Raw genomic sequence first — 56,399 nt, forward strand, 5'->3', positions numbered from 1 at the left:
GTAGTGTGGGGTTTCCCCATGTGAGAGTAGGTCATCGTCAAGATTAAATTCCGAAACCCCTATCTGCTGACGCAGGTAGGGGTTTTGTTTTGCCTGAAAGAAAGTATTGGGGGGAAGTTCGTAACGAATTTACTCAGTTATTTTCAAGCCAGAGCACTAGAATAGCTTCACCCTAGCTGAGCCAGACCTCTTTATGTCAGATCCGTTGGACACTCATCGGTTGTCAGATCTACCCCTGAACGATCTGGTGGCTTGCCATGAGTGCGATCTGTTGATGCGCAAGCCTCAACTGGCCCATGGCGAAAAAGCTGAATGCCCCCGTTGTGGCTACGAACTCTACGCCCACCGACACAATGTGGTCGAGCGCAGCCTGGCCTTGGTCATCGCCGCTCTGCTGCTGTATGTGCCAGCGAACTTTCTACCCATCATGCAACTTAGCCTGCTCGGGCAATCCTCCCAGGACACCGTCTGGAGTGGCGTTGTCGCCTTGTTCGATACCGGCATGCAAGGCATATCGGTGGTGGTGTTTCTCTGCAGCATGGGCATACCACTGCTTAAGCTGCTGTGCCAGTTGACGGTACTGCTGACCATTCGCTTGAACATTGGCCGTAGCTACGGTTTGTTGCTCTATCGCATTTATCACCATCTACGAGACTGGGGGATGCTTGAGGTCTACCTGATGGGCGTGTTGGTAGCCATCGTCAAGTTGGCAGACATGGCCGCCATCACCATCGGCCTAGGCTTGGTGTGCTTTATCAGTTTATTGCTTGTTCAGGTGTGGTTGGAGGTGGTGATGTCACCGCATCAGATCTGGCAAGCATTATCAGGAGAAGATGCCCATGCGGGCGATTGATGCCGGCATTCTGATCTGTACCGAATGCCACGAATTGAATCGGTGGGATTGCGATGCACAAGGGCAGACCTGTACCCGTTGCGGTGCACAGGTCCACCCTCGGCGCCCGAACAGTCTGATGCGCACCTGGGCGCTGCTACTCACCGCTGCGATCCTCTATATCCCTGCCAATGTGCTGCCGATCATGACGATCAATTCCTTGGGGCAAGGTGCCCCGAGCACCATCATGGCCGGCGTCATCGAACTGGTGCAGCACGGCATGATTCCCATTGCTGCCGTGGTGTTCGTCGCGAGTATCGTAGTGCCCACCTTCAAGCTGGTAGGCATCGCCCTGTTGCTGTTTTCCGTACAGCGGCACCAGCCCATGTCTGCGCGGCAGCGCATCTTTATGTACCGTTTCATTGAGTTCATCGGTCGCTGGTCGATGCTCGATATTTTTGTAATTGCCATTCTGGTGGCCGTGGTGAATTTCGGACGACTCGCCAGTGTCGAAGCCGGTCTCGGCGCGATTGCCTTTGCCAGCGTAGTCATTTTGACAATGATTGCCGCAGTAACTTTCGATCCCCGGCTGATTTGGGATAACACGGAGTCGGATGACGACCATGACTGATTTGCCTACCGCTAAAACTCGACCGGCCTCGAACTGGTCGGCCATCTGGATCCTGCCACTGATTGCCTTGATCATCGGGGGCTGGCTCGGCTGGAAGGCATATAACGAGACAGGGATCCAGATCAGCGTGCGCTTTGAGAGCGGCGAAGGCATCCAGGTCAACAAGACCGAGGTGGTCTACAAAGGTATGCCGGTCGGCAAGGTCACGGCCCTCACGCTCGACGACGAGGGGAGCTCGAAGGGGGTCGTGGCGACCATCGAAATGAACAAGGACGTGGAACAGTACCTCAAGACCGGAACCCGCTTCTGGCTGGTCAAGCCAAGCGTCAGCCTGGCCGGGATCACAGGGCTGGAAACCCTGGTGTCAGGTAACTATGTGGCTATCAGTCCGGGTGAAGGGGAGTCCAGCCGCAAGTTCAAGGCCCTGGCCCAGGAGCCGCCATTGTCGGACGCCAAGCCGGGGTTGCACCTGACGCTCAAGGCCGACCGCTTGGGTTCGTTGAATCGGGGTAGTCCGGTTTTCTACAAGCAGATCCAGGTCGGACAGGTGAAAAGCTATCAACTGTCCGAGGACCAGAACACCGTCGAGATCAAGGTTTTCATCGAGCCGACGTATGCCAGCCTGGTGCGCAAACACACCCGGTTCTGGAATGCCAGCGGCATCAGCATCGATGCCAACCTCTCGGGTGTCAAGGTGCGCAGCGAATCCCTGGCCAGTATCGTGGCCGGGGGGATTGCGTTCGCCACGCCAGAAAGTCGCAAGGACAGCCCGCCGACGGATCCAAGCCTGCCGTTCCGTCTTTACGAGGATTTCGACGCCGCAGCCGCCGGTATCCGGGTGAAGGTCAAGCTCAGCGATTTCGAAGGCCTGCAATCCGGCCGCACGCCAGTGATGTACAAAGGCATCCAGGTCGGTAGCCTGAAAAACCTCAAGGTCGATCCCGACCTGTCCAGTGCCACCGCTGAATTGACCCTGGACCCCTTGGCCGAAGACTACCTGGTGACGGGAACGCAGTTCTGGGTGGTCAAGCCGTCGATCTCCCTGGCGGGTATCACCGGCTTGGAGGCATTGGTCAAAGGTAACTACATCGCCATACGCCCCGGCGACAAGGGCGGCGCCCCGCAGCGCGAATTCGAGGCCCGGGCAAAAGCGCCGCCACTGGACTTGCGCGCACCCGGCCTGCACCTGGTCCTGTTGACTGAAAACCTCGGATCCCTGGAGGTCGGCAGCCCGATCCTCTACAAGCAGGTCAAGGTCGGGTCGGTGCAGAGCTACCAGTTCTCTCGCAAGAAAAAGCAGTTGATCATCGGGGTACATATCGAGAAGGAATACGAAGGGCTGGTCAATGGTTCGACGCGCTTCTGGAATGCCAGCGGCATCACCCTCACGGGCGGCCTGACGGGAGGAATCCAGGTCAAGAGCGAATCGCTGCAAAGCCTGATGGCCGGCGGCATTGCCTTTGAAACGCCGGAGCCGAATGTGCCGTTGAAAAGGCGGGTCCCGCGCTTCCGGTTGCATGAGAATCGTGAAGCCGCGCAACAAAGTGGGACCGTCGTGACCATCAAGGTCGATCGTGCCGATGGCTTGCGCAGCGGTACGCCGATTCGCTTCAAGGGCTTGGATGTGGGCAAGGTCGAGGATGTGGACCTCAGTGCCGACATGCAGTCGGTATTGCTCACGGCGCGCATCACCGAGGTCCCGGAGCGTATCGCCCGGGTCGGTAGCCAGTTCTGGGTGGTCAAGCCTGAGCTGGGGTTGATCAAGACCTCGAACCTGGAAACGCTGGTGACCGGCCAATACCTCGAGGTGCAGCCGGCGGTGAAGAACCTCGGGCCGCAGAAAAACTTCGTGGCCCTTGCCAATCCACCGGAAAACGCGGTGCCTGAAGCCGGCCTGAGCCTGGTGCTGAGCGCGGCCCGCCGTGGTTCGTTGAAGATCGGCGTGCCGGTGACTTATCGCGAGGTGACGGTGGGCAAGGTCACCGGATATGAATTGGGCCAGACAGCGGATCGGGTGCTGATTCATATCCTGATCGAGCCTAAATATGCACCACTGGTGCGTAGTGGTACGCGCTTCTGGAATACCAGCGGCTTTGGTTTGGATTTCGGTTTGTTCAAAGGGGCGACGGTGCGGACCGAGTCGCTGGAAACGCTGATCCAGGGCGGCATCGCCTTCGCGACGCCAGACGGCGAGAAAATGGGCGGCCCGGCGCGAGCGGAGCAGACTTTCCCGCTGTTCGACAAATTCGAGGACGAGTGGCTGACCTGGGCGCCAAAGATCAAGCTCGGCAAGTAACAACACCGGCGTTGTCCGTGTTGACGCCATCGCGAGCAAGCTCGCTCCCACAGGGATGCAGGATCGTTCATCCAGAATCATTCCAATGTGGGAAGCGAGCTTGCTCGCGATGAGGCCTTCCGTTGCACTGAAGACTCAAAACTGGCGCAATAAAAAAAGGCCGCGATCCATTGGATCGCGGCCTTTTTCATACCCAGGTACTCACATCACACCGGATCGAGCTCCGGCTCATCGGCCTGTACATTCACCGTGGCTTTCACCGCATCACGACGGCGGATGTATTTCCAGTCCGCTTCGTCGATGTAGATGCCGTTCGGGCCGCTACCGCCCTCCAGGTCGATGGCGACACTGGCGCAGACTTGCGGCTTCACGCTGGCGAGAATCGGCACGAAGCCTAATTGCAGACTGGTTTCCAGCAGCGCTGCCTGGTTCTTTTCGTCGATGTCCGCCGCTTCGTCCAGGTAATACGGCAAGCGTACGCGGCCGGCCTGTTCGCGATCCATCAAGTGCAGCAACAAGTACATGTTGGTCAGCGCCTTGATGGTCATGGTGGTGCCGTTGGACGCTGCACCGTCGATGTCGGTATGAATCACCGGCTGGCCATTGACCTTGGTGATTTCGAAGGCCAGTTCGAACAGGTCCTTGAGACCCAACTGGTTGTGGTTCGCCGCCACCAGGCGCGCCAGATACTCCTTGGCTTCTTCGTTCTTGTTGTCCTGCTCGGCGCTCTGGCTGAGATCGAAGACCGACAGGGTTTCGCCTTCCTCGTACTGGCCGGCGCTGTGGATAATCTGGTCGATGTGCTTGAGGGCTTCCTTGTTCGGCGCCAGGACGATCCGGAAGCTCTGCAGGTTGGAAACCTGGCGCTTGTTGATCTCGCGGTTGAACAACGCCAATTGGTGTTCGAGGCTGTCGTAGTCGCTGCGGATATTGCGCAGGGTCCGGGCAATGTCGGTCACGGCCGCGCGGCGCGCCTTGCCCAGGGTCAGGGCTTCGTCGGTGCGGTGGGCATAGGCGTTGATCAGCAGTTGCAGACGCCGCTCCATATCGTCTTCGCTGTCGAACTTGGCCACGCCCTTGAGGCGAACCTGGGCGTATAGGGCTTCGATCTGTCCGTCGATCCGCAGCAAGCCCTGCCAGCTGTCCTGATAGTCGTTGAGCAATGGCAACAGGTTGTCCATGGAATCGTCGACCGGGTCCATGAATGGCGTGCCGAACGGCAGGTCCGCCGGCAACAACTGACGGCGGCGCAAGGCATCGTCGAGGGTGCGCTGCTTGGCTTCCATATCGGCGATCTGCCGGCCCACCAGTTGCAACTTGGCGGACAGTTGCTGGACGCGCTCGGTGAAGGCATCGCTGGAGCGCTTGAGCTCGTCCTGGGCGGCCTCCATCTGGGCCAGTTGTTCGAGCTTGTCGCTTTCCTCGGCGCTCAGGGTCTGGGTGCGTCGGAAATCTTCCAAGGCCTTTTGCGCATCCAGGACCTGTTGGTACAGGGCCTCGGTCTGGGTCTTGCTGGCAGCGCGGTCAGCGGCCACGGCCTGCTGGGTCTTGAGCTGCTTGAGCTCTTTTTCCAGGCGTTCCTTCTGGTCGCGCAACGCGGCACGGTCGGCCAGGGCTTGCAACGCGGGTGGCTCGATATGGGACAGGTCGATGGACAGCCCCGGTACTTCGAAACGCTCGCCTTTGAAGCCGTCCAGGATCAGCTCCACGGACTTGACCCAGTCACCGTTATCGTCCAGCGCAATGCCGTGTTCACCCAATGGCAGGCTGAACAGTGCGCTGTTGAACAGGCGCATGAGGCGTTCGACGTCCTGTTGCGAGAACTCTTCACGCAGACGGGCATAGCTGTTGTTGTCGGCGTGATCAAGCTGTTGCTTGACCGACTTCAGGCGTTTTTCCAGGTCGCGCAGACGTTCTTCCAAGTCTTCGGCGCTGAACTGCCGGGACTGGGCCAGGGCACCGGCCAATTCGTCGTGGGCGTCCTTGGCCGCGAGCAGTTGCTGCTCCAGCACCTTGACGTCGTCCACCAGGGCGAACCGATGCTTGAGCACCGACAATTCGCCCAGCCAGCGCTGGATGCCGGTGATTTCCCGCTCCAGGCGCATCAGTTCCTGGGTACTGCCGCGCTGGTCATTCTGCAGTGAGTCCTGTTCGTTGCGGTAGTGCTCGGCCTGGATGGTCAACTCTTCCTTGCGTGCACTGGCATAGTCCGACCAAGTTCCCAGCAGCGAATCGAGCAGGGGCGACAGACGGTGGAGTTTGCCACGCAGGATGTCGCGTTGTTTCACGCCATTGGCCAGGGCTTCCACCAGCGGGCCGGCCGCTACCAGGGAGTTGTAGTCCTGCTCCATGCGTCGTACGTCGCGGAAGGCTTCTTCGCACGCGGCGATGTAATCCACACTGCCGGAACGCAGGCTGTGCTCGAAGGCGTCGAGGAACAGTTGCTTGAGCTTGGCCGCGGTGATTTCGCGCATGTGCAGCAAGTTGATGAACAGCGCGCGGAAAGTCTTGAGGCTCTGTTCGCTGGTAGAACGCAGCGGGATCAGCGTCAGGTCCAGGGGAATGGAAGTATGCCCCCCCACCAGCAGGCGTCGCAGCTCATCGGGCTTGAGCTCATAGGCCTTCAGGCCCTCGCGTTCCAGGTTGGTGAACAGCTCTTTCTGACGCAGGCACGTGTCGTTTTTCTGGTAATGGGCCAAGTCCAGCTTGCCTGCATAGGCAAAGAACTGGTGGCCAAAACCGCCGCCAGGGCCTCGACCCACCACACCGATCACGTGGGGGCCGTGGGGCAGGGCGACTTCCACCAGGATATAGCTGGTGTCCGAGGCGAAGTAGAAGCGCCGGGATTGTTCCAGACTGTACTTGCCGAAGCTCATGTCCGACATGCGGGCCAGGATCGGGAACTGCAAGGCATTGATCGAGGCGGATTTACCGAGGTTGTTCGCGCCATACACCGACAGCGGTTCTTCCAGCGGGAACAGGCCAAGGCTGTAGCCGGCGGTGTTCAAAAGGGCGAAGCGGCGGATGCCGTAGCGTTCCTTGCTCATGCGTCGGTCTCCTGTTCTTCGGCAATGGCTCGGGCCAGTGCTTCTTCTTCGCTTTCACCCTCGAATTCGCTGAGATCCAGCGGATCGTCGGTCTGCAGCAGTTTTTCGTCGCTGTCCTCGTCGATCAGAACCGGAGCCGGCAACGGCAGCACGCTGTGCAGGCTGGCGGCCAGGTCGCGGTCCTGCTGGACCGACAGGCAGACATCGAGAAACCGGTGCATCGGCGGCAGGAAGCGGTACACGCCGTTCTCTTCGCTGGCGAAGCCCAGCTGGGTCATGCGGCGCATGATCTTTTCTTCGAGTTCTTCCTGGGTCTGTACTTCGGCCTGGATGAACAGGTCACGGTATTTTTCCAGCAGCGATGGCAGCTCATCGCGGCCCAGGCTACCGCCGTCGAGAACGGCGATCGGGTCGCGGCCCTGGTCGGCCAGGTGTTCGACCAGGATGAAGGTGAACAGCGCCAGGCGTTGTGCGGTCTTGTTCACCGCGGCGGCCGCCAGGTCCGGCACGAAATAGTAGAAACCACGGGTATCGCACACCAGTTCGAAACCCAGGGCCTTGAACAGCGTGCGGTACTGGTCCTGGAAGTTCGACAGTTGCGCATACAGCTCCGGGTCGCGGCGGCTGATGTGGTAGCCCTTGAACAGCTCGCGGAAAATCGGCGCCAGCTGGGACAGTTCGGATAGATCAAGATGCATGGGAAGTGCTCGCAGAATCCTCGGCGGTGTCGCCAGCCGAGAGCAGGGCGAAGGAGCGCAGGCTGACCTGATGCTCATGAGTGTGGTATTCGCGGCGTTCCAGACGCTCGCGCTTGAAACGCTTTTCCCGCGACAGGCGCGAGAACCAGTACAGCAATTCGTCGGTGGCGCCGTCCGGCTCCTGTTCCAGCAGCCAGGTCATCAGGTCCGGCATCGGCAGGGCGTCCTCGCAACGCTCGACCATCTCGCGCACCGTACGCGGCGCCCGCGGAGCATCGCCGCCCTTGTGAGTCTTGTGGGACTTGGGGAAGCGCGCCGGTTTCGGCTCGAAACGGGCCAGGGCGTACACATAGGCCTCGACCTGGCTGGCACTGCCGAGGAAGGTACTCTGCGGCCGGGTGAACAGCGGCATGGCGGCCTGCGGCACGGCATCGATGCCTTTGCGGCGGATGGCGGCCAGGGCCAGGGCTGCGCCACGGGTCACGGCGTTATGGCGACGGGCTTCTTCGCGCAGCGGCAGGAGCAGTTCGCGGGCGTGACGCAGGGTCAGTTGGGCGCTGGTCTGCATTTCCAGGATACGGGCATGGGTGCGCAACAACATGTCATCGTCCACCAGATGCCCGAGGCGCTGTTGTTCGGTGAGCATGCGCAACAGCACGTTCTCGACCTTGCGCACGCCTTGCTCGAACGCACCGTCGGCGTTCACCAGCTGGATCATCGGCTCGACGTATTCGTCCCAGGTCGCCAGTACTTCGGCGTAGCGCTGGCGCAGCGGGATCTGCCGGTCGCTGGTCTTGGCGCGTTCGGCCACGGCCACCAGGGCCTGTTCGTCGTTGGCGAGTTTCTTGAGCACGTCCCGCACCCGCATGTCCAGCAAACGCAACTGGCGGGCCAGGTCGTTGCCGTCGCGCACTTCGAAGGCATCCTGGATGTAGCCGGCCAGGCGCTCGAGGTGGCGCAGGTAGGCTTCGATCTCCAGGCACAGGCCCAGGCGATGTTCGCGACGCAGGTAGGCGAGAAAGTCGTGGATCTGGGCGTTGAGCTCGAAGCGGTTCGGGCTTTTCGCCACCGGCACGAGGATGTCCAGGCGGATCCACACGTCCAGCAGGTGGGTGATGTCCTGGGGCGTGCTGTCCAATTGCTGGGCGGCCAATTGTGAGCGCAGTTCGTTGAGGCTCAAGGTGCCCTGGTCGAAATGCTCGCACAACGGTTCCAGCAATGCCCAGTGTTCGGCGAGGGCGCGCAAGACGCGCTTGGGTTCGATCATCGCAATGGCCGTCGGGTTGGCAATTAAAAGCGGCAATTGTACTGCATCGGACCGGTTGCGATTCACCCCTGAGACGGACTGTCGTCGCGGATCGATCAACTAATGAGTCAACGGGGAAGCGATCCGCGTCGAAGGGCGGTAGAATCCTCCCCACTTTCAGTTATCCACAAGTGGCCGACCCTTGCTTATCGAGTCTCGTCGCCGCGCCTATCTGACCGCCATGCAGGTGGTCACCTGGCTGCCGCGTACCGAATTGCCGTTCGCCGCCCCGTCGCGGCCCGAACTGCTGGAAACGCCCGAGCCGCCTGGCGTCGTGCCGGTGGTGGCGGAGCCTGTGGCCAAGACCGTTGTCGAGCCGGTGACACCTGTCGAGCGGCCGAAGGTCGACGTGCCACGCCCGAGCCTGGCCTCGACCCGCACCAATGCCAAACCGGTGGAAGAAGTGTCGTCGACGCCGGCACCGGCCCGGGTCGCTCCGGTTCCGCCACCGCGGTTTACCCTGCAGCTGCTGCGTGCGGGGCGTTGCCTGCTGCTGGTGGAGCTGCCCACCGGCGAACCGTTCCAAAGCCGCGATCCTGCCTACCTGTTGCTCAAGGACATGCTGCGCGCCGCCGGTCTGCCGGACAGCCCACAGATCGTGGGAGAACCGGTGCGTTGGCCGCTGCTGTCCCGTGGAACGATGGACCAGGGGCCGGAAGCGGCGCGGGATTTCGTCCAGGGCTTCGTTTCGGCGCGACTCGAAGACGAGCCCTGCGTGTGTTTGTGGCTGATCGGCCTGCCAGCGGTCAAATTTGCCGGCGAGGCGGACCAGGATGCGTTCAATCGGGAATTGCAGGTCGAAGGCCTGGGCTCGGCCTGGGCAGTCCCCGGGTTGGAATTGTTAATGGAAACGCCACAGCGCAAGGCTGAAGTCTGGCAAGCCATGCGCCGGCTGATGGCGCGCTGGAAAGAATCGAATGAGTGACGCTGTATCGTTCCGCCCGATGACCGAGGCGGACCTCGACGCTGTACTGAAAATCGAATATGCGGCCTACAGTCACCCCTGGACCCGCGGGATCTTTCTCGACGGATTGAGCAAATACCAGATATGGCTGATGTTCGAAGGCCAGCAGCAAGTGGGCCATGGTGTCGTGCAGATCATCCTCGACGAAGCGCACTTGCTCAATATCACCGTCAAGCCGGAGAACCAGGGCCGCGGCCTGGGGTTGCGCTTACTGGAACACCTCATGTCCATCGCCTTCAACGCCCAGGCCCGGGAGTGTTTCCTGGAGGTGCGCGACAGCAACCGCGCAGCGTTCCGGCTGTATGAGCGATACGGTTTCAACGAGATCGGCCGTCGGCGGGATTATTACCCGGCGGTGGGTGGCCGCGAGGACGCCGTGGTCATGGCGTGTACTCTCGTCGAGTGACGCCTTCGCGGTGTTGACGCAGGGCGGGCACCATGCCGGCAAACCCGCTCCTGCCGCAGGCCTCAGCCGGGCCGGCCGGTCTTGTGTGGGAGCGGGCTGGCCCTCGAAGAAGCCGTCACATCCTGTCCTGATTCAAGCTGACCCGGCGCCATCGCGCTTGCCATCCAGTGGATCGATCTGCGCCATTTCCGCTTCGTCCAGGCCATCGCCCCCGCCGATGTCGTTTTCACCGACCACGCTCAGGTCCCAGTCGGCCTGCTCATCGTCGCCGCTTTCATAGGCGTCGCGTGCGCCGTCCTCGCGGATGAGGGTTTCAGGGCTCATGTCGTCTTCGGTGGGCTGATGATCATCCACAGAGGCTCCGGTCAGGCCCGCTTCGCGAACGCGTTCGCGCGGCATCAATTGTTCGCGTTCTTTTTCCGGCAGTTCGTCGCCGATCTTCGCACTGGGCTCATCATCGTCGAACTCCAGTTCGTGCATCGAACCCATGCGGTCTTCGTTGTCGTCGATGGGTTCCGGTTGCACCGCATCGAAAGGACGTCGTGAATCGTTCATGGCTACTCCTCGTTCTGGCCGTTAATGGGTGGACCCGCGGCCGGGTCGAGAATTCCAACGGCATTACAGAAGTGACCTCGGCAAGCGGCGTGCTGTCAAAGTTGCGGACTATTCTCGAGGGCTGGATAGCATGAACGAACTACAAGATCTGATTGATAACAACGCGCGCTGGGCCGATGCGATCAAGCAGGAGGATCCTGACTTCTTCGCCAAGCTGGCCCGTCAGCAGACACCGGAGTACCTGTGGATCGGCTGTTCCGATGCGCGAGTGCCGGCCAACGAGATCGTCGGCATGCTGCCGGGCGATCTGTTCGTACACCGCAACGTGGCCAACGTGGTGCTGCACACCGATCTCAACTGCCTGTCGGTGATCCAGTACGCGGTGGACGTGCTCAAGGTCAAGCACATCCTGGTTACCGGCCACTACGGCTGCGGCGGCGTGCGCGCTTCGATGCAGGATCGTCAGCTGGGCCTGATCGACGGCTGGCTGCGCTCGATCCGCGACCTGTATTACGAGCACCGCGAAGCGTTGGCCCAACTGCCCACCGAAGAGGAGCGCGTTGACCGCCTGTGCGAACTCAACGTCATCCAGCAGGTGGCCAATGTCGGCCATACCAGCATCGTGCAGAACGCCTGGCACCGTGGTCAGAAACTGTCGATCCACGGTTGCATCTACGGCATCAAGGACGGACGCTGGAAGAGCCTGGACACCACGATCAGCGGCTTCGAGCAATTGCCACCGCAGTATCGCCTGCGTCCAGTGGACGCGCCCTGAGCCCGTTGGCGTCAGTCACGATGACAGCGACGGCGCCAATGCTTGAGGAACTTCATGCCCTGTTCATTGGGTGGCTCATCATAACCGGTGATCCACCCATGACAGTTGGACGAACCGCACCGGCAGGCAAACTGCCGGTACAGTTTCGGCTCGGTGCTGGCGTAATCCATGGTCAGGCTGTCGCCCGCCTGTATGGCGGTCAGTGACCACAACCATAATTCGCTCATGTCCAGAAAGACATTCGGGTTGCAGGAATGCACCAGCAGCCCGGCGAAGCGCGGATCGTACATGTGGATTTCCGGCAGGATCTGCAAAGTGTGCAGGCGTCGTCGGCCCAACAGCAGCCCCGATACCCGGCACATCCGCTCCATGGGGGCGAACCGCCTGCGGGCGACGACGCCGTTGCCGCGCCCATTGGCGCCGCGCAGCACTTCGAAATCCCGCGCAGACGGATAGCCCAGCCGAGTGCTGAGTTCCTTTTCCGGGTAGATACAGTCCCGGCCCCGTGAACAGGATCGATCGGTCACAAAAATGGTCATGACAGTCCTTGTCGGTGCTGGGCACCCGACTTGCTGGCGCTGGCATCCTGCCAGCGTCGTGATTGACCTGGATAGTCTGGCCCCGATCCGGGGTGGTATCTACTGTCAACTCTGACAGGCGTCAAAAGCGCTTTCCCGCGTGAGCGCAGGCTTACGCGGGAAAGTCTTCTCGGCTTATACCGGTTCGGCGGGTAGCGGCATCGGCGCTTTCAATTGAGGAAGCTGCGACTTGATCGCCGGCGTCTCGCATTTCTTTGCCGCTTCGTCAGGCGTGAGCTTGCGAATCGAGGTATAGAACAACTCGCAGGTCTTTTCCTTTTGCGTGACTTGCCAGGTCTGCGTGCATTGGTTCAGCAGTGTGCTCGGATCCGTGTTCGGCTTGCTGCCCATGCCGGCTTGCCAGCAGGCGGCGCTCAGATCCTGGCCCATGACTTTCAGGCCGGCCGCATCGGCCTTGGCTTCGTCGCCGTCGTAGCTGTCCGGATCGGCGGCGTACCAGATGTAGCTGGGGTGGTTGGAGCCCAGCACCGGTACCTTCAGTCCCGCCGTCGGCGTGATGGTCGCCAGGCCAAGCACGCCTACCGTCGGGCCGTACTGTGTCTTGATCCAGTTACGCACCGGGGCACCGAAGGCCACCATCGGCAATGCGGCTCCGCTGGAGCCCTGGCTGACTTGCTTGACCATGGTGGTCTGGTAGTCGTTGAAATAGTCGTAGACGCCTTCCAGGGCCGAACCGGCGTTGGATGGGGCTGCGATCGGCGCGATGTCGATGATGGTCTGGTAGGCCGGGGTCTGGTCGGCGGCGATGCCGTTGACAGTCAACAGCGTGGCCCAGCGATCCGTGGTGGCCGATTCCAGGTAGTCCTGGGCCTGTGTCAGGGAGTAATCCGGCGGGAAGTGCAGCAGTTCAACACTCTTGCGGTTTTCCAGCGCCATGCCCAGCGGCAGGAACAGGTACCAGTTGTAGGCCCATTTCTTGTCGCCGTTGAGTTTGGTGGCGCCCGTGTAGGCCAGGTCACCGGCGTTGAGCAATGCGGTCAATGGCTGGCCGTAGCTCTTCGGCACGCCGGCTATATGGGCGTAGACCGTGTCATTGTCGCGTTTGACGCTGACCTTGGCCGCGCCGTAGCCGTCGCGCTGCACGCTCTGGGTCAGGTAATGCTCGACAGTCTGCTCCAGGGTCCAGTCGCGAAAACAGATGACGTTGCAGTTGTTGGGGTAGGCGAAAAGACGGGTCACGCGTTCGGTACTGCCAAGCTGTACATCGACGTCGGCATGGACGGTGGCGCTCAGCGCCAGGGCGGCAAGGGGAAGTACTGCGAGTTTAGACATGCTCAGATCCTTTTCAGCGTATGGGCCCCTCGGAACAGGGCGCCTCCATACTGAAACAGACCGGGCTGAAGAAAAAGTGGGCCGAGGTAAATATCGGCCCTTTTTTATGGCTTTATGGCATCACGGGCGGCAAATAATCCAACGTCGTTCCCAGCGCCCACAACAGCACCAGTACCAAGGGTGTGTGGACCAGCAATTGGACGAAGGAGAACCCGATCAGGTCCCTGGCCTTGAGCCCCAGCACACCGAGCAACGGCAGCATATAGAACGGATTGATCAGGTTGGGCAGCGCTTCGGCGGCGTTATAGATCTGTACGGCCCAGCCCAGGTGATAATTCAGGTCGTTGGCCACCTGCATCACATAGGGCGCTTCGATGATCCATTTACCGCCGCCGGACGGAATGAAGAAGCCCAGCACCGCCGAATAGACGCCCATCAGCAAGGCGTAGGTGTCATGCGATGCGATTTGTACGAAAAAGGTCGAAATATGGTGGGCAAGGGTCTGGGCATCGCTGCCCTTGACTGTGGTCAGTAACGCGGCAATGGAGCCGTACAACGGGAACTGGATCAGTACACCGGTTGTGGTCGGCACTGCGCGGGCCACGGCGTCGAGAAAGCTTCGCGGCCGCCAGTGCAGCAAGGCGCCCAGCATCAGGAACAGGAAGTTGTAGGTATTGAGCCCGGAAATCGCGCTGATCGCAGGCTTGCTCGAAAATTCGTGGAACAGCCAGCCAGCGGCCAACAGCACCAGGGCAATGGTCAGCAAGGGGCTGTGCTCCAGCCATTCGCCGGGACGGGTTCGTGGTTGCAAGGCCGGCATGCTGAAGCTCGGGTCGATTCCGCAGGCTGCGGCGTCGCGGGCGCTGTTCGGGCCCGGAGCGGTAGCGTAGGCCACGATCAAGGAGATCACGATCAACGCCAGCAGCATCACTGCGGACTGCCAGAGGAAAATGGTCTGGGTAAACGGGATGACGCCGGTGATCGCCAGGATCGACGGCGGCAGGCTGGCCGGGTTGGCCTGCAGTTGTGCCGCCGAGGACGACAACCCCAGGGCCCACACCGCGCCCAGGCCCAGGTAAGCGGCGGCGCCGGCGGCGCGATAATCCATTTTCAGATCGGTACGGCGGGCAAGGGCTCGTACCAACAGACCGCCGAACACCAGCGACAGGCCCCAGTTGAGCAGCGACGCAATCATCGAGATCAGCGCCACCCAGGCCACTGCCGAGCGGCCGTTCTTCGGGATGCGCGCCAGGCGATCGATCAGCCTGACGGCCGGCGGCGAGCTGGCGACCACATAGCCTCCGATCACGACGAATGCCATTTGCATGGTGAATGGGATCAGGCTCCAGAAACCGTCGCCGAATGCCATGGCGGCGGCCGTGGGCGTGGCGCCGATGAACTGCGTCGCCACCGCGACGACCAGCACAGCCAGGGCGGCGAAGACCCAGGAGTCAGGAAACCAGCGTTCGGCAAAACTGGAACAGCGCAAGGCGAAGCGGGCGGAGCGGCTGTCTTCGATGTCGGTGGTCACGGCAGTTACCTCGGTTTTTATGGTTGGTTTTGTGGGACGGGTAGCTGGAACAGTGAAGCCTCGGTAAACAGGGGCTACAGTAGAACAATCCACTGACCCTGGAAGGTTGGCCCGGGTTCTGGATCCGCGGAAAAAATTTCGGCCGACCAATGGCACTCTTCAGAAAAAAATCACCGGGCCGATGGCAAGAGGAATAGGCCCGTTAATCTCCTGCCCGTCGGAGCATGCCCATGTTCAATCAACGCTTGAAGCAGGAGCTGTCGGCTCTTCGCCAAGAACTGTCCAGCCTCATGCAAGTGAAGGAAAGCCTGGACCGCGAAATGCTGGCCCTGACCCTGGATGCAGAGGGCCGGGTGCAGTCGGTCAATCAGAAATTCCTCGATGAAATGCATTACAAGAGCCAGGATCTCATTGGCCGCTCTGTCGAGGACCTTATTCCTGGGTACTTGAAATCCAACGAGCACCAGCTTCGTTTCAAGACGGCGTTGACCCGCGGCGAGCATTTTTCCGGGGCCGTGCGCCTGATGCGAGGCGATGGCAAGGAAGCCTGGTTGCGTTCGATTCTTCAGCCAGTACGGACTGTCGACGGGCGGATCCGGTTTTTCTCGATGTATTCCAATGACCTGACCCGCACCATCGAGGGCTCTCGCGAGCATGAAAACCTTATCGGTGCGCTGGTGCGTTCGACGGCGGTGATCGAGTTCGACCTGGGCGGCCACGTCCTGACAGCCAATGATCGCTTCCTCAATGCCATGGGCTACAGCCTGGCGCAGATCAAGGGCAAGCACCACCGCATGTTCTGCGAGCCGGAGGAATACAACGGCGCGCAATACCAGCAGTTCTGGAAGCGCCTGAACAACGGCGAGTTCGTGGCCGGTCGCTTCAAGCGCCTGGACAGCAATGGGCGCGAGGTCTGGCTGGAGGCGTCCTACAACCCGGTGGTGGATGCCAACGACCGACTCTACAAGGTGGTCAAGTTCGCTACGAACATCACCGACCAGGTCAACCAGGAAAAAGCCGTCGCCGAGGCGGCCAGCATTGCCTACAGCACCTCGTTGCAGACCGACAACAGTGCCCAGCGCGGTACCTCGGTGGTGACCCAGGCCGTGGAAGTGATGCGCGACCTGGCCCGGCACATGCAGACCGCCGGAGAGGGTATCGAAGCCCTGAACGAGCAGTCCCTGGTGATCGGCACCATCGTCAAGACCATCAGCGGCATCGCCGAGCAAACCAACCTGCTGGCCCTCAACGCGGCCATCGAGGCTGCCCGGGCCGGCGAGCAGGGGCGGGGCTTCGCGGTGGTGGCCGATGAAGTGCGCCAACTGGCTTCGCGCACCAGCCAGGCTACCGATGAGATTGTCGGCGTCGTCCGCCAGAACCAGGACATGGCACGCAACGCCGTTTCGTTGATGACGGACGGCCAGCACCAGGCCGAACAGGGCCTGGCCCTGGCCGCTGAAGCCGGATCGGTGATCGTCGAGATCCAGGACGGCGCGAAAAAAGTGGTCGATGCGGTGAGTCAGTTTGCTAACCAGCTGTCCACTTGAAGCAAGGGTATTATCGTTTTTTACATATTAATTATTGTTTTGCGATAATTTTGTGGCTATGTTCTGGGCTCCTTTCGTTTGGTTGGAGCCTCGCATGTCTTCGAATCGTCTCGCCCTCTACAGCCAGCGCATGGCCGTCATTACGCTTGTCTTCATTGTCGTGATGATGGCCGTCAATGCGGCGGCCTGGTTGTTTCCGGAAGTTGCCTTGAAATACGGCCTGAGTTTTGCCCTGACCGAGCGACAGTTGTCCGGCCTGGTGGACGGGGCGGTGGGGTTGAGCGGTTGGCAACGCCTTGGCGGGATACTGCTGTCGAGCATCCCCTTGCTGGCGCTGGCAGCCGGACTGGTCAATTTGCGGCAGCTATTCAGGCATTATGCGCAAGGGATGTACTTTTCCAGCGAGGCAGCCGTCTACCTGGGCAATACCGGCCGAGCGGTAGCGTTGTGGGTGTTGCTGGATTTCCTCTGTGAGCCGTTTCTCAGCCTGCTCGTGACGATAAACGCCCCGGTCGGCCAGCGATTGATTACCCTCAGCGTGACGGCCCCCTCCTTTGTCGCTTTGTTTCTTGCCGCCTGTATCGCGATCATTGCCAGGATTCTGTCCCAGGCCAGCGAAGTCGATTCAGAAAACAGAACATTCGTTTGAGATTGTCATGCCTATCGTCATTCAACTGGATGTGATGCTGGCGACGCGCAAGGTCAAATCCAAGGACCTTGCCGCCGCTATCGGTATTACCGAAGCCAACCTCTCCTTGTTGAAGCAAGGAAAGGTCAAGGGCATACGCCTGGCGACCCTGGAGGCGATCTGCAGCTACCTGCAGTGCCAGCCCGGTGATCTACTGGTCTACCAACCCGAGGGGGAGCCCTGATTCCTTCAGGGCCTGGCTTCGTCAGTCTCCCAGGGCTTCTCCTTCGCGCCGCGGGTCTGCCCCCCCGGCCAATGATGTTCTGCCTTGTGGATCACGTAGCCGGACAATCGCCTGGGTCCCGCTGGTCATGTCGATCTCGGTCACGGTGTGGCCCTTGTCCTTCAATGCCTGGATCAGGGTTGGGCTGAACTGGCCCTGCTCCAGCTCGGTGGGGCCGTTGCGACTGCCGAAGTTGGGCAGGTTGATGGCGGTTTGCGGGTCCAGTTGCCAATCCAGCAGTCCGATCACCGACTTGGCGACATACTCGATGATCTGCGAGCCGCCCGGTGAGCCAACGGCGGCCAACAGTTCGCCGCTCTGGCGATCGAAGATCAGGGTCGGTGCCATGGAGGAGCGTGGGCGCTTGCCGGGTTCGACCCGGTTCGCCACCTTCCGCCCTTGTTCTTCGGGGATGAACGAAAAATCGGTCATCTGGTTGTTGAGCATGAAACCCTGGACCATCAGGTGCGAGCCGAAGGCCGATTCCACCGTGGTGGTCATGGACACGGCACCGCCCTGATCGTCCACTGCCACCACTTGTGAAGTGGAAATGCGCAGGGGAGAGCGGTCCGGTGCATAGGCCACCTGAACGCCCGGTGGTGTGCCGGGCTTGGCGACGCCCATGCTCCGCGGTCCGATCAGGCTGGCGCGGCTTGCCAGGTAGCCTGGGTCGACCAGGCCCTTGACCGGCACGGGGATAAAATCCGAATCGGCGACGTATTGGGCGCGGTCGGCGTAGGCCAGGCGTTGCGCTTCGGCGATCAGATGAACCGCTTGGGGCGCGGGTTCAAGGCCGGCGGGTTTATCGGTCTTGAGGGGCTTCAAGGGCGCAATGGCTGCGTGGCTGTCGCGCTGCTCCAAGGCCTGCAACGTCCCGAGAATCTGCGCCACGGCAATTCCACCGGAAGAGGGCGGGGCCATGCCGCAGACCTGCCAGCGCTTGTAGTCGGTGCACAGCGGCGCGCGCTCCCGGGCGGCGTAACCCTTGAGATCATTCAGTGAAAGGCTGCCGGGGTTGGCATGTCCCTGCACCTTGGCGACGATTTCCTTGGCGATCGCGCCCTCGTACAACGCATCGGCTCCTTCATTGGCGATACGCTTGAGCACGCCGGCCAGCGCAGGATTCTTCAGCAATGTACCAACGGCCTTCGGCCTGCCATCGGCATTGAGGAAATAGGCGGCCATGTCCGGCGAACCTGGTAGGGATGGGTCCGCCGCGATCATCGAGTGCAACCGTGGCGAAATCGCAAAGCCCTGTTCCGCCAGCCTGATGGCAGGCTCGAACAGACTGGCCCATTTCAGCCGGCCATGCTTGCGATGAGCCAATTCCAGCGCGCGCAGCACGCCGGGCGTGCCCACGGAACGGCCACCGATCTGTGCGGCGGTAAATGGCATGGGCTTGCCGTCGGCTTGCAGGAACAGTTTCTCGGTGGCGCCGGCCGGTGCCGTTTCGCGACCGTCATAGGTGCGCACGGCCTTACCGTCCCACAGCACGATGAACGCGCCGCCGCCAATGCCTGAAGACTGCGGCTCCACCAGGGTGAGTACCGCCTGCATGGCAATCGCCGCGTCGATGGCCGAGCCTCCGCGCCGCAACATTTCCCGCCCGGCTTCGGCGGCCAGGGGGTTGGCCGCTGCGGCCATGTGTTTGTCGGCGTGTCGGGTCTGCAGGTCGGTGCGATAGCCGGAAGCGATTTCCGGTGCGGTCGGTAATGCTGGGGGGGCGGTGGAAGAGGGTGGAGCCTTACAGGCGGCGAGTGTGAGAGCGACAGCCAGCAGCGAAACGGCTGACAGACGATGAAGATTCGGTTTGAGAGCTGTAAGCACGTGTCACTCCATCCGTGGGTCAGGGGATGGGGCCGACTGTAGCGCGTGCTTTCATTGGATGTCGAATTCGCTGCCGGCACTTGGGCAGACGTCGAACCTTCTTCATGGCAGGTGAACTGTGGATCAAATGCACAGGCTGGCGGGGGACATCCCGCTTCTGGCCGTCCTCGGATCGACGGTTTCTTCGAGGCATAAAAAAACGGCTTATCTTTCGATAAGCCGTTTTTAGTACTTGGTGGCTACACAGGGACTTGAACCCCGGACCCCAGCATTATGAATGCTATGCTCTAACCAACTGAGCTATGTAGCCAAGTGGCGCGCATTATTCGCCGGTAACGAGGAAGTGTCAAGCGTAAATCTGAAATATTTCTCTGCGCTTTCAACTGCTTATCCATCCTCGCCACAAATGCCTGTCAGCCGAGTTGAAATCTTCCGGTGTTGGCGCTCAGAGCCTGGCTTCCCTGGCTCAGGGTATCGGCTGCCAGGTTCACTGCCCGTGCACCTTCGAGCAAGCGCATGGCCGCCTGGTCGACCTGCTGGATATTGCCGCTGACCTCATCGGCTGTACTGGCCTGTTCGTCCACGGCGGTGGCGATCTGCGCCAAGGTATCGGTGACGCTTTGCACGGCGCTGGCAATTTCTCCCAATCGTTCGCCCAGGCTGGTGACGGCTTGCGCATCGGTCTGTGCCTGCTCGCAGGCGGCTTCCATCAGGCTGACGGCTTCGTTGACCGTGGCGCGCAGGCTGTCGACGGTGCCCGCGATCTGCTGTGTGGAGGATTGGGTGCGTTGCGACAGGCTACGGACTTCATCGGCCACCACTGCAAAACCACGGCCTTGCTCACCGGCGCGAGCGGCTTCGATGGCGGCGTTGAGGGCCAGCAGGTTGGTCTGCTCGGCCACGCCGCGGATGGTGTCCACTACCATCTGGATCTGTTGCCCTTGCTCGCTTACCCGGCCCAGTGCGGCGGCGGTGTCGTTGAGTCGCTGGTTGAGTTGCTGGATGCTCGCCGTGGTGCGTTGGCTGTCGCGGCTGCTGTCGGCGGCGATGCGTCGGGTCTGTTGGGCGCTGCCGGCTGCCTGTTCGCAGCTTTTGGCCACGCCTTGGGACGTCGCGGCCAGTTGCGTCGCGGCAGCCGCGATCTGGCTGATCTGCAACTGCTGGGCCTCGACTTCGCCCAGGGCCCCGCTGGAGTGGGTGTTGAGGGTGCGCACGGCGTCGCTCACTTGCAACGTCTCATGATCGACCCCCAGCAGGCTGCTGCGTAGCTGCACCACGGCAACGTTCAAGGCTGTGCTGATGGCCGCCAGTTCGTCGCGTCCCTGCACCGGCACTTGCAGGCTGAGGTTACCGTCACGCAGGGCTTCGGCCAGTACGGTGATGCCGCTGGCGCTACGGCGGATAGACGACTGCAGGCAAATGAACAGATAGAGCGCTGCCAGCAGCAGGCAACCCAGTACCGTCGCCACCAGGACGAACTGGCGGATCGCCGAGCCGTGGTAGTGGTCCAGCCGCGTATCCAGCGCCACCAGGGATTGCTGGCGCAGGAGCGCCAGGTCGACGAGGAGGGCATCCAGGTGCTTCTCGAAATCTTCCGGCTTGAGATTGATAGAACCGCCGAACACGCCGTCATCCAGGACTTTGAGGCCCGCATCCAGATGTTTGAGGCTGCCCTGGTATTGACCGGCCCAGCCTTGCAGTTCGCTGGGCAGGCGTGCCTCCAGCAGCCCGCCGGTCTTGAGCAGTTGATCCCGGGCGTCACCGATCCGGCTGCGCAGGTCGCGCAATTGCAGGCGGCTCTGCAGGGTGAATTGGCCTGACACCACCGAAGCCTGGCCGACGCTGGCCAGGCGCCCGACCCGCTCGATCAGGTCTGGGGTCTGCTGGGTGGAGATCTGGGTCAACAGATAGGTCTCGAGCCAGGAGGCGAGGGTCAGGCGGTTGTCCATCACGATCTGCTCGCGCAAGGCTTGCAAGGCGCTGAGCGACGCGGTGAAGCGATCATAGCCGTCCGGCCACCAGCCTACGGAGCCCAGGCTTTTCGAATCCAGGCCTTTGAGGCTGTCTTGCAAGGTCTGGTAACGGCTGAGGGTGTCGCCTTCGGCTCCTTCCGTCTGCAGGGTCGTGCCCAGTTCATTGGCGGCCTGGTTGAGGGCCGGTTGCACGGCGTCGAAAGCCGCCATCGCCGCGAGCGTGGCTGGCGTGGGTTGTCGGTTGGTCTCCGTGGCGCGCCACCGGGCCGCACGGTTGCGCTGGGCGGTCAGCAGGTTGTCCAGGTTATCCAGGGCCAATAGCTGGCGTACCCCGGCGCGTTCGCCGGAAATCAGGTTGAGTTTGTCGCGATAATCCTGGCCGATGATCCACAGGCTGCCCATGATCGGCAGAATGAAAAGCAGGAACAGCAGCTGGAATTTACGGGCGAAACCGAAACGCCCCAGCAGCCTGATGCCCGGTGATAGAAAAGCCTGCATGCCCATACTCCACTGAACACCCTTGCACTGTTTTTGTGCGTTTCTACACAAGTGCGCAAACGGGTGCCCTTTTAAAAGGCCTCGAAAGTTTGCCCAGGTCCGCTCTGTAGGCAGGCTCTGTAGCGAAACTTCCCATTCTCGGTCCCCTTTGTAAGAGGCCGCGTCGTAGGCGATAAGCAAGGCAAGATTCAGACCATGGCTTTGAGCTATCACCTTGCTCGAGGACAATTTTTCACAGTCGATAGCTAGCTAATGGGATAGCCTTGTTGCACCGAAAAATGGCACATTGATGAACCTGCCCGTGTGCACCCATCCGATGTATGGAAACCTCCCATGGCTATCAGCAATCCCCAGGCCGGCATTGCCCCCATTCCGACCGCCACCGACAGCAGCCCCCTGGTCATGCGCATCATTGGCGCCGTGGCACTGGCGCATCTGATCAATGACCTGATCCAGGCCGTCCTGCCCTCGATCTATCCGATGCTCAAGGACAGCTACGGCCTGAGCTTTACGCAGGTGGGCCTGATCACCTTGACCTTCCAGCTCACCGCTTCGCTGCTTCAGCCCTGGGTCGGCTATCACACCGACCGGCACCCCAAGCCCTGGCTGCTGCCGGCCGGTACGGTGTGCACCCTGATCGGCATCGTGATGATGGCCATGGTGGGCAGCTTCGCCATGATCCTGCTGGCCGCCGCGCTGATCGGCATCGGTTCGTCGACTTTTCACCCGGAAGCCTCACGGGTTGCCCGACTGGCCTCGGGCGGGCGTTACGGCCTGGCGCAGTCGACGTTCCAGGTCGGCGGTAACGCCGGTTCCGCGTTCGGTCCCTTGCTGGCGGCGGCGATCATCGTTCCATACGGGCAGGGAAATGTGGCCTGGTTCGGTCTGTTCGCGCTGTTCGCCCTGTTTGTGCTGTACCGCATCAGCCGCTGGTACGCCAATCACCTGAACCTGTTCAAGCTCAAGCAGGGCCAGGCGGCCACCCATGGTTTGTCCAGGGGACGGGTACTCAGTGCGCTGGTGGTGTTGGGGCTGTTGGTGTTCTCCAAGTATTTCTACATGGCCAGTTTCACCAGCTATTTCACTTTCTATCTGATCGAGAAGTTCGACCTGTCGGTGGCCTCCTCGCAGTTGTACCTGTTCCTGTTCCTCGGCGCAGTGGCGGCGGGCACGTTCTTCGGCGGTCCTATCGGCGACCGGATCGGGCGCAAGGCGGTCATCTGGTTCTCGATCCTGGGCGTGGCGCCGTTCACCTTGATCCTGCCCCATGTCGACCTGCTGTGGACCAGCATTCTCAGCGTGGTCATCGGTTTCATCCTGGCGTCGGCGTTCTCGGCCATCGTGGTGTACGCCCAGGAACTGGTGCCGGGTAACGTCGGAATGATCGCCGGAGTGTTCTTCGGGCTCATGTTCGGCTTCGGCGGGATCGGTGCCGCGTTGCTGGGGCATCTGGCGGACATCCATGGCATCGAGCATGTGTACTGGCTGTGTTCGTTCCTGCCTCTGCTGGGTGTGTTGGCGATCTTTCTGCCAAGGACCAAGAAAGCCTGAGGCGGGCGGTACCGATGTAGCAGGGGACCCCAGGTCCCTTGCCACGGGCTGTGTTCAACGCTGTATTCGACGAGGGTGAAAAAGAGCGGCCGGCCCCGTCGGCGTAGTTGCCCATCCTTTGGAATAACCGTGGCGAACGTCCAATCAGTAGCCGACGAGTCAGTGCCGTTACTACCAAAGTACTGATTTGTATAAGTCCTAAGTTGATGTTGTAGAAATATTGCCCGTGCTAATTTGCTGCCGTGGTTGTTGGTTTGAATGGATTCTGCGGCTTTATTCAAGGTGACCCTGGGTTACAGCAGAAGTGGGCTTCTACATTCTTTCCGCCTATCACCCTCGTGTCGTCGAAATAACGCCTCCGGTCTTTGATTCGAACGCCTCTACCGCCGCCCGGTGAATAGAGCGATGAACCTTGCCCCCACCTGCCACGTTTCATGCTGAGTCAGCTGTATCGCCGTGCCCCTGAAGGCGTTCGCCTGAGAAACGGCGTAAGCAGCAACGATCGTTTGTTATCCGCCACGTCGTGCACACGTTGGAATGCCGTCGTCGTTGACGTCGGCAATAAATAGAATCAGGCAGGGGTTGATATGAAGTTCAAGTCATTGCAGGCACGCATTTGTGTCACGGCGGGCGTATGCCTGTTTGTCTCATCGATCAGCCTGGTTGTGTACGGGCTCTTCAGTGCTCGGGCCAATGAGCAATATGTCGCGACCGAAGTCAGCGCGCTGATTGAAAAGTCGACCATCCGGGAAATCCAGAACCTGGCCGAGTCCCGTGCCAATGCCATCCAGGCCAGGCTGCAGAATGCGCTGGATGCGGCCCGTACGATGGCCAATACCTTTGCCGCCAGCAAGGTGGCGCAAAGCCCCCTGGCCCTGGGACGGGAACAGATCAACAGCGTCCTGCTCGGCGTGCTCAAGGATAACCCGGACTTCAACGGTACCTATTCCTGCTGGGAGCCCAATGCGCTGGACGGGCAGGATGCTGCGTTCCGCAATGCCGAGGACGGCAACAATCCGCTGACCGGCCGCTTCACCCCGTATTGGACACGCAGTGCCGACGGCCATATCGCGGTGCAGCCCCTGGTCGAATACGACTCTGCGGACCGTCACCCCAACGGTGTGCCCAAGGGCGGCTGGTACAGCGGGCCGCGCGATACCCTGAAGGAGAGTGTGCTGGACCCCATTCCCTATGTGGTCCAGGGCAAGAACGTCTGGCTGACGACTCTGTCGGTCCCCATCGTGGCCAACGGCAAGTTCTATGGGGTGGTCGGAGCGGACTTCGATATCGCCTTTATCCAGAAGCTCAGCGAGCAGATGTCCGCTGAACTCTACGACGGTAAAGGTACCGTCACTATCTTGAGTAACCAGGGACGGGTAGTGGCCGACAGTCGGCGTACCGATCTGATTGGCCAGCCCATCAAGGCCCTGTTGCCTGGGTCGTGGGAAAAAGTGCTTCGCGACATCCAGGGCGGGCAGGGCGATGGCTTGCTCAACCCGCAGACGCAGGACATCGAAGTGCTGATGCCCATCAGCCTGGGTCGCACGGGCAAGCCATGGGCGGTGCTGATTCGCCTGCCCAAGGCCGTGGTCATGAGCCAGGCCATCGCCCTCGAACAAGAGCTGCAGGCGCGCAGCATCAACAACAGCATCTGGCAGGTGTCGGCGGGGATGCTCATCTCGCTGCTGGCCTTGGCTGCCTTGTGGTTTGCCGCCGCGAAAATCGTCGGGCCGATTCGCGAGGCCGCAGCCTTGGCCGCCAATATCAGCCTGGGGGATTTTTCCCGGCGCCTGGTGCAGAAATCCGAGGATGAAGTGGGCCAGCTGTCGGCCGCGCTCAACGACATGTCCGAAAGCCTGCAGCGGCAGGTCCGGGTGGCCGAGCGCATTTCCGAGGGCGATCTGGACCTGGAGGTGCGCTTGTCCTCGCCCAACGACACCCTTGGCAAGTCCCTGGAGAAAATGGTCAGTAACCTCAACCAGCTGATCTGCGAAGTCCAGGCCAGCGCCACCCAGATTACCGGCAGCTCGGCCCAGGTCACCGACCTGAGCCAGTCGTTATCCGAAGGGGCGTCCAACTCCGCATCGTCCATCACTGAAATCAGTGCCGTGATGACGCAGATGGCCGCGCAGACCAGGGACAACGCCGACAACGCCAGGAAAGCCGATGAGCAGTCACAGGCTTCGAGGGCCGATGCGGGTGAGAGTGACAAGCTGATGAGCGAGCTGATTGCCGCCATGACCGAGATCGACAACTCGGGCAAGGACATCACGGCGATCATCACCACCATCGATAACATTGCCGCGCAAACCAACCTGCTGGCCCTCAACGCAGCCATCGAAGCGGCCCGGGCGGGTGAGCTGGGACGCGGTTTCGCCGTGGTGGCCGATGAAGTGCGCAGCCTGGCTGCCCGCAGCGCCGAGGCCGCGCAGCAGACGGCGGCGTTGATCGCCGACTCCTCGAGCAAGACCCAGCGGGGCATGATCATCGCGGGCCGGACTGCTGAGTCCTTGAAGAACATCGTCAATGGCACCAGCGCGGTTTCCAATCTGGTCTCGCTGATCTACCAGGCGTCCAGCGAGCAGGCGTCGGGCTTGCAGCAGGCCAGTATCGGGCTGGAGCAGATCGATGAAGTGACGCAGAAAAACCAGTCGAACTCGCAAGAATGCGCAGTGGCTGCCAAGGACCTTTCGGAGCGGGCCTCGTTGATGCAGCGGGTGCTGGGACGCTTCAAAGTCAAGAGAGGCTGAGCGCTACAGGTCTGCGCCGGATGAAAAAATCCCCAGCGATGCCGGGGATTCTCCGGGGCCGAGCCGTGGGGCGGCGGGGGCATCGCATGTCTCCATGGGCTGGGTGTTGTCAGATCCGGTAATAATTCATCAGGCATGAGGCGTTCGGAAACGTTGTAGGATTTTTTTCCCTATTTCTTTTCAGGTCTCTATGAACGCCCCGCTGGAACCTCCCTGTCGTCTGTTTCAATGCACGCCCCCCAAGGGTTCGCTTCACGTCGATAGGCATGCGCCTGCGCCATTGCCCTCGATGCTGCGAAAGGAGCTGTAATCCATGGAATGGATCGTCGACCCCACGGCATGGCTTGGCCTGCTGACCCTGATCGTGCTGGAGCTGGTGCTCGGCATCGATAACCTCGTATTCATTGCCATCCTGGCGGACAAGCTGCCACCCGCGCAGCGCGATCGTGCGCGGATCATCGGTCTGTCCCTGGCGCTGTTGATGCGCCTTGGCCTGTTGGCCAGCATTTCCTGGATGGTGACCCTGACCGCGCCGTTGTTCGAAGTCTTCGGCAAGACGTTTTCGGGACGGGACCTGATCATGCTGTTCGGGGGTGTGTTCCTGTTGTTCAAGGCCACCATGGAGTTGCATGAACGCCTCGAAGGCCATGTGGTGCAACGCTCGGGTCAGGGTGCCTATGCGATGTTCTGGCCGATCGTCGCGCAGATCGTGGTACTCGATGCGGTCTTTTCGCTGGACGCCGTGATCACGGCGGTGGGCATGGTAGAGCACTTGTCGGTCATGATGATCGCGGTGATTTTCTCCATCGGCCTGATGATCATCGCGAGCAAGCCCCTGACGCGCTTCGTCAACGGCCATCCCACCGTCATCATGCTTTGTCTTGGCTTCCTGATGATGATCGGCTTCAGCCTCACCGCGGAAGGTCTGGGTTTCCATATTCCGAAAGGCTACCTGTATGCCGCGATTGGCTTCTCGATCCTGATCGAGCTGTTCAACCAGGTGGCTCGCCTGCGTCGCAGGAAGAGCCTGCACGGACAGCGCCCCATGCGCGAGCGTACCGCCCATGCCGTCCTGCGGTTATTGGGGGGACGCAAGCCGGATGCCGACGAAGTGGGTGAGGAGATCGCCGACATGCTGGCGGGCAATGACACCGACCAGGTGTTCGACCGACGCGAACGCGTCATGATCAGCGGGGTGTTGCAATTGGCAGAGCGCCCCATCCGTACGGTGATGACTCCCCGTGCCGAGGTTGATCACATCGATGTGGCCGACTCGCCCGAGAACATTCGTACACGGCTGATGCATTCGTCGTACTCCCGGTTGCCCTTGATCCGGGAAGGGCGGGTGGATGAGCCATTGGGTTTTGTCCACAAGAAAGAGCTGTTCAAGGAACTGCTGGCCGGCAACCAGCCGAATCTGCAAACCATGGCCCGCAAGGCGATCAACCTGCTGGATACCTTCACGATTCTCAACGCGTTGGAGCAGATGCGCAAAGAGTCGACCCACATCGCGTTTGTGGTGAACGAATTCGGTGACTTCGTGGGGCTGCTCACCATGACCGATATCCTTGAGTCCATCGCCGGTGAGTTGCCCGATGCCAGTGAAATCGAAGGGCCGAATATCGTGGCCCGGGAAGACGGCTTTCTGGTCAGTGGCGCGTTGAATCTCAGCCAGGTTGGCGAGCACACGGGCTTGCAGGCGAAAGCCACGGACGACTACCAGACCTTGGCCGGGATGGTCATGAGCTTGCTGGACCGTCTGCCTGTCATCGGCGACCGGCTCAATTGGCAGGAATGGAGCATGACGGTGGTGGAGGTCCAGGAACGTCGAGTGACGAGGGTGCTGCTGCGGAAAGAGGAGGCATAAAAGGAGCGAGGCTTCAGGTGCGGCAGGGGCAGGCTTCTTGCTATCCTGCCCCTCTCTTTCATGGACGAGTACTGAGATAACCATGGCTAACGACACCCCGTCGCGGATCGGCAACCTGTTGCTGGGCCTGCTTTTTGCCCTGATTGGTATCGGCTTGCTGAGCGTTGCCGTCAATCTCACACTGGAGCGACGCGAGTTCCTCGCCCATGCACAGAGCGCCGATGGCGTTGTCAGTCGCTTGAATGCCGGTGGCTCGCACCCCGAGATCGCCTTCACCACCGCCAATGGTGAAAAAATTTCCTACCCCCAAGGCGGCTTCATCTTCGGCTATCGACAGGATCAGCCGGTACGGGTGCATTACCTGCCCGAGCAGCCGACAGGCAGCTCCATCGTCGATGACCCGTTCGCACTGTGGGGAACCCCCGGTGTATTGGGGCTGATCGGTCTGGTATTCACCCTTGTCGGTCTGGTGAAAGTCACTCGACACCGTGGCCGCGGTGCGGCTCATTCACCTAAAGGACTTTGAACGTATGAGCTACAACATTCCACTCCCGGTCAACGAAAGTCGCTGGCAGTACCAGACCGCCAGTGGCGGCGGCCTGACCGTGGTCATGGTGGCGGGCAGTGGCGGCTCGATCATCCTGCGTTCGCCCCAGGGCGAGGACGTCAGCTACCGCTACGGCGGCGTTGGAGTCGGCGTCGGCTTTGGCGCGAGGCTGCCACGTTTCGGCAAGATCAATATCCAGATCAAGGGCAAGAGCGTGGCTGGCGTGGGTGCGGCGGAGGCCTTCCCCAGCACGGGCAAGGTGTTTGTCAGCGATGCCTTGGTCGACCGCGATCTGACCAGTGACGACATCACCGGACCCTGCATGTACACCGAAGTGGGCGTGGGGCTGGTGGCGGGCGGTTCGGCCACAGCGTTGCTGTTCGGGCTTGACCCCAAGTTGCTGGCATTGTCGGTGGCCCTGAGCTCCAACCCGGCGACTTCGCTCATTGCGTCCACCACGGTCAACCGGCAACTGGCGCGGTCTGCCAAAGGGGCGCTGGTCATGGCTGGCTTGAACGCCGGCGTGCAGGCCGGTGGCGGTGCCGCGATCTACATGGGCTATCTGTTCTAGGGGTTTTCCAGCGCCGGATGATCAAACGATCCTGGAAGTAGCCCACACACGAAAAAGCCGCGAATCAACGCGGCTTTTTCGATGCCAGATGAGGCTTAGACGTTGAAGCGGAAGTGCATCACGTCGCCATCCTTGACGATGTAATCCTTGCCTTCCAGACGCCATTTACCCGCTTCCTTGGCCCCGGCTTCGCCCTTGTACTGGATGAAGTCGGCGTAGGCGATGACTTCGGCGCGGATGAAGCCTTTTTCGAAGTCGGTGTGGATCACCCCGGCCGCTTGCGGGGCAGTGGCGCCGACGCGGACGGTCCAGGCGCGGACTTCCTCCACTCCGGCGGTGAAGTAGGTCTGCAGGTTCAGCATTTCATAACCGGCACGGATCACGCGGTTCAGGCCAGGTTCTTCAAGGCCCAGGGCCTCCAGGAACATGTCCTTCTCCTCGCCGTCGTCCAGCTCGGCGATTTCCGCTTCGATCTTGTTGCAGACCGGAACCACCATGGCGCCTTCTTCTTCGGCGATGGCCTTGACCACGTCCAGGTGCGGGTTGTTCTCGAAGCCGTCTTCAGCCACGTTGGCAATGTACATGACCGGCTTGGTGGTCAGCAGATGGAAGCCCTTGATCACAAGCTTCTCTTCGGCGCTCATGTTCTTCATCAGGCTGCGTGCGGGCTTGCCTTCGGTGAAGTGAGCGATCAATTGCTCCAGCAGGCCTTTCTGGGCAACTGCGTCCTTGTCGCCGCCCTTGGCATTGCGGGCGACTTTCTGCAGTTGTTTTTCGCAGCTGTCGAGGTCTGCGAAGATCAGTTCCAGGCCGATGATCTCGATGTCGCGTTTCGGGTCGACGCTGTTGGAAACGTGGATCACGTTCTCGTCTTCGAAGCAGCGCACCACGTGGGCGATGGCGTCGGTTTCGCGGATGTTGGCGAGGAATTTGTTACCCAGGCCTTCACCCTTCGAGGCGCCGGCCACGAGACCCGCGATATCGACGAACTCCATGGTGGTCGGCAGGATACGCTTGGGATTGACGATAGCCGCCAGTGCATCCAGGCGCGCATCCGGCATCGGTACGATACCGCTGTTCGGCTCGATGGTGCAGAAGGGGAAGTTCTCGGCCGCGATACCGGATTTGGTCAGGGCGTTGAACAGGGTGGACTTGCCGACGTTAGGCAGGCCGACGATGCCGCAATTGAATCCCATGGTGTTTCCCCGAGAGTTAGAGTCAGGCCTTCTGGCTGTGCAGGTTTTTCATCGCGCGGTTCCATTCACCGGCGAGGATATCCGGCAGCACGCCGAGGGCAAAGTCGATGCTGGCATCGAGTTTTTCCTGTTCGGCGCGAGGTGCGCGACCCAGGACAAAATTTGAAACCATACTGGCGACGCCCGGGTGGCCTATGCCGAGCCGCAGGCGGTGAAAGGTATTCTGATTACCCAACTGCGCGATGATGTCGCGCAACCCGTTGTGACCGCCATGGCCGCCGCCCTGCTTGAGCTTGGCGACGCCCGGAGGCAGATCGAGTTCGTCGTGGGCCACCAGGATTTCTTCAGGCTTGATGCGGAAGAAACCGGCCAATGCCGCCACGGCCTGGCCGCTACGGTTCATGTAGGTGGTGGGAATCAACAGACGAACGTCCTGACCCTGATGCGAAAAACGCCCGGTCAGGCCGAAATACTTGCGATCGGCCGTCAGGCTGACGCCTTGTGCGTGCGCGATGCGCTCAACAAAAAGGGCCCCTGCGTTATGCCGGGTCTGTTCGTATTCGGTGCCTGGATTTCCCAGGCCAACGATCAGTTTGATGGCAGTCACGATAGGGGCCCTTCCTGGAGTGTGGATAACAAGGTCGCGGTCAGGTGCTTTGGCGACAGTGGACGAAAATTGCGGATCTACCCTTGAGTAAACTTCGCGTTCCCGCCCGCTGCCTCGCTACGTTCCAGTCCGCGATGTTTCCGGTCACTCCGGCGACAGAGTGAAATTACTCTGCAGCGCCTTCTTCGGTAGCTTCTGGAGCAACACGTGGAGCGTGGACGTTGGCAACAGCCTTGTCATCGCCGTGTGCCAGGGCCACGAATTCAACGCCTTTAGGCGCCTTCAGGTCGGACAGGTGAATGATCGTGCCGATTTCGGCGTCAGCCAGGTCGACTTCGATGAATTCAGGCAGGTCCTTCGGCAGGCAGGAAACTTCCAGTTCGGAAGTCACGTGCGAGATCTCGCCGCCTTTCTTGACTGGCGCCGCTTCGTTGATGAAGTGCACTGGAACGGTGGCGGTCAGCTTCTGGCCAGCGACGACGCGAACGAAGTCAGCGTGCATGATGAACTGCTTGGCCGGGTGACGCTGCATTGCCTTGACGATCACGTCTTGCTTCTTGCCGTCGACGTTCAGTTCGATCACGTGGCTGAAAGCAGCCTCGTCTTCGAACAGCTTGGCGACTTCCTTGGCCAGCATGGTGATGGACTCAGGAGCCTTGTCACCGCCGTATACAACGGCAGGAACCTGGTTGGCGAGACGACGCAGGCGGCGGCTCGCACCTTTCCCCAGGTCGGTACGCGCTTGGGCGTTCAGGATGAAATCAGTCATTTTGTATCTCCAAAATAGCCATTGCGGCTGACGCCTGCGACCGACGTCAAAGCAGCATGGGCAAAAAAGCCCCGCCCCAACATGAGTGTTGGGGCGGGGCGCTTTTCGTCAGCGGGATGTCATCGAAGGGCAGGGCCCTTAACGGAACATCGCGCTGATCGATTCTTCATTGCTGATGCGGCGAACCGCTTCGGCAACAACCGGTGCGATATCCAGTTGACGGATACGTGCACAGGCTTGTGCGGCGGCGGACAGCGGGATGGTGTTGGTCACCACCAGCTCGTCCAGCACGGAATTTTCAATGTTCTCGATCGCCCGACCCGACAGCACCGGGTGGGTGCAGTAGGCGAAGACCTTGGCCGCGCCATGCTCTTTCAGAGCCTTGGCCGCATGGCACAGGGTGCCGGCGGTATCGACCATGTCATCGACCAGGATGCAGGTGCGTCCTTCGACGTCGCCGATGATATGCATCACTTCGGAGTGATTGGCTTTCTCACGACGCTTGTCGATGATGCCCAGATCCACGCCCAGGGATTTGGCAACGGCACGTGCACGCACGACGCCGCCAATGTCCGGGGACACGATCATCAGGTTCTCGAAACGCTGGTCTTCGATGTCATCCACCAGAACCGGGGAGCCGTAGATGTTATCCACGGGAATATCGAAGAAGCCTTGGATCTGGTCAGCGTGCAGATCAACCGTGAGGACACGGTCGATGCCGACTACGGTCAGCATGTCAGCTACGACTTTCGCGCTGATCGCCACGCGCGCGGAACGCGGACGGCGATCCTGGCGAGCATAACCAAAGTAAGGGATAACAGCAGTGATACGAGTCGCCGAGGAACGACGGAAGGCATCAGCCATCACGACGAGTTCCATCAGGTTATCGTTGGTCGGAGCGCAAGTCGGCTGAATAATGAAGACGTCTTTACCGCGAACGTTTTCATTGATCTCGGCAGTGATTTCACCGTCGGAGAACTTTCCGACAGAGATGTCACCGAGAGGGATATGCAGCTGACGTACTACACGCCGAGCCAGATCGGGGTTAGCGTTCCCCGTAAAGACCATCATCTTGGACACGCGCAGTACCTGAAGGCTGAGGGTATACCTGGATGAGTATAGGAAAATGGCAGGGGCGGCTGGATTCGAACCAACGCATGGCAGGATCAAAACCTGCTGCCTTACCGCTTGGCGACGCCCCTGTATCTGTTGCTGCGAGTGCCGTGCACTCGATTCCTTTTAGAGCAGGTCCTGCAGCTTGCGATGCAACATCGAAACGTTGCTTCCTTTTGCTACAAACCCTGTAAGGGTCTCTGTAAGAAGGGCCGAGACTTTATCAGCTTCAGCTTTGCTTGGGAAGCCCCCAAACACACAACTTCCAGTTCCGGTGAGTTTTGCTTCGGTAAATTTACCTAACAAATTCAAAGCGTTACGCACATCTGGATAACGCCTCGCTACCACCGGTAAGCAGTCATTTCGACTGTTTCCCTTGGGAACGGGGCGCACTTTAATGGGAGGAGAGTTACGTGTCAACAGTGGATCTGAAAAAATTTCTGCTGTACTTACAGATACTTGCGGCACCAGTACCAGGTACCAGGGTTCCTCGGGCTCTACCGGCGTGAGTTTTTCCCCCACGCCCTCGGCGAAAGCCGCATGGCCACGCACGAAAACCGGGACGTCAGCCCCCAGGGTCAGGCCCAGCGCCGCCAGGCGATCCATGTCCCAATCCAGCTGCCAGAGGTGGTTGAGTCCCAGCAGCGTCGTCGCCGCATTCGAGCTGCCGCCACCGATACCACCGCCCATGGGCAGGATTTTTTCGATCCAGATGTCGACGCCCAGCGGACTTGCGGATTGCTCCCGGAGTCTGTTCGCGGCCTTGACGATCAGGTTGCTGTCGTGGGGAACACCCTCGAATTCGGTATGCAGGCGGATCTCGCCGTCCTCGCGCACGGCGAAGGTGATTTCGTCGCCGTAGTCGAGAAACTGGAAAATCGTCTGCAGCTCGTGATAACCGTCCGGGCGACGGCCGAGGATGTGCAGCATCAGGTTCAGCTTGGCCGGCGAGGGCAGCGTCAGGCGTGCGGCGGTCATGTCATTGCCCCAGCTTGCGCGGCTGCCATTGCTTGATCACCAGCGTGACGTCCAGGTTGCTGCCGTGCAGCTTGATTCGCTCGGGCAGCCAGTAGCCGTTCTGCTGGGCATAGCTGAGGTATTCGATCTGCCAGTCGTCCTGCTCCAGGTTGGACAGGCGGCTGTCGGCGTCGAGGGTCAGGCGGCTCTTGCTGTCCGGTGCGGGCAGTCCGCGAACCCACCAGGTCAGGTGGGAGACCGGCAATTTCCAGCCCAGCTGCTCTTCCAGCAGCGCTTCGGGCGTCGGGGCGTCGTAGCGCCCCTGGTTGGCGACTTCCAGCGAAACCTGGCCTGGACGGCCAGTCAATCGCGCTGCGCCGCGCCCCAGCGGACCGGACAGGCGGATGTCGTAGTAGTCCTGGCGTTGCAGCCAGAACAGCGTGCCGCTGCCCGAATCCTTCGGGGCGCGAATGCCGATCTTGCCGTCGATCTGCCAGCCGTCGAGGCCGCTCAGTTGTTCCTTGTGCTCACGCCATTGGGCCGGGTTGCCATGGCCCTGGACGGATTCACGGGCGCCAAAGCCCGCGCAACCGGCGAGCAGGGCGATGAAGCTGAAAACGATGAAGTGGCGCAAAAACATGGTCTTAAAGAGTCTCTGATCCGGTCAGGCGTTTGATGGTGCCGCGCAGAATGGGGCTGTCAGGCTGTTCCTTGAGGAACTTGCTCCAGACCTGCCGCGCTTCGCGTTGCTTGCCGTTGGCCCACAGGACTTCGCCCAGGTGAGCCGCGACTTCCTGGTCGGGAAAGCGCTCCAGGGCCTGGCGCAACAGACGTTCGGCTTCGTCGAGGTTGCCCAGGCGATAATTCACCCAGCCCAGGCTGTCGAGGACCGCCGGGTCTTCCGGGTTGATCTGGTGGGCCTTCTCGATCAGTACCTTGGCCTCGTCATAGCGCGTGGTACGGTCCGACAGGGTGTAGCCGAGGGCATTGAGGGCCATGGCATTGTCGGGATCGCGCTGGATGATCAGGCGCAGGTCTTTTTCCATCTGGGCCAGGTCATTGCGTTTTTCCGCCTGCATGGCGCGGGTGTAGAGCAGGTTCAGGTCGTCCGGGTACTGCTTGAGCGCTTGCTGCAGCACGTTCCAGGCCTTGTCGCCCTGATTGTTGGCCGACAGCGTCTCGGCTTCGATCAGGTACAACTGGATCCCGTAGTCGGGCTGGGCGTCGCGCTGGACGGACAGGCGGCTCTGGGCTTCGGCGGTCTTGCCGTTGCTCATCAGGATATCGGCCTGGCGCAACTGTGCCGGCAGATAGTCGTTGCCTGGGCCGACCTGGGCGTATTCGATCAGCGCGGTCTCGGGGTCGTTGCGTTCTTCGGCGATGCGGCCCAGGTTCAGGTGCGCCGAATCGACGTGGCTCTCCCGGGCGATCAGGTCTTCCAGGTAACCCTTGGCCTCTTCCCAGGCCTTGGCTTCCAGGCAAACCAGTGCCAGGGAGTAACGCAGTTCGTCGTCTTCAGGGTATTGCTGGACCAGGCTGGAAAACTCCACCTTGGCGTCGTCCATGCGGTTGTTTTCCACCAGCATGCGCGCGTAGGTCAGACGCAGGCGTTTGTCGTCCGGGTATTTCCTGATGCTTTTTTCCAGCAGCGGCAGGGCCTCGTCACCGCGATTCAAGCCTTGCAGCAGGCGTGCCCGCAGCAGGATCGGCGCCACCTCGCCGGCTTCCGGCGGGTTGTCTTCCAGCAGGGTGAGGGCGCCTTGGGAGTCGCCATCCTGCTGCAGCAGCAGTGCCTTGCCGAAAATCAGCTGGCCGTTGTTCGGGTGGCGTTGCAGCAAACGGTCGAAACTCTTCATCAGGCCGCTGCGGGTTTCCTGGTCGGTATCGGCCGCCGATAGCGCCAGGAAGTCGAAGTGGGTGTCGCCCTTGCCCAGCAGCACCTTCTCCATATACAGCATGGAGTCGTCGTAGCGTCCGGCGCGGGCCAGTTGCACGGCGGCGGCGCGTTGCGCCTCGAGGTCGTCCGGGGCGTTTTTCGCCCAGATCATGGCGGTGTCCAGCGCGGCCTGGTCGGCTCCCAGGTATTCGGCGATGCGAAACGCCCGCTCGGAAATGCCGGGGTCCTGGGTATTGATGGCCTGGGTCACGTAATTGTCCAGGGCAATGTCGAAACGATTGCGCTGGCCGGCCAGTTCGGCGCTCAACAGGCTGAAGATGGTTTCTTCGCTGAACGAGCCGTAGACCTTGGGCTTTTCAGGTGCCTGCGTACTGTCTTCGACCGGCGGCGTGCCGTCCGTCGAAACGGGGTCCATGGACTGGCAGCCACTGAGCAGGGCAAGAGCGAGGAGCAACGCGGAAGATCTATTCATATAGGAAGAGGACGACTAACCTGCGGTCGGATCATCATGACACAAGCCTTCGACCAAAACATAACCGCCCCGTCGATTTACCCGCAGCGATAGAGATCGGGTGGGTTGTTCTGAATCTGGCGAAGTAGGACAATTGCCGGCTTCACGTCACAATCAGCGACCTTGAATGGCCTTCCTTGCACTTGGTATTAACCACAAGACTGCTTCAGTAGACGTCCGCGAGCGCGTGGCCTTTACGCCCGAGCAGCTGGTTGAGGCCCTGCAGCAGCTTTGCCGACTCACCGAGAGCCGCGAGGCTGCGATCCTCTCCACCTGCAATCGCAGCGAGCTTTATATAGAACAGGATCACGTTTCGGTCGATTCAGTGCTGCGCTGGCTGGCCGAATATCACGACCTGAGTCTCGACGAGCTGCGCGCCAGTGCCTATGTGCATGAAGACGATGCGGCCGTTCGTCACATGATGCGCGTCGCCTCGGGGCTCGACTCGCTGGTGTTGGGCGAACCGCAGATTCTCGGGCAGATGAAGTCTGCCTATGCGGTGGCCCGCGAGGCCGGCACCGTCGGTCCGTTGCTGGGGCGGTTGTTCCAGGCCACGTTCAACGCAGCCAAGCAGGTGCGTACCGACACCGCCATCGGCGAGAACCCGGTGTCCGTCGCGTTTGCCGCGGTCAGCCTGGCGAAGCAGATCTTCAGCGACCTGCAGCGCAGCCAGGCGCTGCTGATCGGCGCGGGCGAAACCATCACCCTGGTGGCTCGTCATCTCCACGACCTGGGGGTCAAGCGCATCGTGGTGGCCAACCGGACCCTGGAGCGAGCCAGTACCCTGGCCGAACAGTTCGGCGCCCACGCGGTGCTGCTATCGGATATCCCGTCCGAGCTGGTGCACAGCGACATCGTGATCAGTTCCACCGCCAGCCAGTTGCCGATCCTCGGCAAGGGCGCTGTGGAAAGCGCCCTGAAGCTGCGCAAGCACAAACCGATCTTCATGGTGGACATCGCCGTTCCCCGGGACATCGAGCCGGAAGTCGGCGAACTGGACGACGTTTATCTCTACAGTGTCGATGACCTTCACGAGGTGGTTGCCGAGAACCTCAAGAGTCGTCAAGGCGCGGCCCAGGCGGCGGAAGAGATGATCACCGTCGGGGCCGAGGATTTCATGGTGCGCCTGCGCGAGCTGGCGGCCGTGGACGTGCTCAAGGCCTATCGCCAACAGAGCGAGCGCCTGCGCGACGAAGAACTGCAAAAGGCCCAGCGTCTTTTGGCCAACGGTGGCAATGCCGAGGAAGTGCTGGTGCAACTGGCCCGCGGCTTGACCAACAAACTGCTTCACGCGCCCAGTGTCCAGCTCAAGAAGTTGACCGCCGAGGGCCGTCTCGATGCGCTGGCCATGGCCCAGGAACTCTTTGCCCTCGGTGAGGGTTCACCGAATGGCTTTTCGGATAAAAAATCGCAATGAAAGCGTCACTGCTCAATAAACTGGACGTTCTCCAGGACCGTTTCGAGGAACTGACCGCCTTGCTGGGCGATGGTGAAGTCATTTCCGACCAGAACAAGTTCCGCACCTACTCCAAGGAGTACGCGGAAGTCGAGCCGATTGTCGCGACCTATAAACAGTTGCTCAAAGTGCAGGAAGACCTCGCTGGCGCCCAGGCATTGCTCAAGGACAGCGACCCGGACATGCGTGAGATGGCGGTCGAGGAAGTCCGCGAGGCCAAGGAGCGGCTGGTCGAGCTGGAGAGTGATCTGCAGCGCATGCTGCTGCCCAAGGACCCGAACGACGGGCGCAACGTATTCCTCGAGATCCGGGCCGGTACGGGCGGCGACGAGGCGGCGATCTTTTCCGGCGATCTGTTCCGCATGTATTCGCGTTACGCCGAGCGTCGTGGCTGGCGGGTCGAGATTCTCTCGGAGAACGAAGGTGAACACGGCGGCTACAAGGAAGTCATCGCCCGGGTCGAGGGCGACAACGTCTATGGCAAGCTGAAGTTCGAGTCCGGAGCCCATCGCGTGCAGCGTGTGCCGGCCACCGAATCCCAGGGCCGTATCCATACCTCGGCCTGTACCGTGGCGGTATTGCCCGAGCCGGATGAGCAGGAAGCCATCGAAATCAACCCGGCGGACCTGCGGATCGACACCTATCGTTCCTCCGGCGCCGGCGGTCAGCACGTCAACAAGACCGACTCGGCGATCCGTATTACCCACTTGCCCTCGGGCATCGTGGTCGAATGCCAGGAAGAGCGTTCCCAGCACAAGAACCGGGCACGGGCCATGGCCTGGCTGTCGGCCAAGCTCAATGACCAGCAGGCCAGCGCCGCGGCCAGTGCCATCGCCAGCGAGCGCAAGCTGCTGGTGGGATCGGGGGACCGTTCCGAGCGGATCCGGACCTACAACTTCGCCCAAGGGCGGGTGACCGACCACCGGATCAACCTGACGTTGTATTCCCTCGACGAGATCCTTGCCGGTGGCGTCGAGGCCGTGATCGAGCCGTTGCTGGCCGAATACCAGGCCGACCAACTGGCCGCGATTGGCGAGTAGCAGAGGTAGACCCCATGACCATCATCGCCAGCGTATTACGCGCCGCCGAGTTGCCGGATTCGCCCACGCCGCGGTTGGATGCCGAATTGCTGCTGGCGGCGGCCCTGGGCAAGTCCCGCAGTTTCCTGCACACCTGGCCCGAGCGGATCGTGCCGAGCGAGGCCGCGCTGCTGTTTTCCGAATACCTGCGGCGGCGTCGTTCCGGCGAGCCGGTGGCCTACATCCTGGGACAACAGGGCTTCTGGAAGCTCGACCTGGAAGTCGCCCCTCATACGCTGATTCCGCGACCGGACACCGAGCTGCTGGTGGAAACCGCGCTGGCCTTGTTGCCGGCGACCCCGGCCAGGGTACTGGACCTGGGCACCGGCAGCGGCGCGATTGCCCTGGCCTTGGCCAGCGAACGTGCGGCCTGGACGGTGACCGCCGTCGACCGGGTGCTGGAAGCCGTGGCCCTGGCCGAGCGCAATCGTCAGCGCCTGGACCTGGGTAACGTCACGGTGCTCAGCAGTCATTGGTTCAGCGCCCTGGCCGGCCGGCGTTTCGATCTGATCATCAGCAACCCGCCTTACATTGCTGCCACCGATCCGCACCTGGTCGAAGGCGACGTGCGTTTCGAGCCGGCCAGCGCGCTGGTGGCCGGCGCGGATGGTCTCGATGACCTGCGTACCATCATTGCCCAGGCACCGGCTCATCTCGCTCCTGGCGGATGGCTGATGCTCGAACATGGATACGATCAGGCCGCCGCGGTGCGTGACCTGCTGCAGACCCAGGGATTTGCCGAAGTCCACAGTCGCAAGGACCTGGGGGGCCATGAGCGCATCAGCCTGGGGTGCATGCCGTGCTGAGCGATCAGGAGCTGTTGCGCTATAGCCGGCAGATTCTGTTGCAGCACGTCGACATCGACGGGCAGGTGCGTCTCAAGCAGAGCCGTGCACTGATCGTCGGTCTTGGCGGCCTCGGCGCCCCGGTGGCCTTGTACCTGGCCGCCGCCGGCGTCGGCGAGCTGCACCTGGCGGATTTCGACACGGTGGACCTGACCAACCTGCAACGCCAGATCATCCACGACACCGACAGCGTCGGGCTGGGCAAGGTCGATTCGGCGATGCGTCGCCTGACGGCGATCAATCCCGAGGTCCGCCTTGTGCCTCACAACACGGCCATGGACGAAGACAGTCTGGCCGCCGTGGTCGCGACCGTGGATGTCGTGCTGGACTGCTCCGACAATTTCTCCACTCGCGAAGCGGTGAACGCGGCATGTGTCAGGGCGGGCAAACCGCTTGTCAGCGGTGCGGCGATTCGCCTGGAGGGACAGCTATCGGTGTTCGATCCACGTCGCCCCGAAAGCCCTTGCTACCACTGTCTCTACGGTCATGGCAGCGAAGCCGAGCTGACCTGCAGCGAGGCCGGCGTGGTCGGGCCGCTGGTGGGGCTGGTGGGTAGCCTGCAAGCCCTGGAGGCGTTGAAGCTGCTGGTCGGGTTCGGCGAACCCCTGGTGGGACGCCTGCTGTTGATCGATGCGCTGGGCTCACGCTTCCGTGAGTTGCGGGTCAAGCGCGATCCGGGTTGCAGCGTGTGTGGTAGCCAACATGCGTGACGCGCCGGTCGGGGTATTCGATTCGGGTGTCGGTGGCCTGTCGGTGCTGGGGGAGATCCGTCGGTTGCTGCCCAACGAGTCGCTGCTCTACGTAGCCGACTGCGGACATATTCCCTATGGCGAGAAAACCCCGGCCTTCATTGCACAACGCTGCGCGATCATCGCTGACTTTCTCAAGCGCCAGGGCGCCAAGGCGCTGGTGGTGGCTTGCAACACCGCGACCGTCGCCGGCGTGGCCGACCTGCGTCGCGATTATCCGGACTGGCCCATCGTTGGCATGGAGCCGGCGGTCAAGCCGGCCGCGGCTGCGACCCGCAGCGGCATCGTCGGTGTGCTCGCCACCACCGGCACCTTACAGAGTGCAAAGTTCGCCGCGTTGCTCGATCGTTTCGCCACCGATGTACGCGTGGTCACTCAACCGTGTCCCGGCCTGGTGGAACTGATCGAGGCAGGGGACCTGCACAGCCCGGCCTTGCGCCAACTGCTGCAACATTATGTCGACCCCTTGCTGGCGGCCGGCTGCGATACGTTGATCCTGGGTTGCACCCATTACCCTTTTCTCAAGCCATTGCTTGAGCAGATGGTCCCCGGGCACATCAGCCTGATCGATACCGGCGCCGCGGTGGCGCGGCAGCTTCAGCGGCTGTTGGCCGAGCGAGCATTGCTGGCCGAGGGGCCTGCCAGCGAAACCCTGTTCTGGACTAGCGCCGATCCGATACATTTAAGAAAAATCCTACCTGTACTATGGAAATCGCCCGGCGTTGTGCGAAGCTTCGACCTGTGAAGAAATCGTGAAAATTGTGTAAAAATCGCTGAACTTCTGTTTCAACGCGGATTTCTATAGCTCTGTCTGTTTGTAAGAAAAAACTAACTAAGTCTGTTCGGAAAAGGATGTTTCTAATGAAGCGCTTATTCTGCATTGCCGCACTTGCGGCTGCGTTGTTGGGGCACACTTACACTGCGCAAGCGGCAGGTGTGGAGTTTGGAATCGGCCAGACCAGCGATTCGACCATGACCTATCGCCTGGGCATGCAGTTCGACTGGGACAAAAGCTGGTTGCAAAGTGACGTGGGGCGTCTGACCGGCTACTGGAGTGGTGCCTACACCTACTGGGAAGGCGATGAGACTTCCAGTAACCACAGCCTGTCGTTCTCGCCGGTCTTCGTGTATGAATTTTCCGGTCAGAACGTGAAGCCTTATATCGAGGCCGGCATCGGCGTTGCGCTGTTCGCCAACACCGAGCTGGAAGATAACAAGCTTGGTAGTGCGTTCCAGTTCGAAGACCGCATCGGCTTTGGTCTGCGCTTCAATGGCGGGCATGAGGTGGGCATTCGCGCCACCCATTACTCCAACGCCGGTATCTCGTCGAACAACGACGGCGTGGAAAGCTACGCGCTGCACTACACCATGCCTCTGTAACGCTCGCTCAGGCTCTGTCTGAGATGTACCTGCACCCGGCCGTGCTGCATTGAAACGGGCCTTGGTACAGGTACATTCCAGACAGAGCCTGGTGAGAGCGGGCTTTCTCGCGAGGGCGGGGTATCGGTCACATCAATGCTGGCTGATCCGATGACCTCGCGGGCGAACCGTTTCTGACGACGGCCTAACGATATGCCGTCGCGATGCCCAGGCGTTCCTCGACGCATTCCGGCGCGCCCATCTCGAACTCCCTGCAGATCAACGGACGTTTCTCGTAGATCGTGCATTTCATGCTGTCGCGATCCAGTGCCGCGCACCAGCCGTCATCCAGCCGCAACATGGCTTCCCCACCCCAATCATCCATGGCAATGAAACGTGGCGGGACGCCGGTGTCGGTGATCAGCAGCACTTCCAGTCGACAGCAGCATGCCGCGCAGGTCGAGCACGTCACGGCCGGCGCAGTGAGTTCTACGAGAGGGATGGTTTTCATGGCCGGCAGTGTAAGGCAACCACGGCCTTCAAGGGCGCCCCTTGATCGGTGACCACACACTGGCCTGGCAAGGGTCGGCGTCGGTTTGTCCGGCCTGGGCCGATGCGGGCAACGGCCAGAGCGCCGCCAGCGCCGCGATAGGGAGTTTCAACTCGGCAGGCCTTTCGGCGAGGTGGGCCAGGATGTAAGCGGCCGCTTCGTCCGTCGAGCCGGCAGTGGGTAATGAGCCATCGTCCAGGCACAGCGACTGATCGTCGAAGCCGGGGTGGACCAATGTCACGGCGATGCCGTCGGAGGCGAGCCTGGCGCGGGTCGTTTCGAACAGCGACCGCAACGTGCTGCCGCTGGCCTCGGTGAGTGACGGCGACAGGTAAGTCGCCGGGCTGGCGATCCCCACCAGATGGGGGAGGGTGCCGGCTTGCAACAGCGGCAAGGCCGTTTCGATGCAAAAACTGGCCATCAGCAGGTTGCTGCGTATCAGGTGTTCGATGAAAGCCTGGGGAGCGGGCTGGCCGTCGGCGTGTTCAGTGCTTCCGGCATTGAGGATGACGGTGTCCAGGGAGCCCCACTGCTGGGTGATCCGCTCGCCGATCTCGCGTACTGTCTGGCTGTCGGTCAGGTCACCAGGCACCATCAGTATCTGGTTCGGATAACGTTCGGAAAGGATTTGGCAGGGTTTACCCGAGCGTGAACTGATCGCCAGGTGCGCTCCACTTTCAAGCAGCTTAACGGCGAGCGAAGCGGCGACGCCATCACTGGCCCCCGTCAACCAATATCGCCGTGGCGGTTTCACACCCATTCCGTGCTCCTTTCGATCGGGTCGCGCCGCGTCTGATACAAGGTTTTCGCGGTGAAACCCATGTATTTAGTAAGACTATATCCTGCGTGGCGAAAACTGCATCCGCCAGGCAGGAATTTCATGTTCGATGATCGCCCTGTGGTTCCGCTGCCGCGTCCTGTCGCGTTGGCAGGTTCCTGAACGCCGCCAGCGCACGCGCTCGGGATCGGCCAAGGTCGACGATCGGAGCGGGGTAGTCCACATTGTCGAACAATCCACAGTAGGCCTTGGGGTTATGGACCTGTTGCCTGTCCAGATCGTTCAGTTCGGGTAACCAACGTTTGATGAAGGCCCCTTCGCGGTCGAATTTCTCCGATTGGCTCAGTGGATTGAAAATCCGGAACCAGGGCGCCGCGTCCGTGCCGGTGGAGGCGCTCCACTGCCAGCCGCCGTTATTGGCGGCCAGGTCGCCGTCGATCAAGTGCTGCATGAAGAAGCGCTCGCCTTCACGCCAGTCGATCAGCAGATTCTTGGTGAGGAACATCGCCACGACCATGCGCAGGCGGTTATGCATCCACCCTGTCTCCAGCAGTTGGCGCATGGCTGCATCGATGATCGGCAGCCCCGTGCGGGCCTCTTTCCAGGCAGCCAGCTCCTGCGGGGCATCGCGCCAGGCCAATGCTTCGGTTTCCGGGCGGAACGCGCGGTTCCGGGACACCCGGGGATAGCCCACCAGAATGTGTTTATAGAACTCTCGCCAAAGCAATTCATTGATCCAGGTCACAGCACCGACATTGCCGCTTTCGAACTCACCCTGGTTGGCTTGTAGCGCGGCGTGCAGGCATTGGCGTGGGGAGACCACACCGGCCACCAGGTAGGCCGAAAGCTGGCTGGTGCCGGGCCGGGCCGGGAAATCCCGGTCGCGCTGGTAGTCGTCGAGGTGCTGGTCGATGAATGCATCGAGACGCCGCCGGGCTTCGTTTTCGCCCGCGGGCCAAAGGGCGCGTAGCGCTTCGCCGGGAGGGTGAAAGCCCTCGGCACGGGTCGGTACCGGATCGCTGTCGATACCGGTTGGCGCTTGCCGGGCCGGAGTGGCGACCAGGCTCGGCAGCGAGAGGTGCAAACGGCTGTAGCAGACTTTGCGAAACTGGCTGAACACCTGGAAATAATTGCCGGTCCGGGTAAGTACACTACCGGGCTTGAACAGCAACTGGTCGAGGTGGCTGTGAAATTCGATGCCCTGGGCTTTCAAGGTCCGGGCCACGTCGGCATCTCGCCGGGTTTCGTTCAGCCCATACTCTTCATTGACGTGCACCGCATCGATCTTCAGCTCGCGGCATAACCCGAGCAGCACCTGTGGCGCCTGGTCCCAACGCGCCGCAGCACGTACCAGCAACGGGATGTTCAGCTCACCCAGGTCCGCGCTCAACGAGGTGAGGTTGCGCAGCCAGAAATCGATCTTGCAGGGGGCGTCGTCGTGGCTGCGCCACTGTTCCGGACTTGGTAGATAGACTGCCACACACGGGCCTCGAGCCGTGGCGGCCGCCAGGGCGGTGTTGTCGTGCAGGCGCAGGTCGCTGCGCAGCCAGATCAGTTGCATAGGGTTTCCATTCAAAGAAGTGCCTGGCGGCGCAGTTCACGATGGGCCGATAACGGGTCTTCGGCCCAGCTGACGTTCGGCATCGCAGCTCCAGTGGATAAGCTGGCGTGGTGGATCGATGCGGCACTGCCGGCGATGATCACCGGGCAGTCGATCCCGTTCAGCAGCCTGGGCAGTTGCGACGGGTTCAAGGCGTGGCTGGAATACAGCAATACACCGCGAGCCGCGAGGCGCTCAACGGCCAACGCCAGTTCGCCGGCAGGGATCGGTTCGTCGAATACCTCCACGGGACAATCGGTGCTGCTGGCCAGCCAGGCGGTGAGCCACAGCTGAGGGTCCAGGGGCAGGTCGGACTGATTGACCAGCAGCAACGGTGCGCCGCGCAACTGGCGGTTGTTGTGGTAGATCCGGCTGCCGAATTTGCTGCGCAGCCAGGAATGCAGGAACACACGCTCCAATTGCGCGCCGAACTGCCCTTGCCAGCGGCGGTGCAGATCGGCCAGCAGGGGCAGCAGCAATTGCTCGCAGACGGTCCATGGCGGGTAGAGCGCCATGGCCTGGTTCACCAGGTCGTCGACCTGGCGCTCGGCCAGTTGGGTCACGGCCAGCACCAGCCCATGACGCTGGCGCTGCCAGTCGTTCTCCGGCGTTTCGGGCGGTGGTTGTGGCGTGTCGAGCAGGGGCTTGATCTTGCTCACGGCCACGCCTCGATTGATCCAGGTGACGATGGTCTGGATCCGTTCCACATGCTCGGCGCTGAACAATCGGTGGCCCTTGGGGGTGCGGTACGGCACGATCAGGCCATAGCGACGTTCCCAGGCGCGCAGGGTAATGGCGTTGACGCCGGTCTGTCGCGCCACTTCGCGTATCGGCAGCCAACCTTGGGCCAGGGCCTCGGCAAAGTCGGCTCCCAGGTCCTCGCGTGCGCTCGAATCAGGTTCACGGGCCATCAGATGGCGTTACGCAGGCTGAGGTTTTCCGGGTGCGGCTGCAAGTAGGCCTGCTGCGCCAGGTACGGGTCGGGATGCAGGCGCAAGTGATGCTTGAGCAACGTCAGGGGCACCACCAGCGGTACGATGCCCTGGCGATACTGGGTAATGAGGTGTTGCACTTCCTGCTTGTCTTCGGCCCCGATGGCACGCTTGAGATAACCGCTCAGGTGCTGCAGCACATTGGTGTGGGTCCGGCGGGTGGCGCATTTTTTCAGGGCAGCCATCAGCGCGCTGAAGTAGCGCGGCCCCAGCTCGTTGGGATCGGCCTTGCCCATGCTGCCCAAAAGGTTGCCCAAGGCCTTGTATTGCACCGGGTTGTGGGCCATCAGCAGGTACTTGTAGCGCGAGTGGAATTCGATCAGGTCCCGCCGGGTCAGATTCTTGTGGCGCAGGGGTTGCCATGCCGCGTAGGCGAATACCCGGGTCAGGAAGTTCTCCCGCAGCACCGGGTCGTTGAGGCGACCGTCTTCCTCCACCGGCAGATCCGGATGGCGATCACAGAACGCCTGGGCGTAGATGCCCCGTCCGCCATCCTTTTGCGGGGCGCCGTTATGGCTGTAGACCTTGACCCGTTCCAGCCCGCAGGACGGTGACTTCTGCATGAAGATGTAGCCGCAGATGTCGTCCAGCTCAGCAGCCATTTGCCTGCCGTACTCGGCCAGTGGGCGCGTCACGTCCAGGTCGGGCTTCACCGTGCCGACCGCGTCGGGGTTCGCGGGATCGCCCACCAGCCGGATCGGTTCTCGCGGAATGCCCAGGCCAATGGCGACTTCCGGGCATACGGGCACGAACTCGAAATACTCCGTAAGGACACGACTGCACAGATGCGATTGTTTATGCCCGCCATTGAAACGGACTTCCTCGCCCATCAGGCAGGCACTGATGGCGATTTTCGGCTTGGCAGCGGCTTCGTTGGGCATGGACGACCTCTGATTCATTTCTTGTACAGGAAACTGTTCTTGTACAATTATTTCATCATAGGTTCGCTGCGGCACAAGTCAACCACTTGTGTGGATTTGCAGCAGGCGGCGGCGTCGAACAGGTTGTCGCAGATGGGCTGCTGTCTGCCTCGACAGCAGCGGGTAGCGCAGGGTGACGCGAGTTATTGCAGGCTGGCGTGCAAGCGACGCGCGGCTTCCTGGCCGCTGAGCCACGCTCCTTCGACCCGGCCCGACAGGCACCAGTCGCCGCAGACATACAGCCCCAGGTCGGCATCGGCCAGGGCGCCCCATTCGTGGCTGCCGGCGGGACGCGCGTAGAGCCAGCGATGGGCCATGCTGAAGCTGGGGGCGGGCATTGCGCTGTGCAGCAACTCGGCGAAGGCACCGTGCAGGTGTTCGATCACGGCTTCCTTGGACAGGTCGATGTGCTGCCGGCTCCACTCGCTGGTGGCATGCAGAACCCAGGTATCGAGCTTGCTGTCGCGTCCCGGCTTGCTGCGGTTGCGGGCCAGCCAGTCCAGAGGGCTGTCCTGGACGAAGCAGCCTTCCATGGGCGTATCCAGCGGCTGTTCGAATGCCAGGGCCACGGCCCAGGTCGGGTCCATCTTGACCCCGGCTGCGACCCCGGCCAGTTTCGGTGCGGTGGCGAGCAGGGCAGTGGCCTGGGGCGCGGGGGTGGCAATCACGACCTGGCCGAACGGGCCATGGGTGAAGCCTTCCGCATCCTGCAGGTGCCAGTGTTCCTGGCCGCGGAACACTTCGGTGATCCGGCAGGAGAACTGCACCTGCAATTTGCCCAGCAATGCCCGGGTGATGGCGCTCATGCGCGGGGTGCCGACCCAGCGGGTCTGTTCGTCCGGCGAAGGGGATAGCTGCCCGCCCTGGAAGTGATAGAGCTGCGGGTTCCATTCCGCGGCCCAGCCGTTGGCTTGCCAGCGCTGCACTTCGGTGACGAAGCGACGATCGCGCGCAGTGAAATATTGCGCGCCCATGTCCAGCGCACCGGCGTCGCTGCGTTTGCTGGACATGCGCCCGCCGCTGCCGTGGCTTTTATCGAAGAGTTGAACGATGTGCCCGGCCTCCGTCAGGGCCTGGGCGGCTGAGAGTCCGGCGATGCCGGTGCCGATGATTGCGATAGGTACAGTCATGAGGGCCTCGTTTAGCTTTCTGTACAGACTACGCCGTCGTTCAAAGCTGTACAATTCGGGTTTTTGGTATAAGTTTTACCGTTCGCGTTTGGACAGGTTGTCCTATTGTTAAAACACAGACCCTGTCTGATACGAAAAATCCCTGCTTATAAAAATAGACTAATGGGCCGGGTAAAACGCTCTGCGAGGATCACCTCATGCACATATTGCTGACCGGCGGTACTGGATTGATCGGGCGTCGGCTCTGCCGTCACTGGCTGGAGCAGGGACATCGTTTGACAGTATGGAGTCGTCGGCCTGAACAGGTGGCGAATATCTGCGGAGCACAGGTGCGAGGGATTGCCAGGCTCGAAGAGATCCAAGAGCCGGTGGATGCGGTGGTGAACCTCGCCGGGGCACCGATTGCCGACCGGCCCTGGAGCCACAAGCGCAAGATGCTGTTGTGGAGCAGTCGCGTCACCCTCACGGAGGTCTTGCTGGCCTGGCTGGAACGTTGCGAGCGCAAGCCCCGAGTGTTGGTTTCCGGTTCCGCGGTGGGTTGGTACGGAGACGGCGGTGAGCGGGAACTGACCGAGCAATCCGGTCCCGTGAGCGAGGACTTCGCCAGCCAGTTGTGCATTGCCTGGGAAGAAACCGCACAGCGGGCCGAGGCCATGGGGCTGCGCGTCGTACTGGTGCGCACCGGCCTGGTCCTGGCCACCGAGGGCGGCTTTTTGTCGCGGCTGCTATTGCCCTTCAAACTGGGGCTGGGCGGGCGTATCGGCAATGGTCGGCAGTGGATGCCATGGATTCATATCGACGATCAAATCGCTCTGATTGATTTTCTTCTGCATCGCGATGACGCCAGCGGTCCTTATAATGCGTGCGCGCCAAACCCGGTACGCAACCGCGATTTCACCAAGGCCCTGGGGCGGGTGCTGAATCGGCCAACGGTGGTGCCGATGCCGGAGCTGGTGCTGAAAGTCGCATTGGGAGAATTGTCATTGCTGTTGCTGGGCGGCCAGCGCGCCACGCCGGTCCGATTGCAGGCGGCGGGTTTCACTTTCCGGTTCACTGACTTGCCCGCGGCCCTGGACGACGTGTCCGGCCGCTTCTGAAATAGGACGTTGCATGACCGATCACGCGTTGCTTCTGGTGAATCTGGGTTCGCCTGCCTCCACCTCGGTGGCCGATGTGCGCCGTTACCTCAACCAGTTCCTGATGGACCCCTACGTTATCGACTTGCCCTGGCCGGTACGGCGGCTGCTGGTGTCGCTGATCCTGATCAAGCGCCCCGAGCAATCGGCCCACGCCTATGCCTCGATCTGGTGGGATGAAGGCTCACCGCTGGTGGTGCTCAGTCGTCGGCTGCAACAGGCCATGACCGCGCAGTGGACCCAAGGGCCGGTGGAGCTGGCGATGCGTTACGGCGAGCCGTCCATTGAGTCGGCGCTGGTGCGCCTGGCCAGCCAGGGGCATAGGAAGATCACCTTGGCGCCGTTGTACCCGCAGTTCGCTGACAGCACGGTCACCACGGTGGTCGAGGAAGCGAAGCGGGTGGTGCGGGAAAAGAAGCTCGATGTGCAGTTCTCGATTCTCCAGCCGTTCTACGACCAGCCGGAATATCTGGATGCACTGGTTGCCAGCGCCAAGCCTTATCTGGAACAGGACTACGATCACTTGTTGCTCAGTTTCCATGGCTTGCCAGAGCGGCACCTGACCAAGCTCGACCCCACGGGTTTCCACTGTTTCAAGGATGCCGACTGCTGCCGGAACGCCTCGCCGCAGGTCATGGCGACCTGTTACCGCGCCCAGTGCATACGCACTGCCGAATTGTTCGCCAAGCGCATGGGACTGGCGCAGGGTCGATGGTCGGTGTCGTTCCAGTCGCGGCTGGGCCGCGCCAAGTGGATCGAACCCTACACCGAAGCGCGGCTGGATGAACTGGCCAAAAGTGGTGTGAAGAAAGTGTTGGTGATGTGTCCGGCATTCGTGGCCGACTGCATCGAAACCCTGGAGGAAATCGGCGATCGTGGCCGTGAGCAGTTCCGCGAGGCGGGCGGGGAGGAGCTGGTGCTGGTGCCTTGCCTCAATGATGAGCCGCAGTGGGCACAGGCGTTGAGCACTCTCTGTGAACGGGCTCCCATAGCTTTGTGACGTTCAAGGGCCTCATCGCGAGCAAGCTCGCTCCCACATGGGATCTGCGGGGGTACACAAAGTTTGTGACCACTCGAGATCCATTGTGGGAGCGAGCTTGCTCTCGATGACTATCAGGCCGACAACGAAGTCTTCATGCCTGAGTCAGATCAGCGGCTCATCCGCCTTCTTGTGCTTCCAGCTGTCATTGCCCGGCAGGATCAGGTTCAGGGCGATTGCCACTACCGCGCACAATGCGATGCCCTTGAGGCCGAAATCGTCCGGGCCAGTGCCTGTGCCGACCAGCACGCCGCCAATGCCGAACACCAGGGTCACGGAGACGATCACCAGGTTGCGCGCCTCGCCCAGATCGATCTTGTGGCGGATCAGCGTGTTCATGCCCACCGCCGCGATCGAACCGAACAACAGGCACAGGATACCGCCCATGACCGGCACCGGGATGCTCTGCAGCAGCGCGCCGAACTTGCCGATGAATGCCAGGGCGATGGCGAAGATCGCCGCCCAGGTCATGATCTTCGGGTTGTAGTTCTTGGTCAGCATCACCGCGCCGGTGACTTCGGCATAGGTGGTGTTGGGCGGACCGCCGAACAGGCCGGCCGCGGTGGTGGCAATGCCGTCGCCGAACAGCGTGCGATGCAGGCCGGGTTTTTTCAGGTAGTCGCGGCCGGTCACGCTGCCCACGGCAATCACGCCGCCGATATGCTCGATGGCCGGTGCCAGCGCTACCGGCACGATGAACAGGATCGCTTGCCAGTTGAACGCCGGCGCAGTGAAGTTCGGCAGTGCGAACCATGGCGCGGCGGCGATCTTCGCGGTGTCCACCACGTCGAAGAAGAACGACATGGCGAAACCCACCAGCACGCCGGAAATGATCGGCACCAGGCGGAAAATGCCTTTGCCGAATACGGCGACCACCAGGGTGGTGAGCAGGGCCGGCATGGAAATCAGCATCGCGGTCTGGTAGTGGATCAGCTCGGTGCCGTCACCGGCCTTGCCCATGGCCATGTTCGCGGCAATCGGCGCCATCGCCAGGCCGATGGAGATGATCACCGGACCGATCACCACCGGCGGCAACAGCCGGTCGATGAACCCGGTGCCCTTGATCTTCACCGCCAGCCCCAGGAAGGTGTAGACGAAGCCGGCCGCCATCACGCCGCCCATGGTCTCGGCCAGGCCGAACTGGCCCTTGGCGAGAATGATCGGAGTGATGAACGCGAAACTCGACGCCAGGAACACCGGCACCTGGCGCCCGGTCACCACCTGGAACAGGATGGTGCCCAGGCCGGCGGTAAACAGTGCCACGTTGGGGTCCAGCCCGGTGATCAGCGGCATCAGCACCAGCGCGCCAAAGGCGACGAACAGCATCTGCGCACCGGACAGCACCTGGCGCCAGAGCGGATCGTTGAATTCATCCTGCATGCTCAAGCGTCCTTCTGCTTGGTGCCGAAGATCTTGTCGCCGGCATCGCCCAGGCCCGGGATGATGTAGCCATGCTCGTTGAGCTTCTGATCGATGGAGGCGGTGTAGATGGTTACGTCGGGATGGGCGTCTTCCACCGCCTTGATGCCTTCGGGCGCGGCAACCAGCACCATGGCGCGGATATCCCGGCAACCGGCTTTTTTCAGCAGGTCGATGGTGGCGACCATGGAACTGCCGGTGGCGAGCATCGGGTCGATGATCATCGCCAGGCGCTCGTCGATTTCCGGCACCAGTTTTTCCAGGTAGGTGTGGGCTTGCAGGGTCTGCTCGTTACGGGCCACGCCCACGGCGCTGACCTTGGCGCCCGGGATCAGGCTAAGCACACCCTCGAGCATGCCGATACCGGCGCGCAGGATCGGCACCACGGTGATTTTCTTGCCGGCGATTTTCTCTACCTGGACCGCACCGGCCCAGCCATCGATCTGGTAGGACTCCAGCGGCAGGTCCTTGGTGGCTTCATAGGTGAGCAGCGCACCGACTTCCTGTGCGAGCTCGCGGAAGTTCTTCGTGCTGATGTCGGCACGACGCATCAGGCCGAGTTTATGTCTGATCAGCGGATGGCGGATCTCGAGGATGGGCATGGGAAGGCTCCGGCGGCGGGCAAAAAAACCGGGCTAGATTAATCTATCCGGGGATGTTGTCCTATAGACAATACAGAACGTTAGTCCACAAACGCTTGATCTGGCCGGGCGGGATGCGTACCTTTGCCCGCTTTTCCGAGCCCGTCCCTCCCTTCAACCTCCCCTGGAGAGCGCCATGTCCGCTGATCTCGAGCATATCCGTCAAATCATGCGAGAGGCTGACTGCCTGTACACCGAAGCCGAAGTCGAAGCGGCCATCGCCCGTGTCGGTGCGCAAATCAATGAACAACTGGCCGAGTCCAACCCGGTGGTGTTCTGCGTCATGAACGGCGGGTTGATTTTCTCCGGCAAGCTGCTGACCTACCTGAACTTCCCGCTGGAGGCGTCCTACCTGCACGCCACCCGTTATCGCAATGAAACCAGCGGCGGCGACCTGTTCTGGAAAGCCAAGCCGGAAGTGTCGTTCATCGACCGCGATGTCTTGATCATCGACGACATTCTCGACGAAGGGCACACCCTGGGCGCCATCATCGACTTCTGCAGGCACGCCGGTGCCCGTGCCGTGCACACTGCCGTGCTGATCGACAAGGACCACGACCGCAAGGCTCGTCCCGACCTGAAGGCTGATTTCGTGGGCCTGCCATGCGTCGACCGCTATATCTTCGGCTATGGCATGGACTACAAGGGTTACTGGCGCAACGCCAACGGTATTTTCGCTGTGAAAGGAATGTAATCGATGACCCGGCCAGGCTTTCTGGATCAGGCGTTGTTCGATGAACTGGCCGAGAAAGCCACGGCCAGTCCTCGCGGACGCCAGCACCATAATTTCCATCGCATGGAAGAGCCCTGCCACCGCATGGCCGTGGGCCTGCAGCCTTCGACCTACATCCCGCCGCATCGGCACCTGAGCGCTGACAAGGCCGAGACGCTCCTGGTACTCAGGGGCCGTCTCGGTGTGTTGATCTTCGACGAGGCCGGGGGGGTGGTGGACAAGCGCGTCCTGCAGGCCGGAGGCGATTGCCTTGGCGTCGACCTGCCGGCCGGTGTGTATCACGGCCTGGTGGTGCTGGAACCCGACAGCCTGATGTTCGAATGCAAGGCAGGCCCTTACCGGCCCGTGGGCGAAGGCGAACTGGCCCATTGGGCACCCCGTGAAGGCGAGCCCGGCGTTGTCGAGTACCAGGCCTGGATGCGCGCCCAGTTCGACTGATAGACCCAGGTCAGGCGTGGTTGGCTTGCAACCACTGCTCGCTCTTGACCCGCGCCTGCTCCAGGGTTTGCACATACGCCAGTTGGCGCCGTTCGCGATGAACGCCGGCACGGCGTAGCTTCAGGCGCACCCTGGGGGTGGTTGCCACCAAGATCAGGCCGATGTTCTGCTTGCGATAATCCTTCAGGATATTTTCAAACGCCGCCAGGGCGGTCATGTCCAGCATCGGCACCGCGGCCATGTCCACCACGACGACCCGCACATCCGGATCGAATCTGCGCAGCACGTCCAGGGCCTTTTCTGCCGCGCCGAAGAACAGCGGGCCACGAATTTCATAGCAGCGCACATGCTCGGGCATATCCAGCAAGGCTTGATGGGCGTGACGCGGCAGCTCGGCGCTGTCGGTCAGTTCGCTCATGCGCTTGATGAACAGCCCGGCCGCCAGCAGCAGGCCGACGGCGACCGCCAGTACCATGTCGAACAGCACCGTCAGGCTCAGGCAGGTGAGCAGCACCAGCACATCGCTGCGTGGGGCGATGCGCAGGGTGTGCAGTACATGTCCGGCCTCGCTCATGTTCCAGGCGACCATCACCAGCAACGCAGCCATGGCAGCCATGGGCAGGTAGCTGAACAGCGGTGCCAGCAGCAACATCGCCAGCAGCACCACGAGGCTGTGGATGATCGCGGCCAGCGGAGAGGACGCGCCGCTGCGCACGTTGGTGGCGCTGCGGGCAATCGCCGCCGTGGCGGTGATGCCACCGAACAGCGGCGCAACCAGGTTGCCCAGGCCCTGGCCCATCAGTTCGGCGTTGGGGTCGTGCTTGCTGCCGGTCATGCCATCGGCCACCACGGCGCACAGCAGCGATTCGATGGCGCCGAGCATGGCAATGGCGAACGCCGGCGCCATCAATTGGCGGATCAGGTCATAGGAGAGGCCCAGTGGCTGGCCATCGCCGGCTGGCAGGTTCCACGGCCAGTCGAAGGTTGGCAGCAAGGGCGGGATGCCGGGATGGCTGATGCCATCGACCATATAGCTGAAGCGTTCGCCCAGTGTCGCGATGGGCCAGCCACCGAGCTCCAGCAGCACCCCCAGCAGCGCCCCGACGAGCAGTGCGACCAGATGCCCCGGAACGCGCGGGACCCAGCGTGGCCAGACGATCAGCACCGCCAGGCAGGTGATGCCGACAATGCCATCGCCCAGTCGTGCGCTGGGCAACGCCACGATCAGGGCGCCCAGCTGTTCAATGTAGTGCTGGGCCTGGCCGATGGTGGTCAGGCCCAGCAGGTCCTTCAATTGCAAGGTGGCAATGACCACGCCGATACCGGCGGTAAAGCCCAGGATGACCGGATAGGGAATGTACTGGATCAGCCGCCCGGCCCGCATCAGTCCCAGGGCGATCAGGATCAGGCCGGCCAGCATCGTGCACAGCAGCAGGCCACCCAGGCCGTATTGCTGGGTGATGGGAAGCAGGATCACCACGAATGCCGCTGTTGGCCCGCTCACGTTGAAGCGCGAGCCGCCGGTCAGGGCAATCAGCGGTGCCGCTACCAGTACGGTGTACAAGCCATGCTGCGGTGGCACGCCGACGGCGATTGCCAACGCCATGGCCAGGGGGATGGCGATGATGCCGACCGTCAGCCCGGCCACCAGGTCGCCACGCAGGCGCTCGAGGGTATAACCGGTGCGCCAGGCCTGGCGCCAGGCAGCGAACAAGGGCGGGGCGGAGAAAGACATAGGCACTCCACTAACTGAACGGGACGCATCTGGACCTGCCGGAGACCAGTCCCTGGCCACGATGAAACCAAGGCTGATGGCCATCTGAGTATGCCGCGCCGGAGCCCCGGATGTATTGACCCGGCTCGCTTATTTTTATCGTTCCTGCTCATGCTAGAGTGCCGGGCCAAGACCTCGGAGCCTGACATGAGAGTATCGATCCGCCGCTGCGCCGTTCCGCTGTTGATATCCAGCCTGCCCCTGGCGGTGGTCGCCGCGCCGATGCACAGCCAGTTCCTGCCGCCTGACGACCTGGTGGTGCGCCAGGAACAGCCCGAACAACAGCAACTGCTGCAGGTCACCGAGTACTCGGTGGTGCTGGGCAACCAGCGGCAATCCAACCAGCAACCGATACCGGTGACCTCGCCACTGCTGGTTCGCCTCAAGGGCAAGCCCCTGAACAAGGGCGCCACCATCAGCCAGGTGATCCTCAATTTCGATGGCGAAAGCAAAAGCCTGAAGAAACCGCTCTTCGACGAAGCGAGCAAGACCCTGACCCTGTCTTATCCACAGGCGCAGTATCGGGTGGTCATCGATCTGTTGCGCAACGACACGGTCTACGTGCAGTTTCTGACCTACGCCAATGGTCATATCTGGGCCGACCTGCACACCGGTACCGAACGCTCGCGTTGAGCCCTGGGGCCCGCCGGGGGTAAACTGCCCGCCCCGTGAACTGTGCGAGCTGGAGCCGGCAATGCGTAAAGACAAGAAACAGGTGATTGGTGACGAGATTGGCGACGAACAGATCAAACTGTTCCTCAACTTCGAACCGGCCGATGCCACCTCGCCGTCGCTGCACAAACTGATCAAGGGCTATCGCGGTCTGCGGGTCGACGATTTCGAGCGCTTCCTGACCTTCTTCGTCGAAGCCGGCTATGACCTCGATGGCAAGGACGAACATGGCAACGATTTCGTCGCGTTGATCAAGGACCAGCGCAACGCCGAGGAATACATCGAGTTGTTCAACAAGGCGCGCGGTTGACTGGCCGAGGGGCTGCCTGGCGGACTAGCGGGCGCCATCCCAAGCTTCTCCCATAAAAAAACGCCCCGTATTCATGGAGTACGGGGCGTTTTTTTCATGCGGACCAATCAAGCGTAGCTTGGGGTCTCGCTGTTTTCTTCAACCAGTTCCAATGCGACGTTGTTCTGCGCATTGACCTTGCGATACAGCGCCGCGTCGGTCTCCAGCACTTTCTCCCGGGCCGGGAAGATTTCCGCGAGCTTGGCGGCCCATTCGCCCTTGGCCTTCTCGGGGAAGCAGCGCTCGATCAGTTCCAGCATGATCGAAACGGTCACCGAAGCACCCGGCGATGCGCCCAGCAGGGCGGCGATGGTGCCGTCCTTGGCCGCCACCAGTTCGGTGCCGAATTGCAGGACGCCACCTTTCTTCGGGTCTTTCTTGATGATCTGCACTCGCTGGCCGGCCACTTCCAGGCGCCAGTCCTCGGCTTTCGCCTCGGGATAGAAACGACGCAGGGCTTCCAGGCGCTGCTCCATGGACTGCATCACTTCGCTGATCAGGTACTTGGTCAGGTCCATGTTGTCACGTGCCACGGCCAGCATCGGCCCGATGTTGCCGGCGCGCACCGACAGTGGCAGGTCCATGATCGAACCGTGCTTGAGGAACTTGGTGGTGAAGCCGGCGTACGGCCCGAACAGCAGGGATTTCTTGCCGTCGACCACGCGGGTGTCCAGGTGCGGTACCGACATGGGAGGCGAGCCCACGGCGGCCTGGCTGTAGACCTTGGCCTGGTGGT

Annotated in this window: 51 protein-coding genes, 2 tRNA genes and 4 pseudogenes (1 of these 57 running past the window's edge); 28 read left to right on the forward strand and 29 right to left on the reverse strand. The window is 61.5% G+C overall.

The window, feature by feature from the left end:
- The first annotated feature begins 193 nt into the window (after window positions 1-193).
- Genes BT179_RS20365 through BT179_RS20375 form a run of 3 tightly spaced genes read left to right on the forward strand, consistent with a single transcriptional unit; the run spans window position 194 to window position 3,759 of the window.
- Window positions 194-853, forward strand: coding sequence for a paraquat-inducible protein A (locus BT179_RS20365; protein ID WP_072431543.1), 660 nt, complete (start codon window positions 194-196; stop codon window positions 851-853).
- On the forward strand, window positions 840-1,463 hold the full coding sequence (locus BT179_RS20370) for a paraquat-inducible protein A (RefSeq protein WP_072396721.1): 624 nt from the start codon (window positions 840-842) through the stop codon (window positions 1,461-1,463). The genes BT179_RS20365 and BT179_RS20370 overlap by 14 nt, the downstream gene beginning before the upstream one ends.
- The gene (locus tag BT179_RS20375) at window positions 1,456-3,759 is read left to right on the forward strand and encodes a PqiB family protein (protein ID WP_072397205.1); all 2,304 of its coding nucleotides are present in this window, start codon (window positions 1,456-1,458) and stop codon (window positions 3,757-3,759) included. Before BT179_RS20370 ends, BT179_RS20375 begins: the two co-directional genes overlap by 8 nt.
- Before the next feature lie 206 nt (window positions 3,760-3,965).
- Here the strand turns inward: BT179_RS20375 and mksF are convergent, their stop codons facing one another.
- Genes mksF through mksB form a run of 3 tightly spaced genes read right to left on the reverse strand, consistent with a single transcriptional unit; the run spans window position 3,966 to window position 8,771 of the window.
- Window positions 3,966-6,806 carry an Mks condensin complex protein MksF gene (gene mksF / locus BT179_RS20380; RefSeq protein WP_072396723.1) on the reverse strand — a complete coding sequence of 947 codons (2,841 nt, stop codon included), beginning with the start codon at window positions 6,804-6,806 and terminating at the stop codon, window positions 3,966-3,968.
- The gene (gene mksE, locus BT179_RS20385) at window positions 6,803-7,504 is read right to left on the reverse strand and encodes an Mks condensin complex protein MksE (RefSeq protein ID WP_072396725.1); all 702 of its coding nucleotides are present in this window, start codon (window positions 7,502-7,504) and stop codon (window positions 6,803-6,805) included. Before mksE ends, mksF begins: the two co-directional genes overlap by 4 nt.
- On the reverse strand, window positions 7,494-8,771 hold the full coding sequence (gene mksB / locus BT179_RS20390; protein ID WP_072396727.1) for an Mks condensin complex protein MksB: 1,278 nt from the start codon (window positions 8,769-8,771) through the stop codon (window positions 7,494-7,496). The genes mksE and mksB overlap by 11 nt, the downstream gene beginning before the upstream one ends.
- 181 nt (window positions 8,772-8,952) lie before the next feature.
- Here mksB and BT179_RS20395 point away from each other — a divergent pair, with 181 nt between their 5' ends.
- The gene (locus tag BT179_RS20395; protein ID WP_072396729.1) at window positions 8,953-9,735 is read left to right on the forward strand and encodes an energy transducer TonB; all 783 of its coding nucleotides are present in this window, start codon (window positions 8,953-8,955) and stop codon (window positions 9,733-9,735) included.
- A complete protein-coding gene (gene rimI, locus BT179_RS20400; protein ID WP_072396731.1) occupies window positions 9,728-10,180 on the forward strand; it encodes a ribosomal protein S18-alanine N-acetyltransferase in 453 nt (150 codons plus the stop codon). Before BT179_RS20395 ends, rimI begins: the two co-directional genes overlap by 8 nt.
- Window positions 10,181-10,312: 132 nt before the next feature.
- Here the strand turns inward: rimI and BT179_RS20405 are convergent, their stop codons facing one another.
- Complete coding sequence (locus BT179_RS20405) at window positions 10,313-10,735, reverse strand: serine kinase/phosphatase (protein WP_072431544.1); 423 nt, start codon at window positions 10,733-10,735, stop codon at window positions 10,313-10,315.
- A 130-nt stretch (window positions 10,736-10,865) separates the two neighbouring features.
- Here BT179_RS20405 and can point away from each other — a divergent pair, with 130 nt between their 5' ends.
- Window positions 10,866-11,510, forward strand: coding sequence for a carbonate dehydratase (gene can, locus BT179_RS20410; RefSeq protein ID WP_072396736.1), 645 nt, complete (start codon window positions 10,866-10,868; stop codon window positions 11,508-11,510).
- An 11-nt stretch (window positions 11,511-11,521) separates the two neighbouring features.
- On the opposite strand, the gene BT179_RS20415 is transcribed toward can, so the two are convergent.
- From BT179_RS20415 to BT179_RS20425, 3 genes are all read right to left on the reverse strand, one after another.
- Window positions 11,522-12,049, reverse strand: coding sequence for an SET domain-containing protein (locus tag BT179_RS20415; RefSeq protein WP_072431545.1), 528 nt, complete (start codon window positions 12,047-12,049; stop codon window positions 11,522-11,524).
- A gap of 174 nt (window positions 12,050-12,223) precedes the next feature.
- Complete coding sequence (locus tag BT179_RS20420) at window positions 12,224-13,381, reverse strand: hypothetical protein (RefSeq protein ID WP_072396751.1); 1,158 nt, start codon at window positions 13,379-13,381, stop codon at window positions 12,224-12,226.
- Window positions 13,382-13,493: 112 nt separating this feature from the next.
- Complete coding sequence (locus BT179_RS20425) at window positions 13,494-14,912, reverse strand: short-chain fatty acid transporter (RefSeq protein WP_072396758.1); 1,419 nt, start codon at window positions 14,910-14,912, stop codon at window positions 13,494-13,496.
- 320 nt (window positions 14,913-15,232) lie between these two features.
- On the opposite strand from BT179_RS20425, the pseudogene BT179_RS27285 reads away from it, so the two are divergent.
- The 4 genes and pseudogenes from BT179_RS27285 to BT179_RS20440 form a co-directional block, all read left to right on the forward strand.
- A pseudogene (locus BT179_RS27285) lies at window positions 15,233-15,919 on the forward strand (PAS domain-containing protein); the annotation flags it as partial.
- Between the two features lie 108 nt (window positions 15,920-16,027).
- A pseudogene (locus BT179_RS27290) lies at window positions 16,028-16,459 on the forward strand (methyl-accepting chemotaxis protein); the annotation flags it as partial.
- Between the two features lie 94 nt (window positions 16,460-16,553).
- Window positions 16,554-17,108: a DUF2975 domain-containing protein gene (locus BT179_RS20435; RefSeq protein WP_072396765.1), complete on the forward strand. Its 555-nt coding sequence runs from the start codon at window positions 16,554-16,556 to the stop codon at window positions 17,106-17,108.
- Window positions 17,109-17,115: 7 nt separating this feature from the next.
- The gene (locus BT179_RS20440; protein ID WP_072431546.1) at window positions 17,116-17,331 is read left to right on the forward strand and encodes a helix-turn-helix domain-containing protein; all 216 of its coding nucleotides are present in this window, start codon (window positions 17,116-17,118) and stop codon (window positions 17,329-17,331) included.
- A 21-nt stretch (window positions 17,332-17,352) separates the two neighbouring features.
- Here the strand turns inward: BT179_RS20440 and ggt are convergent, their stop codons facing one another.
- The 3 genes from ggt to BT179_RS20455 form a co-directional block, all read right to left on the reverse strand.
- Window positions 17,353-19,197 carry a gamma-glutamyltransferase gene (gene ggt, locus BT179_RS20445; protein ID WP_072396776.1) on the reverse strand — a complete coding sequence of 615 codons (1,845 nt, stop codon included), beginning with the start codon at window positions 19,195-19,197 and terminating at the stop codon, window positions 17,353-17,355.
- A 233-nt stretch (window positions 19,198-19,430) separates the two neighbouring features.
- Window positions 19,431-19,507: transfer RNA gene (locus BT179_RS20450), tRNA-Met, on the reverse strand.
- Window positions 19,508-19,610: 103 nt separating this feature from the next.
- Window positions 19,611-21,674, reverse strand: coding sequence for a methyl-accepting chemotaxis protein (locus BT179_RS20455; protein WP_371264414.1), 2,064 nt, complete (start codon window positions 21,672-21,674; stop codon window positions 19,611-19,613).
- 327 nt (window positions 21,675-22,001) lie between these two features.
- Between BT179_RS20455 and BT179_RS20460 the strand changes: the two genes are divergently transcribed.
- From BT179_RS20460 to BT179_RS20480, 6 genes and pseudogenes are all read left to right on the forward strand, one after another.
- A complete protein-coding gene (locus BT179_RS20460; RefSeq protein WP_072431547.1) occupies window positions 22,002-23,219 on the forward strand; it encodes an MFS transporter in 1,218 nt (405 codons plus the stop codon).
- 827 nt (window positions 23,220-24,046) lie between these two features.
- A pseudogene (locus tag BT179_RS27295) lies at window positions 24,047-25,069 on the forward strand (HAMP domain-containing protein); the annotation flags it as partial.
- Window positions 25,070-25,180: 111 nt separating this feature from the next.
- Window positions 25,181-25,969, forward strand: coding sequence for a methyl-accepting chemotaxis protein (locus tag BT179_RS27300; protein ID WP_371264417.1), 789 nt, complete (start codon window positions 25,181-25,183; stop codon window positions 25,967-25,969).
- A gap of 313 nt (window positions 25,970-26,282) precedes the next feature.
- On the forward strand, window positions 26,283-27,836 hold the full coding sequence (locus BT179_RS20470; RefSeq protein ID WP_072431549.1) for a TerC family protein: 1,554 nt from the start codon (window positions 26,283-26,285) through the stop codon (window positions 27,834-27,836).
- Window positions 27,837-27,918: 82 nt separating this feature from the next.
- A complete protein-coding gene (locus tag BT179_RS20475; protein WP_123397795.1) occupies window positions 27,919-28,362 on the forward strand; it encodes a DUF3592 domain-containing protein in 444 nt (147 codons plus the stop codon).
- 4 nt (window positions 28,363-28,366) lie between these two features.
- Window positions 28,367-28,954 (forward strand): hypothetical protein, encoded by a 588-nt coding sequence (locus tag BT179_RS20480; RefSeq protein ID WP_072396789.1) that lies wholly within the window; start codon window positions 28,367-28,369, stop codon window positions 28,952-28,954.
- 95 nt (window positions 28,955-29,049) lie between these two features.
- Here the strand turns inward: BT179_RS20480 and ychF are convergent, their stop codons facing one another.
- From ychF to BT179_RS20520, 8 genes are all read right to left on the reverse strand, one after another.
- A complete protein-coding gene (gene ychF / locus BT179_RS20485) occupies window positions 29,050-30,150 on the reverse strand; it encodes a redox-regulated ATPase YchF (RefSeq protein ID WP_072431551.1) in 1,101 nt (366 codons plus the stop codon).
- Window positions 30,151-30,172: 22 nt separating this feature from the next.
- Complete coding sequence (pth, locus tag BT179_RS20490) at window positions 30,173-30,757, reverse strand: aminoacyl-tRNA hydrolase (protein ID WP_072396792.1); 585 nt, start codon at window positions 30,755-30,757, stop codon at window positions 30,173-30,175.
- 166 nt (window positions 30,758-30,923) lie between these two features.
- Window positions 30,924-31,526, reverse strand: coding sequence for a 50S ribosomal protein L25/general stress protein Ctc (locus BT179_RS20495; RefSeq protein WP_072396804.1), 603 nt, complete (start codon window positions 31,524-31,526; stop codon window positions 30,924-30,926).
- A gap of 138 nt (window positions 31,527-31,664) precedes the next feature.
- Window positions 31,665-32,606, reverse strand: coding sequence for a ribose-phosphate pyrophosphokinase (locus BT179_RS20500; protein ID WP_003171603.1), 942 nt, complete (start codon window positions 32,604-32,606; stop codon window positions 31,665-31,667).
- A 47-nt stretch (window positions 32,607-32,653) separates the two neighbouring features.
- Window positions 32,654-32,728 (reverse strand) — tRNA-Gln (locus tag BT179_RS20505).
- A 37-nt stretch (window positions 32,729-32,765) separates the two neighbouring features.
- Window positions 32,766-33,617, reverse strand: coding sequence for a 4-(cytidine 5'-diphospho)-2-C-methyl-D-erythritol kinase (ispE, locus tag BT179_RS20510; protein ID WP_072431552.1), 852 nt, complete (start codon window positions 33,615-33,617; stop codon window positions 32,766-32,768).
- A gap of 1 nt (window position 33,618) precedes the next feature.
- A complete protein-coding gene (gene lolB / locus BT179_RS20515; RefSeq protein ID WP_072396816.1) occupies window positions 33,619-34,236 on the reverse strand; it encodes a lipoprotein insertase outer membrane protein LolB in 618 nt (205 codons plus the stop codon).
- Between the two features lie 4 nt (window positions 34,237-34,240).
- Complete coding sequence (locus BT179_RS20520) at window positions 34,241-35,965, reverse strand: tetratricopeptide repeat protein (RefSeq protein WP_072396818.1); 1,725 nt, start codon at window positions 35,963-35,965, stop codon at window positions 34,241-34,243.
- Between the two features lie 166 nt (window positions 35,966-36,131).
- Here BT179_RS20520 and hemA point away from each other — a divergent pair, with 166 nt between their 5' ends.
- The 6 genes from hemA to BT179_RS20550 all read left to right on the forward strand — a co-directional run bounded on the left by hemA (window position 36,132) and on the right by BT179_RS20550 (window position 41,513).
- The gene (gene hemA, locus BT179_RS20525) at window positions 36,132-37,421 is read left to right on the forward strand and encodes a glutamyl-tRNA reductase (RefSeq protein ID WP_072396820.1); all 1,290 of its coding nucleotides are present in this window, start codon (window positions 36,132-36,134) and stop codon (window positions 37,419-37,421) included.
- Window positions 37,418-38,500: a peptide chain release factor 1 gene (gene prfA, locus BT179_RS20530; protein ID WP_072396822.1), complete on the forward strand. Its 1,083-nt coding sequence runs from the start codon at window positions 37,418-37,420 to the stop codon at window positions 38,498-38,500. The genes hemA and prfA overlap by 4 nt, the downstream gene beginning before the upstream one ends.
- A 14-nt stretch (window positions 38,501-38,514) precedes the next feature.
- The gene (prmC, locus tag BT179_RS20535; RefSeq protein WP_072396824.1) at window positions 38,515-39,345 is read left to right on the forward strand and encodes a peptide chain release factor N(5)-glutamine methyltransferase; all 831 of its coding nucleotides are present in this window, start codon (window positions 38,515-38,517) and stop codon (window positions 39,343-39,345) included.
- On the forward strand, window positions 39,339-40,094 hold the full coding sequence (locus BT179_RS20540; protein ID WP_072397207.1) for a molybdopterin-synthase adenylyltransferase MoeB: 756 nt from the start codon (window positions 39,339-39,341) through the stop codon (window positions 40,092-40,094). The genes prmC and BT179_RS20540 overlap by 7 nt, the downstream gene beginning before the upstream one ends.
- A complete protein-coding gene (murI, locus tag BT179_RS20545; protein WP_072396826.1) occupies window positions 40,087-40,878 on the forward strand; it encodes a glutamate racemase in 792 nt (263 codons plus the stop codon). The genes BT179_RS20540 and murI overlap by 8 nt, the downstream gene beginning before the upstream one ends.
- Before the next feature lie 116 nt (window positions 40,879-40,994).
- Window positions 40,995-41,513, forward strand: coding sequence for an acyloxyacyl hydrolase (locus BT179_RS20550; protein WP_072396828.1), 519 nt, complete (start codon window positions 40,995-40,997; stop codon window positions 41,511-41,513).
- A gap of 184 nt (window positions 41,514-41,697) precedes the next feature.
- On the opposite strand, the gene BT179_RS20555 is transcribed toward BT179_RS20550, so the two are convergent.
- From BT179_RS20555 to BT179_RS20580, 7 genes and pseudogenes are all read right to left on the reverse strand, one after another.
- Window positions 41,698-41,964, reverse strand: coding sequence for a YkgJ family cysteine cluster protein (locus BT179_RS20555; protein WP_371128612.1), 267 nt, complete (start codon window positions 41,962-41,964; stop codon window positions 41,698-41,700).
- Window positions 41,915-42,025: pseudogene (locus BT179_RS27305) on the reverse strand (hypothetical protein); the annotation flags it as partial. The gene BT179_RS20555 and the pseudogene BT179_RS27305, both read right to left, overlap by 50 nt.
- A 6-nt stretch (window positions 42,026-42,031) precedes the next feature.
- Window positions 42,032-42,802, reverse strand: a complete 771-nt coding sequence (locus BT179_RS20560; protein WP_072396832.1) for an SDR family NAD(P)-dependent oxidoreductase — start codon at window positions 42,800-42,802, stop codon at window positions 42,032-42,034.
- Window positions 42,803-42,920: 118 nt separating this feature from the next.
- Entirely contained in the window at window positions 42,921-44,381 is a 1,461-nt protein-coding gene (gene phrB, locus BT179_RS20565) for a deoxyribodipyrimidine photo-lyase (protein ID WP_072431553.1), read from the reverse strand.
- Between the two features lie 11 nt (window positions 44,382-44,392).
- A complete protein-coding gene (locus BT179_RS20570) occupies window positions 44,393-45,331 on the reverse strand; it encodes a MerR family transcriptional regulator (protein WP_072396836.1) in 939 nt (312 codons plus the stop codon).
- Window positions 45,331-46,293, reverse strand: coding sequence for a YbgA family protein (locus BT179_RS20575; protein ID WP_072431554.1), 963 nt, complete (start codon window positions 46,291-46,293; stop codon window positions 45,331-45,333). Before BT179_RS20575 ends, BT179_RS20570 begins: the two co-directional genes overlap by 1 nt.
- A 182-nt stretch (window positions 46,294-46,475) precedes the next feature.
- A complete protein-coding gene (locus BT179_RS20580; protein WP_072431555.1) occupies window positions 46,476-47,462 on the reverse strand; it encodes an NAD(P)/FAD-dependent oxidoreductase in 987 nt (328 codons plus the stop codon).
- A gap of 197 nt (window positions 47,463-47,659) precedes the next feature.
- Here BT179_RS20580 and BT179_RS20585 point away from each other — a divergent pair, with 197 nt between their 5' ends.
- Together BT179_RS20585 and hemH are read left to right on the forward strand one after the other, a co-directional pair.
- Complete coding sequence (locus BT179_RS20585; RefSeq protein WP_072431556.1) at window positions 47,660-48,559, forward strand: TIGR01777 family oxidoreductase; 900 nt, start codon at window positions 47,660-47,662, stop codon at window positions 48,557-48,559.
- A 13-nt stretch (window positions 48,560-48,572) separates the two neighbouring features.
- Window positions 48,573-49,598 (forward strand): ferrochelatase, encoded by a 1,026-nt coding sequence (gene hemH / locus BT179_RS20590; RefSeq protein ID WP_072396844.1) that lies wholly within the window; start codon window positions 48,573-48,575, stop codon window positions 49,596-49,598.
- A gap of 144 nt (window positions 49,599-49,742) precedes the next feature.
- Here the strand turns inward: hemH and BT179_RS20595 are convergent, their stop codons facing one another.
- Together BT179_RS20595 and upp are read right to left on the reverse strand one after the other, a co-directional pair.
- On the reverse strand, window positions 49,743-51,017 hold the full coding sequence (locus tag BT179_RS20595) for a uracil-xanthine permease family protein (RefSeq protein ID WP_072396846.1): 1,275 nt from the start codon (window positions 51,015-51,017) through the stop codon (window positions 49,743-49,745).
- A gap of 2 nt (window positions 51,018-51,019) precedes the next feature.
- Window positions 51,020-51,658, reverse strand: coding sequence for a uracil phosphoribosyltransferase (gene upp / locus BT179_RS20600; RefSeq protein WP_072431557.1), 639 nt, complete (start codon window positions 51,656-51,658; stop codon window positions 51,020-51,022).
- 175 nt (window positions 51,659-51,833) lie between these two features.
- On the opposite strand from upp, the gene BT179_RS20605 reads away from it, so the two are divergent.
- Entirely contained in the window at window positions 51,834-52,391 is a 558-nt protein-coding gene (locus BT179_RS20605; protein WP_072396850.1) for a hypoxanthine-guanine phosphoribosyltransferase, read from the forward strand.
- Between the two features lie 3 nt (window positions 52,392-52,394).
- On the forward strand, window positions 52,395-52,868 hold the full coding sequence (locus tag BT179_RS20610) for a WbuC family cupin fold metalloprotein (RefSeq protein WP_072396852.1): 474 nt from the start codon (window positions 52,395-52,397) through the stop codon (window positions 52,866-52,868).
- Window positions 52,869-52,878: 10 nt separating this feature from the next.
- Here BT179_RS20610 and dauA read toward each other — a convergent pair whose 3' ends face one another.
- On the reverse strand, window positions 52,879-54,603 hold the full coding sequence (dauA, locus tag BT179_RS20615; RefSeq protein ID WP_072396854.1) for a C4-dicarboxylic acid transporter DauA: 1,725 nt from the start codon (window positions 54,601-54,603) through the stop codon (window positions 52,879-52,881).
- 186 nt (window positions 54,604-54,789) lie between these two features.
- Between dauA and BT179_RS20620 the strand changes: the two genes are divergently transcribed.
- Window positions 54,790-55,275: a hypothetical protein gene (locus BT179_RS20620; protein WP_072396856.1), complete on the forward strand. Its 486-nt coding sequence runs from the start codon at window positions 54,790-54,792 to the stop codon at window positions 55,273-55,275.
- Window positions 55,276-55,336: 61 nt separating this feature from the next.
- A complete protein-coding gene (locus tag BT179_RS20625; protein ID WP_072396858.1) occupies window positions 55,337-55,624 on the forward strand; it encodes a PA4642 family protein in 288 nt (95 codons plus the stop codon).
- Window positions 55,625-55,731: 107 nt separating this feature from the next.
- On the opposite strand, the gene mqo is transcribed toward BT179_RS20625, so the two are convergent.
- Window positions 55,732-56,399, reverse strand: the end of a protein-coding gene (gene mqo / locus BT179_RS20630) for a malate dehydrogenase (quinone) (protein ID WP_072396860.1). The gene runs 841 nt beyond the window's last position; 668 of the gene's 1,509 nt are visible here — the last part of the coding sequence; the start codon falls outside the window, past its right edge — the gene reads right to left on this strand; it ends in the stop codon at window positions 55,732-55,734.

This window comes from Pseudomonas sp. NFACC43 (assembly GCF_900119645.1).
In the GTDB taxonomy this organism is placed as follows: domain Bacteria; phylum Pseudomonadota; class Gammaproteobacteria; order Pseudomonadales; family Pseudomonadaceae; genus Aquipseudomonas.

What these genes read in the sequence shown, in the direction of transcription:
- BT179_RS20365 (WP_072431543.1), top strand. Translation starts at nt 194, where the DNA reads ATGTCAGATCCGTTGGACACTCATCGGTTGTCAGATCTACCCCTGAAC.
- BT179_RS20370 (WP_072396721.1), top strand. Translation starts at nt 840, where the DNA reads ATGCGGGCGATTGATGCCGGCATTCTGATCTGTACCGAATGCCACGAA.
- BT179_RS20375 (WP_072397205.1), top strand. Translation starts at nt 1,456, where the DNA reads ATGACTGATTTGCCTACCGCTAAAACTCGACCGGCCTCGAACTGGTCG.
- mksF (WP_072396723.1), bottom strand. Translation starts at nt 6,806, where the DNA reads ATGAGCAAGGAACGCTACGGCATCCGCCGCTTCGCCCTTTTGAACACC.
- mksE (WP_072396725.1), bottom strand. Translation starts at nt 7,504, where the DNA reads ATGCATCTTGATCTATCCGAACTGTCCCAGCTGGCGCCGATTTTCCGC.
- mksB (WP_072396727.1), bottom strand. Translation starts at nt 8,771, where the DNA reads ATGATCGAACCCAAGCGCGTCTTGCGCGCCCTCGCCGAACACTGGGCA.
- rimI (WP_072396731.1), top strand. Translation starts at nt 9,728, where the DNA reads ATGAGTGACGCTGTATCGTTCCGCCCGATGACCGAGGCGGACCTCGAC.
- BT179_RS20405 (WP_072431544.1), bottom strand. Translation starts at nt 10,735, where the DNA reads ATGAACGATTCACGACGTCCTTTCGATGCGGTGCAACCGGAACCCATC.
- can (WP_072396736.1), top strand. Translation starts at nt 10,866, where the DNA reads ATGAACGAACTACAAGATCTGATTGATAACAACGCGCGCTGGGCCGAT.
- BT179_RS20415 (WP_072431545.1), bottom strand. Translation starts at nt 12,049, where the DNA reads ATGACCATTTTTGTGACCGATCGATCCTGTTCACGGGGCCGGGACTGT.
- BT179_RS20420 (WP_072396751.1), bottom strand. Translation starts at nt 13,381, where the DNA reads ATGTCTAAACTCGCAGTACTTCCCCTTGCCGCCCTGGCGCTGAGCGCC.
- BT179_RS20435 (WP_072396765.1), top strand. Translation starts at nt 16,554, where the DNA reads ATGTCTTCGAATCGTCTCGCCCTCTACAGCCAGCGCATGGCCGTCATT.
- BT179_RS20440 (WP_072431546.1), top strand. Translation starts at nt 17,116, where the DNA reads ATGCCTATCGTCATTCAACTGGATGTGATGCTGGCGACGCGCAAGGTC.
- BT179_RS20455 (WP_371264414.1), bottom strand. Translation starts at nt 21,674, where the DNA reads ATGGGCATGCAGGCTTTTCTATCACCGGGCATCAGGCTGCTGGGGCGT.
- BT179_RS20460 (WP_072431547.1), top strand. Translation starts at nt 22,002, where the DNA reads ATGGCTATCAGCAATCCCCAGGCCGGCATTGCCCCCATTCCGACCGCC.
- BT179_RS27300 (WP_371264417.1), top strand. Translation starts at nt 25,181, where the DNA reads ATGGTCAGTAACCTCAACCAGCTGATCTGCGAAGTCCAGGCCAGCGCC.
- BT179_RS20470 (WP_072431549.1), top strand. Translation starts at nt 26,283, where the DNA reads ATGGAATGGATCGTCGACCCCACGGCATGGCTTGGCCTGCTGACCCTG.
- BT179_RS20475 (WP_123397795.1), top strand. Translation starts at nt 27,919, where the DNA reads ATGGCTAACGACACCCCGTCGCGGATCGGCAACCTGTTGCTGGGCCTG.
- BT179_RS20480 (WP_072396789.1), top strand. Translation starts at nt 28,367, where the DNA reads ATGAGCTACAACATTCCACTCCCGGTCAACGAAAGTCGCTGGCAGTAC.
- ychF (WP_072431551.1), bottom strand. Translation starts at nt 30,150, where the DNA reads ATGGGATTCAATTGCGGCATCGTCGGCCTGCCTAACGTCGGCAAGTCC.
- BT179_RS20495 (WP_072396804.1), bottom strand. Translation starts at nt 31,526, where the DNA reads ATGACTGATTTCATCCTGAACGCCCAAGCGCGTACCGACCTGGGGAAA.
- ispE (WP_072431552.1), bottom strand. Translation starts at nt 33,617, where the DNA reads ATGACCGCCGCACGCCTGACGCTGCCCTCGCCGGCCAAGCTGAACCTG.
- lolB (WP_072396816.1), bottom strand. Translation starts at nt 34,236, where the DNA reads ATGTTTTTGCGCCACTTCATCGTTTTCAGCTTCATCGCCCTGCTCGCC.
- BT179_RS20520 (WP_072396818.1), bottom strand. Translation starts at nt 35,965, where the DNA reads ATGAATAGATCTTCCGCGTTGCTCCTCGCTCTTGCCCTGCTCAGTGGC.
- hemA (WP_072396820.1), top strand. Translation starts at nt 36,132, where the DNA reads ATGGCCTTCCTTGCACTTGGTATTAACCACAAGACTGCTTCAGTAGAC.
- prfA (WP_072396822.1), top strand. Translation starts at nt 37,418, where the DNA reads ATGAAAGCGTCACTGCTCAATAAACTGGACGTTCTCCAGGACCGTTTC.
- prmC (WP_072396824.1), top strand. Translation starts at nt 38,515, where the DNA reads ATGACCATCATCGCCAGCGTATTACGCGCCGCCGAGTTGCCGGATTCG.
- murI (WP_072396826.1), top strand. Translation starts at nt 40,087, where the DNA reads ATGCGTGACGCGCCGGTCGGGGTATTCGATTCGGGTGTCGGTGGCCTG.
- BT179_RS20550 (WP_072396828.1), top strand. Translation starts at nt 40,995, where the DNA reads ATGAAGCGCTTATTCTGCATTGCCGCACTTGCGGCTGCGTTGTTGGGG.
- BT179_RS20560 (WP_072396832.1), bottom strand. Translation starts at nt 42,802, where the DNA reads ATGGGTGTGAAACCGCCACGGCGATATTGGTTGACGGGGGCCAGTGAT.
- phrB (WP_072431553.1), bottom strand. Translation starts at nt 44,381, where the DNA reads ATGCAACTGATCTGGCTGCGCAGCGACCTGCGCCTGCACGACAACACC.
- BT179_RS20570 (WP_072396836.1), bottom strand. Translation starts at nt 45,331, where the DNA reads ATGGCCCGTGAACCTGATTCGAGCGCACGCGAGGACCTGGGAGCCGAC.
- BT179_RS20575 (WP_072431554.1), bottom strand. Translation starts at nt 46,293, where the DNA reads ATGCCCAACGAAGCCGCTGCCAAGCCGAAAATCGCCATCAGTGCCTGC.
- BT179_RS20580 (WP_072431555.1), bottom strand. Translation starts at nt 47,462, where the DNA reads ATGACTGTACCTATCGCAATCATCGGCACCGGCATCGCCGGACTCTCA.
- BT179_RS20585 (WP_072431556.1), top strand. Translation starts at nt 47,660, where the DNA reads ATGCACATATTGCTGACCGGCGGTACTGGATTGATCGGGCGTCGGCTC.
- hemH (WP_072396844.1), top strand. Translation starts at nt 48,573, where the DNA reads ATGACCGATCACGCGTTGCTTCTGGTGAATCTGGGTTCGCCTGCCTCC.
- BT179_RS20595 (WP_072396846.1), bottom strand. Translation starts at nt 51,017, where the DNA reads ATGCAGGATGAATTCAACGATCCGCTCTGGCGCCAGGTGCTGTCCGGT.
- upp (WP_072431557.1), bottom strand. Translation starts at nt 51,658, where the DNA reads ATGCCCATCCTCGAGATCCGCCATCCGCTGATCAGACATAAACTCGGC.
- BT179_RS20605 (WP_072396850.1), top strand. Translation starts at nt 51,834, where the DNA reads ATGTCCGCTGATCTCGAGCATATCCGTCAAATCATGCGAGAGGCTGAC.
- BT179_RS20610 (WP_072396852.1), top strand. Translation starts at nt 52,395, where the DNA reads ATGACCCGGCCAGGCTTTCTGGATCAGGCGTTGTTCGATGAACTGGCC.
- dauA (WP_072396854.1), bottom strand. Translation starts at nt 54,603, where the DNA reads ATGTCTTTCTCCGCCCCGCCCTTGTTCGCTGCCTGGCGCCAGGCCTGG.
- BT179_RS20620 (WP_072396856.1), top strand. Translation starts at nt 54,790, where the DNA reads ATGAGAGTATCGATCCGCCGCTGCGCCGTTCCGCTGTTGATATCCAGC.
- BT179_RS20625 (WP_072396858.1), top strand. Translation starts at nt 55,337, where the DNA reads ATGCGTAAAGACAAGAAACAGGTGATTGGTGACGAGATTGGCGACGAA.